The following is a 52,416-nucleotide window of genomic DNA, read 5'->3' on the forward strand; positions in this document are numbered from 1 at the left end:
CCACTCCGTGGTCTCATCCGGATCGATATCCGGCAGATACGACGCAACACCCTCACGGATGACGCGCACGCGTCCGTCGGAACCCGGGGTCGCACTGGGGTTGGAAGGTTGGGCCGCTCCGGCGCCGGGTGCGGCGGAATCCGGTTTAGACGCGGGTCCCTGGATCAGGTCTGACAACGTTGCTCCTCATTGTGGTGGGACGCGCGGTGTGGCGTCCTCTCCATGCGATCGCGGCCTTGTTAGGCCCGATCCATCTCCTTTATGAATATGGCGCACCCTCATCTTTCCCCATTGCGGCGCGGTCGGCACACCGTGCTCGGGTTACTCTTCGGTAGCGTTTGCGCAGATCCGGGGGCGAATGTTGAATTTATCGATGTCGTCGAAAACATGGGGGAGACGAATGCGCACGTCGTCGCGCCGCTGGGGGCTGCTGAGTGCTGCCGCCGCGGCGATCGTCGGCGCCGGCGTCATCGCCGGATGTGCCGGCGATATCGAGGGAACCGCGCAGCAGAACGATTCCCAGGCCGCCGAGTACGCCGCCGAAGCGACGTCCTCATCGGTGGCCGCGTCGTCCTCGCAGAAGGCTGCGGCCGAGCGGGAGGCGCTCGTGGAGCAGTGCACGATGTTCGTGACCCGGGCCGGCGACACGATCGACACCTACAACACGTTCATCGATGCCGCCAACGCCGAAGCCGCGGACACCGGCGCGAAAGCGAGTGCCGCGGCGGCGGCACTCCGGTCGGCCGCGGACGGCGCGAACGCCGCCACACCCGCACTTCCCCCGGACCTGACCGGACTCCTCACCGATTACGCGAACAACTATCGCGAACTCGCGGCGGCCGTCGACAGCGGGCAACGCGGAGACATTCTGAACACTCTCGCGAGCCGTGGAGACGAGCTCAGCGACTCGATTCGGGCAGCCTGCCCCACATCGTGACTCCGGCACCGTAGGCTCGGTCGATGACCACGCATCACTACATTCTCAGAAAAATTCGCGTGGTCGGCTTGCGCGAAAGCGTTCGAGCATGTTCGCTTTCACCTAATTGATCTTCATCCGGCAGGTGTTCGGGTATCCGAGCACCGTCAACAAAAGGAGGACCCCACCGTGGTCGCCGCGGCGGACGCCCAAAACTACGCTCAGAAACTCGGGATCACTGCCGACATGGCGGTACAGGAACTGGGCTGGGACGAGGACACCGACGACGACCTGCGTGCCGCGGTCGAGGACACCATCGGTGGAGAACTGCTGGACGAGGATTCCGACGAGGTCATCGACGTCGTGCTGCTGTGGTGGCGCGACGAAGACGGAGACCTCGTCGACGCCCTCATGGATGCCATCGGGCCCCTGGCCGACGATGGATTCGTGTGGGTCCTCACCCCCAAGACCGGTCAGCCCGGTCACGTGGAGCCCAGCGAGATCGCCGAGTCCGCACCCACAGCCGGTCTCACCCAGACGTCGGCGGCAAATCTCGGAGACTGGTCGGGAAGCCGTCTGGTTCAGCCGAAGTCGCGCCCCGCGAACAAGCGCTGAACAGTCTCACCTTTCCCGTTCACTCACCGAAGGAATCACGTCATGCCGCTCGAGGTGGGCACCACTGCCCCCGATTTCACCCTCAAGGACCAGAACAACCAGGAGGTGACGCTTTCCGATTACCGCGGAAAGAAGAACGTCCTGCTCGTGTTCTACCCGCTCGCGTTCACCGGAACGTGCCAGGGTGAGCTCTGCAAGGTTCGCGACGAACTGCCGAAGTTCGAGAACGACGAGACGGCGATCCTCGCCCTCTCCGTCGGTGCGTCGCCGACCCACAAGATCTGGTCCGCCGAGCAGGGATACACGTTCCCGCTGCTCGCCGACTTCTGGCCGCACGGCGCGGTCGCGCAGCAGTACGGCGTCTTCAACGACAAGCTGGGCTTCGCGAACCGCGGCACCTTCGTCATCGACAAGGACGGCATCATCCGGTTCGCCGAGATGAACGGGCCCGGAGAGGCCCGTGACCAGGGAGCTTGGGAGAAAGCGCTCGCCACGCTAGAGTCCTGATGCGCATCCGGCGAGGTTCTCGCCGGATGTTCGGGCGTGTAGCTCAGTGGTAGAGCTCTGGTTTTACACACCAGCGGTCGGGGGTTCGAAACCCTCCGCGCCCACCGTCAGGCAAGGCCCCGATCTGCGTTCGTGCGCGGTCGGGGCTTTCTCGTTTCGCCGGCGTCACTCCGCGGTGAGTTCCGCGAGCTGCTCGGCGGCGGTGATGTTTCCGCTGTCGGCGAGGCGCCGGAGTTCGTCCAGGTCGCCCAGTTCGGTGGCGACTTCGATGAGCTGGTCGGCCGCGTCGGAGCTGCCACCTTCGGCGAGGCGCCGGAGTTCGGCCATGTCACCCCGCTCGCCGGCGAGTTCGATCAGGATGTCGACGGCCGTCGGGTCGCCGTTCGCGGCCCGCTCGCGCAGAGCGGACAGGTCGGATTCAGTCATGATGCACGTCCCCTTCTCGATCGAGTGTGCTGGTTCGCCGGGCTCGGAGCGCATCGCGGCGTGTGTGCCGTTCGTTCCGTAACTCAGGCAGTCGCTCGCTGAGTTGCTGACTCGCCGGGTCCAGGTCAGGGCTTCGCCCAGCTCGTCGATCGTCTGCCGCGGCGGGTCGCACACGAACAGGTACCCCAGCAGACGTCCTGCCATCGGAGGGAAGCCGTAGTTCGGCTGCGGTGCTCCGACTGGTTTCGTGGAGTTAACCTGTTCATCGCCCGGAGCTTCGCCTGCGGTGGCATATTCCTGATATGTCCAGGTACAAGGTAACGCTGCGCAACGGCACGTCGAGCGACAGAACCTTCGAATCAGACTTCCAGGCCGTCAACGAGACGCACCGGCCCACCGAGCCCGGGGCGGGCATCGTCAAGATCGACCGTTACGAGGACGGCGGGGGAGTGGCCGGCGTCTGGGCTGCGCCGGCCACGAGCCGCCCCTCCCGGTAGCCGGTCAGGTGCCGTGTCGCGAGGCCGTCGATCCGCGGCGATCGAGTTCGGCCTCGAATTCGGCGATCCGGCTGGTGACGGTGCGCACCGTTCCGCAGCCGTAATCGTTCGCGATCGACTCGCCGAGCAGCGCTCGGTGCTCGGCGAGAAGCGCGAGCAGTTCGTCGTCGCCGAGCTTCGTCACATCGCTGGACACCCTTCGATCGTCTCAGGCCCAGTCGCCGATTCCAATGGCTCACTGAAATTCCCCACGGACGCGCGGAACCCCGCCGGGCCACGTGGGTGTGTTGAGTCAGCACCGAAGATGTGAGCGGGGCGGGGCCGTGCGCCGCCCCTGAATGGGGGGAACGAGGCGGCAAATACCATGGTAGGCGCACGAAAGGGCGCTTGGCGAGTTCCTCAGGAGAGTTTCACGGAATCGGACATTCCGGCCGGAACGTTTCCGTCCGGCCCGGCCGGCCTCTACCGGTTGCGCGTGCCCGGACCCACCGTGTCGTAGGCCTCCGCGAGGAGCGCGGCCAGGGTGTCGTCGAGCTGATCGTCGGAGGTGATCGTCAACCGGTGCGTGATCACCGTCTTCGTGGTGGGAAACGCCTCCCGCAACTGCGGGTGATGGACGCGGCGGCGCAGGTCGAGGGCGATCTCGAGCCGCGACGAATAGATGAACGCGGCAGCGAAGACGCGGGCTCGAGCCCACGCGATCTCGGTCCGGTGGACGCGCTCGTCCACCTCGCCGCACGCCAGAACGAGGTCACGGAACTGCAGTAGGCGCTCGGTGGCGTCCGGGTCCTTGCCTGCCAGGTACTCGTCGATCGCGGCACTCATGGGACGCTCCTTTACATCGCCTGCAACGTTAGTTGATACAAATAGCGGCGTGCATCGAACCTCCCGCCCCGCCACCGCGCGCGCCGCAGGCCTGCTCCTCGGCTTCGCCGCCGACCGCGCGTTCGCCGACCCGGTCCGATGGCATCCCGTGGCCGGATTCGGCCGCACGGCAATGGCATTGGAGAAGGCGACGTACCGCGACTCCCGGTCGTCGGGGATCGTGCACGTCGGCGTTCTGGTCGGTGGAGCGGCCGGTCTGGGGGTCGCCGCGGCCCGGGCGGCGCGGCGCGGGGGGTGGGCCGGCGAGGCGGCCGCGACCGCCGTCGCGGCGTGGGCGGTGCTCGGCGGAACGTCCCTGGGGCGGACCGGGTCGAGGATGGCCGCGCACCTCGAGGCGGACGACCTCGCCTCCGCCCGCGCCCTGCTGCCGTCGCTGTGCGGTCGCGACCCCAGCGTGCTCGGCGTCGACGGGCTCACCCGGGCGACGCTGGAGTCGGTGGCCGAGAACACGTCCGATTCCGCGGTCGGGGCGTTCCTGTGGGGCGCGGTGGCCGGCATCCCCGGACTGTTCGTCTACCGGGCGTCCAACACCCTGGACGCGATGGTCGGCTACCGCTCGCCGAAGTACGGCAACTTCGGCTGGGCCGCGGCGCGGTGGGACGACGTTCTCAATCTGCTGCCCGCCCGCCTCACGGGTGCGCTGTCGGTCGTCGCCGCGCCGGCGGTCGGCGGGTCGCCGAAGGAGGCGTGGGAGGCGTGGCGGCGCGACGCGTCCCAGCACCCCAGCCCCAACGCCGGTGTCGCGGAGGCCAGCGCAGCGGGCGCTCTCGGGATCTCGCTGGGCGGGCGCACCGAATACGCGCACGGCGTCGAGATGCGACCCGTGCTCGGATCCGGGCCGTCGCCCCGGCCCGTCGACCTCGACCGTGCGGTGCGGCTGTCGACCGCGGTGCAGGGTGGTGCGGCGCTGGTGTCAGCGGCCCTTGCCGTAGCGGTCGGCCAGTTTCGCTTCTGCCGCCGTCCTCGGCGCTGATTCCACCGGCTTGCTCCGGGTGAACGGCTTCTTCCGGGCCACGGGCGCGGGAGCAGGGGTGGCGTCGTCGGCGGCCTTCGCGGACTTCTCCTTGCGGCGTTCGCGCCACTCCGCGCGGATGAAGTAGGCCAGGCCGAGCGGGGCCATGATGCCGAACGCCAGCCACTGCAAGCCGTACGACAGGTACGGGCCCGCGTCGAGTTGCGGGAGCGGAATGGTGCCGAGGCCACCCGGCTGATCGGGTTCGAGTTGCACGTACGCGTCGACGAGGTCGGCGCCGATGAAATCGCCGATCTGGCCCGCGTCGATATAGTACACCTGCCGGAGCCCGTTCTCGTCGATCGGTTCCTTGCCCGCGATGGTGCCCTCGGACTTGCGGACGCGACCGTCGAGCGTCACCGGCCCGGCCGGCGGCGGATCCACCGGCGGCGCCTCGGTGCCCTGGATCGGGCGCACGTAGCCGCGGTTGACCAGGATGGTGCGGCCGTCGGTCAGCTGCAGCGGGGTCAGGACCTCGTACGCGGGTTGCGACTCGATGGACCGCAGCCGGACCAGCAGATCACTGTTCTGCACGTACGACCCGGTCGCGGTGACGCGGCGCCACTCGTCGTCCGGATTCGCCGCACCGCCGGACAGCAGGGTCTCCAGCGGGACGGGCTCGGCGTCGACCGAGTCGGCGATCAGCTGGTTCCGGTGCTCCGTGGACGTGTTCTTGCCGAGCTGCCACGGCGCGAGCACGTAGAAACACATGAAGGCGAATCCGGCGACCACCAAGGCCAACACCAACCAGCCGGGTCGCAACAGAAATCTCAGCCTTCGCACGCCTCCACGGTAGCCGCTCGCAGGTCGGGACCCTGATCGTGGGTTACCGGCTGCGCACCCAGTCGAGCAGCCCGGGCACCGCGGCCTCGATCTGGAGGCGGACCCGTTCGAAGTCCTCGAGGTCCCCGTAGAACGGGTCGGGCACGGACGACGTGTCGGCGTCCGGGTCGAAACTGCGCAGCAACCGGCGGCGCTCGTCGGGCACGCCCATGTGGGCAAGCTCACGGTCGTGGTTGGCCGCGAGAGCGACCACCAGATCGGCGCCGAGGTGGAACGGGCCGACCTCCGCGGCCGTGTGGCCCGTCGGATAGCCGTTCAGCTTCAGGGTCTCGTTGGTGCGGATGTCGGCCTCACGGCCGACGTGCCAGCCGTGGGTCCCGGCGCTGCTCACCATCACCCGATCGTCGAGGGATTCCCGCCGGAGGTGTTCGGCGAAGATCTTCTCGGCCATGGGGGAGCGGCAGATGTTGCCGGTGCACACGAACGTGACGTGCAGCGGGGTGTCAGGCCGCGTCATCGAGCAGCTTCCCGAGGTCGGCGACGGTCTGCGCCGTCGTGTGCGCGCGCTCGGCCTCGGTGGGGAACCCGTAACCCCACTCGACGAACACCGCGGGGATGCCCCAGTGCGCGGCGCCGAGGACGTCGTGGTCGCGGTCGCCGATCATCAGGACGTCGGCGGTGGCGCCCTCGGTGGCGGTGACTCCGAGGTTCCGCAGCGAATGGGCGATCACGTCGGACTTGGCGCGGCGACTGCCGTCGTCGCTGGCTCCGCCGATGAACTCGAAGTAGTGCGCGAGTTCGAAGTGTTCGAGGATGCGGATCGCGAACCGCTCGGACTTCGACGTGGCGACGGCGAGCCTCCTGCCGCTGTCGCGGGCGGCGACGAGCACCTTCTCGATGCCGTCGAAGACGGCGTTCTCCGACCACCCCACGCGGTCGTAGCGTTCGAAGTAGGCGGCGATCGCCTGCTGCACGAGGTCTTCGCCCAGTCCCATCGACCGGAACGTGTCGATCATCGGCGGGCCGATGACGGCGTCGATCATCTCGCCGGTCGGTTCCGGCTGACCGATCGTCGCGAGCGCATGGCGGAAGCCGGCGTGAATGCCGGGCGCGGAATCGGTCAGCGTGCCGTCGAGGTCGAACAGCACGATCGGTGCCGACAGGGCAGAAGAGGCAGACGGGGCGGTGGACGCGGAGGTGGAGAGAGATGTCACCGGACCATTGTCCCTTAGGCTCGACAATCGTGGACATTCGTGCCGGGAGCCGGGAGAGCCTGCGTCACCACGGAGACGTGGATGCGGGGCCCGGACTCCTCGATTTCGCAGTCAACGTGCAAGGTGACGGGCCACCGGACTGGCTGCGCCTCCGCCTCGCCGACGCGCTGGCGCACCTGGGCAGGTACCCGACGGTCGCGGCCGATCTCGCGGCCCGGACCGCGGTGGCGTCCCGGCACGGCCGGACACCCGGGGAGGTGCTGCTGCTCGCCGGGGGCGCCGAGGGGTTCTCGTTGCTGCCACGGCTCGGAGTGCGGGAGGCGGCGCTGATCCACCCGTCGTTCACCGAACCGGAGTGGGCGCTGCGGGAGGCGCAGGTGCCGGTCACGCAGGTGCTGCTCGACGACCCGTACGTCCTCGACTCGGCGACGGTCCCGGAATCGGCCGATCTCGTCGTGATCGGCAACCCGACCAACCCGACGTCGGTACTGCACCCCGCCGAGGCGATCCTGCGGTTGCGCCAACCGGGCCGGATCGTCGTCGTCGACGAGGCGTTCATGGACGCGGTCCCGGACGAGGACGAGTCGCTGGCCGGTCGCGCGCTGCCCGACGTGCTGGTGCTCCGCAGTCTCACCAAGACGTGGGCGCTGGCGGGACTGCGCTGCGGGTACGCGCTCGGGCCCCCCGAGATCCTCGAACGACTGCAGGTGGGACGGGCGCACTGGCCGGTGGGCAGCCTGCAGGTGGAGGCGATCGCCGCGTGCAGCGAACCGCAGGCCGTCGCCGCCGCCCGCGACCATGCCGTGGTGCTGGGGGAGTGGCGCGAAGACATGGTCCGGCGGCTGAGCGGGATCGGCGTCGCCGTGCACCGGCCCGCCGCCGCGCCGTTCCTGCTGCTCCGCCTGCCGGACGGCGAACTGATGCGCAAGCACCTGCGCGAACGGGGCATCGCCGTGCGCCGCTGCGACACGTTCCCCGGACTCGGACCGGACTTCCTCCGTGTCGCGGTGCGCCCCGCGGAGCAGACCGCCGTGCTCGTCGACGCGATGAAGGAGATCCTGTGAACCCGGTGCGTCTCGCCGACGTGATGGCGACCCTGGATGCGGCCTACCCGCCCGCCCTCGCCGAGTCGTGGGACTCCGTTGGCCTCGTGTGCGGCGACCCGGACGACACGGTGGCGACGGTGACGGTCGCGGTCGATCCGACCGCCGCGGTGGTCGACGAGGCGATCGCCGCCGGCGCGGACCTGCTCCTCGTCCACCACCCGCTGCTGCTCCGCGGAGTCGACACCGTCGGCGCCCACACCCCGAAGGGTGCGCTCGTCCACAAGCTGATCAAGGCCGGCTGCGCCCTGTTCACCGCGCACACCAACGCCGACTCCGCGGACCCCGGCGTCTCCGACGCCCTCGCGGCGGCGCTCGGGCTCACCGTCACCGGGCCGATCGAGCCGCAACCCACCGAGAACCTCGACAAATGGGTGATCCTCGTCCCCGCCGGTGACGCCGACACGGTCCGCCGCGCCCTGTTCGACGCCGGCGCCGGACGCATCGGCAACTACCGCGACTGCAGCTGGTCCGTGACCGGTCAGGGCCAGTTCCTCCCGACCGACGGCGCGAGTCCGGCACTCGGCGCGGTCGGCGCGCTCGAACGGGTGGAGGAGAGCAGGGTGGAGGTGATCGCACCGCGGGGGCTCCGGCCGAAGATGCTCGCCGCCATGCGCGCCGCCCACCCGTACGAGGAGGTCGCGTTCGACGTGTTCGAGACGGCGACGTTCCCCGGCCCCCGCGGACTCGGACGCGTCGGCGAGCTACCCGAACCGCTGACACTGCGCGACTTCACCGACCGGGTGGCGGGCGCGCTGCCCGCAACCACGTGGGGTGTGCGGGCCGCGGGCGACCCCGAAGCCACGATCCGCACCGTCGCCGTGTGCGGTGGCTCGGGCGACTCGTTCCTCGACGACGTCGCACGTCTCGGCGTGGACGCCTACGTGACCGCCGATCTGCGACACCACCCGGCCGACGAGCACCTGCGCGCCGGCGGTCCGGCCCTGGTCGACGTCGCGCACTGGGCGAGCGAGCAACCGTGGTGCGAACAGGCGAAGGGTGTGCTCGACACCGCGTTCGCGCACACACCGGGGTGGCAGGTGCAGGTGTCCGCGGTCCGCACCGATCCGTGGTCGGTCAGCGCGCCGTCGTCGTAGCGCCGTCCGGCCGAAACCCGTGATGCGCCGGGGTACGGTTGACACCCAGCAATCTGCCGCAGAAGAACCCTTCACAGAAGACAGCAGGAGTTACCACGCGTGAACGTCGAACCACAGGTGCAGTCCAAGCTTCTCGACCTCGCCGGCGTCGATGCGGAGCTGTCGAGGATCGCCCACCGACGCACCGCGCTCCCGGAGCGTCAGGAAGTCGAGCGGCTCGAGGCGGAGCGCGTCACCCGTAAGGATGCGGCCGTGGCCGTGGAGATCATCCTCGACGACCTCGACCGCGACATCCGTAAGCTCGAAGGCGAGGTCGACGCCGTCCGTCAGCGTGAGGACCGCGACCGCAAGCTCCTCGAGAGCGGAACGGTCGGATCGAAGCAGCTCACCGAACTCGAACACGAACTCGGCAGCCTCGTCCGCCGTCAGGGACTGCTCGAGGACGAACTGCTCGAGGTGATGGAACGGCGCGAGGCGTCGCAGTCCGACCACGACCACGCCGGTGCGCAGCTGTCGCAGGTCGAGGAAGACCTCATCGACGCGTCCCGCCGCCGCGACGACGCCGTCGCCGACCTGGACGCCGCGGAGCAGCGCTGCACCCGGGACCGGGCGGCACTCGCCGACCAGTTCCCCGCCGACCTGATCACCGTCTACGAGAAGCAGCGCAGCCAGCACGGCGTCGGCGCGGCACTGCTGCAGGCCCGCCGCTGCGGAGCGTGCCGCATCGAACTCGACCGCGGCGAGATCTCCCGCATCACCGGCACCGCACCCGACGTCGTGGTGCGCTGCTCCGAGTGCGGCGCGATCCTGGTGCGCACCAAGGAGTCGGGTCTGTGAGTGTCGGTCGCGTCGTCGTCGAGGCCGACGGTGGGTCGCGCGGCAATCCCGGACCCGCAGGCTACGGCACCGTGGTGTTCGCCGCCGCCGACGGCGCCGTCCTCGCCGAACGCAAGGAAAGCCTCGGCACCGTCACGAACAACGTCGCCGAATACCGGGGGCTGATCGCCGGGCTCGAGGCCGCCGCGGAACTCGGCGCGTCCGGGGTGGACGTGCGGATGGACTCCAAGCTGGTGGTCGAGCAGATGTCCGGGCGCTGGAAGGTCAAACACCCGGACATGATTCCGCTGCAGCGCCGGGCGTCGGAACTCGCCCGGAAGTTCGATTCCGTGACGTACACCTGGATTCCGCGGGCCGAGAACGCGCACGCCGACCGCCTCGCCAACGAGGCCATGGACGGTGCCGCCGGTTACGGCGCCGAACCGGAACCGGCCGCCGCGGCGTCGGACAAGCCCACCCCGGCGGCGCCGGGCTGGATGGACACGACCGGCGCCCCGACCCGGATGCTGCTGCTCCGGCACGGGCAGACCGTCCTGTCCGTCGACCGGCGGTACTCGGGTCGCGGGAACCCGGCGCTCACCGAGATCGGGCTGGCCCAGGCGAACGGCGCGGCTTCGCGCTTCGCGGGCAACGACGGCATCGCGGCCGTGGTGTCGTCCCCGCTGGGGCGCGCGCAGCAGACCGCGGCGGCGGCGGCGAAGGTGCTCGGGCTCCCGGTCACCGTGCACGAGGGCCTCACCGAAACCGACTTCGGCGAGTGGGAGGGCCTCACGTTCAGGGAGGCCGCCGACCGCGACCCCGAATTGCACCGCAAGTGGTTGTCGGACACGTCGGTGCGACCGCCGGCGGGGGAGAGCTTCGACGAGGTCCGGGAGCGGATAGTGAAGGTCCGCGACGACCTCACCGCCACCTACGGCGGCTCCACGATCCTCGTCGTCACGCACGTGACCCCGATCAAGACCCTGCTGCAACTGGCGCTCGACGCGGGACCGTCGCTGCTGTACCGGCTGCACCTGGATCTGGCGTCGCTGAGCATCGCCGAGTTCTACCCCGACGGTGGCTCGTCCGTCCGCCTGGTCAACGACACCTCCCACCTGTGAGTACTTGTTAACCGCCGGCGGTTAACAAGTACTCACAGGCCCAGAGGGCAACGACGGCCGCGAGCAGGGTCAGCGGCGTGGTCACCAGCGCGAGAATCGTGAAGGTCCGCAGATCCGCGGGTGACCCGGCTCGCGCTGAGACCCGCCGCCACAGCATGATCGCCAGCGACCCCACGTAGGTGAGGTTGGGGCCGAGGTTCACCCCGAGCAGCATCGCCAGGACGAGGGCGGTCGGGGGGTGGGGTCCGAGCGCCGCCAGCAGGAGCAGTGTGGCGGGGAGGTTGTTCACCAGATTCGCGGCGACAGCCGCGACGACGGCCATCGTGAGCAGGGCCGCGAACGACGTGTCGGTCGGCAGCCGGGAGCCGATCCAGTCGCCGATCGGGCCGTTCGCGACGCCGGCGACGACGACGCCGAGGACCAGGACGAACGCGCAGAACCACACGTCGACCGAATACAGGATGCGGCCGAAGTCGGTGCGGCCGTCGCGCAGTGCGACGACGCCGAGCACGATCGCCCCCGCCGCCGCCACCCATGCCGGCGCGATTCCCACGAAGCCGGACACCGCGAAACCGGCGAGCGTCGCGGCGATGATCGACAGTGCGACGGTCGGTGCGGGTGGATCGCGGGCCGGTTCCGGTTCGGTGTCGGGCCGAACCAGGTCGCGGCGGAAGAACATCCGGAACAGGATCAGTTCGACGACGATCGCCACCGCCCAGGGCAGCGCCATGACGGCGGTGAAATGGAGAAAGGTCAACCCCGTCGCGGAAAAGGCGATCAGGTTCGTCAGGTTGGAGACGGGCAGCAGCGTCGACGCCGTGTTCGAGAGGTGAGCCGTGGCATACGAATGGGGGCGCGGATCCATCCGCAGCGAGCGGGCCGTCGCGATCACCGCCGGCGTCAGCAGCACCACCGTCGCATCGAGACTCAGCACGGCCGTGGTGAGTGCCGCGGCCCCGAACACGAGCGTCAGCAACCGCTTCGGATCTCCGCGGGCCCCGCGCCGCAGCCGGGCCGCGATCCAGGTGAACACACCCATCGCGTCCGCGAGGTGCGCGAGGACGAGGATCGCCGCGAGGAACCCGACGGTCGGGGCCATCTCGGTCACTTCGTCCCGGGCCTGCGCCGGCGTCACCAGACCGGTGGCCAGCACGATGACGGCGGCCGGTGCGGCCGCGACGATCTCGGGTAACCGACGAGGACGGACGACCGCGAAGACGAGGACCGCGGCGACGAGCGCCACTGCCAGAACAGTCACCGGCGGGTCACTTCAGGAGCTTGAGGAGGGTGCGCAGGTTCCGCGTGGTGGTGAAGGCCTTGAGTTTGGGAGTGCCGGTGCTCTTGCCGAACGTGCTCTTCAGCGTCATGCCCCGTTCCACCTCCCAGTACAGGACGCCGTCTCCGGCCTGCACGCGTTCGACCTCCGGGTCCAGGTCGTCCCGGATCCGCAGCAGCGTGTCCAGGACCTCGGGGTCGGGAGTCACCAGCACGTACGGGTGCCAGCCTTCTCGCTCGGGGTCGAACGGGTAGTCGTCGACGATCTTCCGGATCGTGTCGACGTCGAGGACGAAAACCCAGGCTTCGTAGTGGAAGTCGGCGCGCAGTGCCGATTCGATGTCGCTCTTCAGCACGGGGACGTCGTCGCGGTCGGAATCGAACAGCACGTTGCCCGACGCGAGGACGGTCTTCACGTTCTCGAATCCCAGCTCGGCGAAGGTGCTGCGAAGGTCGGCCATCTTGATGTTGATGCCGCCCACGTTGATACCGCGCAGGAGGGCGGCGTATCGGGTCATGCTCAGACCATAGTGCGGCGGCATGACACGTTCGCGCGAACTGTAGGCTGATCGGGCGGACGAGTTGGCCGGGCGACCGCGGCACGGGGAACCAGCACATCAGTGCGCAGGCCCCGAGTCGAGGAAAGTCCGGACTCCACAGAGCAGGGTGGTTGTTAACGGCAACCCGAGGTGACTCGCGGGACAGTGCCACAGAAAACAGACCGCCGACGCCACATCCTCCGGGGTGCGGTGTCGGTCAGGGTGAAACGGTGCGGTAAGAGCGCACCAGCACCCCGGGTGACCGGGGTGGCTAGGTAAACCCCGCCCGGAGCAAGGTTGAAGGCCGCATCGGGTCCTCCGGGAACGCGGTGCGGCTGCGCAGGTGTTCGAGGGCTGCTCGCCCGAGCCTGCGGGTGAACCGCTCGAGGTACCCGGCGACGGTGTGCCCAGATGGATGGTCGCCACCCGGCGCTTCGGCGCCGGGGACAGGATCCGGCTTACACGCCAACTCGTCCGCCCACATTCTCGCGCAGATCCTGGTCGTGTCGTTTTCGCAGATCAGGATCGCTTTTTCCACGGCTAGTTGTTTGCGCTTGAGGCGCACCAAACGCGGTGAATTATCTCGAGTGACGGGACCAGACGGGACCGGCTCAATACCCATACCCCCATCCCGTACGCCTGGCGTGCGGGGGAGCGAAGGCGGCATCGCTGTCACGGCGCACGCGTGTGGCCACTCGTGGTTGGCGTCGTTCGCTGGCCGTGCCTCCGCCCCGCCTGCGCTTCGTGTAGGGCACATCACACCGAAGGGTTATAGACCGGTGAAGAATCAGATCGACTCCCATCTCGCCTACGGCATTGCGATCGTTGCGTTCATCCTCAGCTACTCGAAGCTCGTCGACCTCGCGCTACGTGCGGGATATGGGTATGGCGCGTATCTCTGGCCGCTGATCGTCGACGGCCTCGCGATCATGGCGGCACGCGGCGTGCTGAGACTCGAGTCGTCGCGCTGGTACCCATGGGCGATGCTCGTCGCAGGCACCGCGGTATCAATCCTCGCGGCTGTCATGAACGCACTAGTCCCGCCCGGGCCCCTGCCGAGCGCTGCGACCGCGGCCGTGACGATCGTCCCCGCGGCGTGCCTTCCGTTCGCTCTGGAGCTGGCGCGCAGAATGCGCCCTGAGTCGCAGGGCGTCGCACTTACGGTGACGGACGAGGTCCCGGCGCAGGCAGTCGACGTCGCGGCCGTCGAAGATGGACCGCCGCCTGCTGGGATGGCGCCCGAAGAACGGCGCGACGTCGCGCTCCGCCTGCTCGCGACTACCGACCACTCCCAGCGGGCAGTCGCACGCATCGTCGGCGTCACTGAGACCACAGTGCGACGCTGGGTGAAGAAGCACGCTACGCACCCGCCCACCGATCGGCCTGAGGTGCAGGCTCGACGCACGGTGGCGTCCGGATTGTGACGCTGCACCTCCGGCAGTAGTGCGTCCTATGGCCACCATTGCTGGCGCAATCGCAGGCACACACCTCCCAGCCGACGATGCACGCGTTCGGCCCGAGAGGATGCCCGTTCGGGCATTGTGGCGTCCCAGGTTCGACGGACTTCACTCCCAGATTTTCGCACATTTGTTCGACACTGGGCAGGCTGTAGCTGTATCGTCCAACTCGCGCGGATCGGCTGGGGAGGGAAGCCCCAGTCGTTTCGCGCGTCGCACGCGCTGAAGCTCATTCGTTCGACCTATACCCCACGTCCGCTTCGTCTGGTTTGATGCGCGGGTGAAGAAGATGATCTTGGCGAGTGCAGTCATTGCCAGCGTGGCCCTCAGTGCTGCAGGATGCGGCGACGGCGACAAGGCATCGACACCAGCCCCGGAAACGGTGACTGTTTACCGCACTGTCACGGTGGTAGCCACCCCGTCTGCTGCGCCAACAACGACCTCTCGGCAGCCTGTGGCTGCGCCGGTGACCACGACAGCTCCGCCCGTGAAGACCCCGAAGACCACGATCGGCGACGGAATATTCGCGGTGGGTAGCGATGTCGCCGCCGGTACCTACTCCACGCAGGGGCCCCGATCGGACATGGGAATGTGCGCGTGGACATTCCTGCCGTACAAAGGTGCAGGACTGGACGAGGCTCAAGGCGGCAGCTCCACAATGGGGCCCGGATACATGCAGCTCGACGAAGGGCAGATCGTTCAGACGATCGGTTGCACATGGACACTGGAGAACTGACGGTGGGTCCAGAATTGCTCTGCCGAAGGCACACCGTACCCGGGAGTAATTGCCCATTGGGTATCGCCGTCGTGCATACTTGCGGAATCATGGGGTTGGAGGGTAGTGAATGAATTCGGTATCTGGAGGTGGGAATGTCTGATTCCTCAATTCCTCTGAGTGCTGGTCGCAGCGAGACCCTACGCGCGGAATTGGTCGACGCTCTCGTTCGCAAGGGAATCCCGTCACGTGATGCGGATCGTATTGCCCGTGTGGTTATGACCAAGCTGGAAGAGGAGCGCCGTGAGCGCCCTGTCAAGATCACGATTACCCGTGTCCGGAAAGCTGCGAACAGGTTCCAGGGCCTCCTGACCGCTCTGGTTGCCGCCGCAAGCATTGTGGGGTTTTTACCCTTGGCGGACCAGTTGGCAAGCAACGGCTTCTCCCTGGCAGCTGTGGTGATCGGTGGCGCCATCGGAATTCCGCTTGCTCTGGCAGGCATCCGCGTCCTCCCTTTCTCCTCCCGGAAACAACGGCGTGATGAATTCCGCATCGTCCTTCAGGAGCAGCCGGAAGACGATGTCCTACTGAAGAGGGACGCAGACCACTTCGCCGACGCTGTTGGCTACCTCGCGAAGAGACAGGGACCTCACCTCGTTGGCTGACTCGGAAAGCACCCCCACCATGATGAAGCTGGAGATACTTCCGAATGGGGATGGCTCCACCGACGCGGAGACGAAGTTCAGCGAAGAGGCCGTTGCCGAGTATGCGCTTGCCGTTACGCGTTACCAGGAGACACTGAAGTCCATCGCTGTCACGAAGTGCACTGTTGAGATGGTGCTCGTCGAACACGTAAGGGCGGCCGTATCCGCCTTAAAGGAAACTCCTGCCGAAAATAACGGACTCAAGACGTTCCTGGATTGGGTTAAGCGACTCGCGTTCTTGTTCATCGGGTTCAGCGTCGTACAGGGTTCCAATGTGCTACGCCAGCAGGACGTCGATCGTGGCAGTGTCATGTGGCTTGTGATGGACGCGGTCTTTGCGGCACTGTTAGTGGGTTTGGCGCTCGCAGTTGACATCCCGCCAATTAGAAGACTCATCATTCGCGACGCGAAACGGAGCTGACAGCTTCGTGTGAGGCGCGGCGCGCTACGCCGTTCGCGCAGGGAGACGATCGACTCGATTCACCAGGCGAAAGGCGGGGCGCAGCGAACCCTGCCGCCCTCATGGCCGGCCGGGTTCGTCTGTCCGGGCTCGCGGAAACTGGTACGTCCGTCTAATATTCCATGTCGCGGCGGGTGGCTGATGTAAGCCTCGACAGCCCGGCGCAGGCCCCGCCGACCAAGCACCCCCGAATGCAATCGGCGGGGTCTCACCTACTTCGCCCCCACCGACTATCAGGTGGAGGCGTTTCTCGCAATCGAAACGGCAGCATTACTGGGTGTGAGGTTCTCGTGGTCAAGTTCTCGCGCGAAACTATTGCTCACCCAAACTCTGCATGGTGTTGTTTCTTCTGTCGTCGGCTCGCGTACCACCGTTGGAGCCGACGCATCGCGTCCCGCCAGTACAACTGGGAGCTGGCGGGACGCGTCAGGGTTCAGCTCCAGGCTTTCGTGTGGCGCGCCACGGAGGTTGTGGACAACGAAGGAACGCCCTCACCCTCAGAGACTGAGGGTGAGGGCTTCGTCGTGCTCCGTGCCTTACTCCTGGATCGTGAAGAGGCGAGCGTGATTCCGATCGCTGCTTGACTGCGCCCGGCCGGGCCTCCTCTAACATTCGTCCATGACCATCGACAACATCGAAGCAGAGTCCACGCGGGACGACCTCACACCGTTCCGCGACCCGCTGCTGACAAACCTCGTCGCAGAGACCAACGCAACCGGCAATTCGCTTCCGGTACTCCTGACTATGGATGGCTCGGTCATCTCGGGAGACCTGATCTCGGGCGCCGACTACTTCCGCCAGCTCGGAGAGAAGACAGGTATGTCGAACTTCTTCGAACCCATCCTGAACCAGTACACAGAGCGTCAGGGCGAGGAGGTCACTGACGTTGACATAGATGACACCCTCTGGATTCACTTGCGCGACACCAAATTGATCGCTGGCTCAGCGAACGTCAACATCGGGCTGTGGCGGGGAAGCCTCACACATGTCAACGGATGGACATTCGGCAAAGTCAGCTAGCCCGACATTGCATCGCGCCCCAGGCCCTTCCTCGAGATCGGGGGCGCGAACGATCGTGATGACATCGGCGAGAGTGCACTCTGATAGGGCGGTCTGTGCTGCGGACCCGCCGACCAACCCCCGTGGCCGGCGGGGTTCGTTCATCTCGACTCCGAGACGTAGCCCGCGGCGTATGGTCGGCTCTGGGCGCGTCCGGGCGGATCTTTTGAGGGGTTCGCCCGGGACGCGCGTTGTGAGTCGTCATGCGTCCCTCCCGATGACGTGACGGCAAGACCCCGGCCCCAGGGTGTGCGGCCGGGGTCGATCTGACGCTGGCCCATGTCTCGCGGTGGTGCAGAAACCAGTGCTCGCGGAAACTGGTACTCCCGTCTAATATTTCCCTCGCGCCGGGTAGCTGATGCAAGCCTCGACAGCCCGGCGCAGGCCCCGCCGACCAAGCATTCCCGACTGCGATCGGCGGGGTCATCCTCACGCCACACGAAAACGCCCCCACTCTCGCGATGAGAGTGGGGGCGTTTTCGTTGAACGTGCAGATCATATTTTCGTGATCTCGGTCGGAATGGTCATTTTATTACCGCCGATGCAACACCTACCGCACTGACATAGCGGGCATATCAATCGCGGGATCGTGCGACTTACCTCGGGTACAGCGCCGGGAGCAGGAGATCCGAGTAGGACCGGGCGCCCGAGAGTGTGAGATGGACCCCGTCGGTCAGGAACAGCCCGTCCGCTCCAGGGGGAGTCGTCCACTGCGTGGTGAGTACCAGCGAGTCAGCAGCATCAGCGGCTTCGGCGATCGCCGTCTCGAAGTATTCCCACGGGTCGAGGCCGATCTGGTCGTTGTATCGAGGGACGATGAACAAGAACTCGCTGTCAGGTGAGCGGCCTTGCACGTTCGCCACGATCGCCGCGAGGTCGGCCTTCAGTTCGGCGGTGGTGCGGCCGTCGTTCCAGTCGTTGCCGCCGAGGGCGATGATGACCAGATCCGGCTGAACATCCGCCAGGAGTTCCGGCAGGCCCTCGGCGATACCCGTCCAGCCGGCATAGTCCTGCGCGGTCTTGCCGGCGAAGGCGAGGTTGTACATGTGCAGGCCGTTGGCGACGGCGTCGTCATTCTTGTGTTCAACGATGCCCATGATCTGGCAGCCGTCGACCGAGTTGTCCACGCGGATCTCGGCGCCGAGTGGGGCGACGCCGAAGCTCCCGCCGAGGTGGTACCGCTCGAGCTGGCCGCCGGGCGTGACCGTGGTGGTCACCGCGTCGCTGGTGATGTCAATGTCCGTGGTGCCGTAGTTCGGGTAGCCGCGGACAACGACTTCGGCCCAGAACATCGACCCGTCGGTGTCGCCGCCGACATCCCACGTGAGGGACTGGGTCTGCCCGGAGGGGCCACTGTTGCTCAGCCAGACCGAGCCGGGTACACCATTGGTGTCGCCGGTCCGATCAGCGGTGTCGAGGGGGGTGTCGAACTCGGTCGGCCGGTATTCGTAGTTGGGATGGTCGGCGTTAGGGGTGTCGCATGGAATCCACTTGCTGACAGGGATGCCCAGGCGCTTGCCGAGTTCGTCGGCGAGCAGGTAGGGCCAGGTGCGGCGGAAGTCCTTGACACCATTGGAGTCGCCGGCACTGAAGCCGTCTGCCTCGGAGTCGGACAGGACGACGATCTTGACGGGTCGTTCGTCGCGGCGGACGAGGCGGTTGATCCAGTGTGCGGTGACGAGCTCTGACATGTTCTGCCTTTCAGTTGTCGTGGGGTGGCGGGCTGGCTAGCCCGCGACCTTCATGTACGCGGCGGCGGCCTGGGCCATGGCTGTGTTGCCGGCGTCCGTGAAATGCACGCCGTCGGCGATGTAGAGGCCCGTGCCGGCGAGGTCGCGGGTGTCGAGAACGTGCGCGGCGAGGCTGGCCGCGGTGGTGCTGATCGTCTCGACATACTCCGTCCAGGTGGTGGTCTGTTCGGGGTCGTCGGCGAGGGGGCGGATGAGGTACACGACCTCGGTGTCAGCGCTGGCGGCGGTGATGTCGGTGTGAATTGCGGTGAGGGCTGTCGCCAGCTGCGAGGGGGTGCGTCCGCCTTGGTAGTCGTTGGCGCCGAGGCAGACTAGGGCGACGTGCGGTGCGTAGGCGGCGATCAGCGGCTTCAGGGATTTGTCGCCGGCGGCCAGCCACGCCGCGTACTCGTGGGCGGCCATCGCACCCCGGGAGAGATTCCATTGCGTCACGCCGGCCGTGGAATCGGCGACGTACTCGATGACGCCCAGGAGGGCGAAGCCGACACCGGACGCGGCGTGGATGTTGACCGTCGATCCGGGGTTGGTGATGCGGGTGACGACCCGGTCTCCGGTGGAGTCGAGGGTGACCGGGGATCCGGTGGCGGGCGTGAAGGTCATGTTGCCGCCGTAGCCGGTGGTGACGATGTCGACCGCGGTCGTCCCGGCCGACAGGGTGTAGGTGACCTCGTCGACGTTGGAGACGTGCCCGCGCTGCAGCCACAGCGATCCGGGGATGCCGACCTGTGTCGTGAGGTCGTCGAGGGCGTACCCGTTCGGCAGCAGCGTGGCCGGCCGCCATATGTAGTTGCCGGGTGCCAGCGGTGTCGACGGCGGGATCCAGCCGCGGCCGCCGGCCGCGAGACCGAAGTCTTCTCGCAGGAGCGATGCAAGCTTGAGCGGCCACGTCTTCGCCCACTGGTCCGGGCCACCCGGGTTGCCGTAGCCGTCGTTGGTGGAGTCACCGATCGTGAGGATCTTTAGCCGTGTGGTGCCCGCCGCTAGTGCCGCTGTCCGGTATGCCAACGAGGCCTGCGCGAGCGGGCCGTCGACATCGGCCGCACCGCTGTTGACCCAGGCGAGCTGACCGCCGACGAGGCCGAGGACTTGGCCGTCGACACCGCCGGGGGGAAGCAGCGCTGGGGAAAGGGCCACGCGACCCACCTCGGTGGACTCCTGGTCGTCGAGTCGGAAGACGAGGTCGCCTCCGTCGCTGATGACTTCGCCCACGGCGAACCCACGGGGACCGCGCGAGAGCTGCACCGCGGTGGAACTCGGAGCGACGTTGACGTGCTCAGCGAGATTGATCTCGGTGTCCGGGACGGCGTAGAAGTAGATCGGGTTGATCCGCGTCGACTTCGACCCGTACTTCAGGTCACTGAACGTGGCACGCCACTGCAACTCCGCCATGTTCGTGGTCGCCGGTGTGGGGGCAACGACCTTGACGTAGTCACGGTTGCGGTGATTGATGTTTCCCTGGCTGTCGATCGACACCTCGAGCGTGGTCAGCGCCTTCATCTTCAATGTGCCGGCGTCGTCGTACAGGATCGTGCTGCCTTCGGCGACCATCGGTGTGAGGGTCAGCGTCCCTGTCAGTGGGGTGTCGTCGGGAAGGTCGTCGGAGTCGACTCCATCGACGACGAGTGCGGTCACGTTCACGCGGACCGTGGAGTATCCGAGAGCCATCAGGCCTCCTCATTTGCATGGTGGATCACAGGAAGTCCTTTCCGGACCACGAGTTCACTCGTGCGGAGTTGGTGAAGGCGGCGCGTTCGAGCCCGAACCCGACGTATCGGCATTGACTTCCCTTGGGGACGATGCCGGTCGAGTCGTCCCAGGAGATCTCCCCTCCTGGGTAGGTGAGGGTGTAGACATCGTCGTCGTCGACGGTGAAGACCACCTCTGCCCCCGCGGTCAGGACCGGGGTCGAGGTGTCGGATCGCCGGACGGTCGCACTCGACAGCGACGTGCCGCTCCCGATGTACTTCCCAGTTGATTTGATCTGCGCGACCGCATAGCTGGAGAAGTCGTTCCGCGACCGGACATACAGGGAGGTGCCACGGGAGTTCGGGTTGTCGCCCAGGATCATCCGCGCTTCTTGCTGGTCGGTGTTGAGGGGGTTGATGAACAACGCCCCACGAGCGCCATCGGAGTGCAACCCGGAGACGATGCCAGCCATCCCGCCGACGACGCCCTGGTTCGCGCCGACAGTGATCCACGACGCCCCATACCCGGCACCGTCGGATCGATTGAAGGAGTCCGAGTACGCGAACTGGGCGCCGGGGTCGTACGCCTCGGTCGGCTGTCCGAGGCATCCCCACACCTGGAAACCCAAATCGGTTTGAATGCTGGCGTTGCTGATCGTGGACGGCAGGGACGACAGCCCGTCGACGTACCCCGTCAGCACCGGGGGGAACACCCCGGCCGGGGGGATCACCTTCATCGCGAGGGTTGCCGCAAGTTTCGCCATCGTTCCCCCACCGGTGGCGAGCAGACCGAGGTACATGTTCTCCTGCGCCTGGGCGATGATGTCGGAGGGCGCCTGCAGCCGCTGGTGCACCGGCGTCGACCCGGTGATCAGCGAGCCCTTGATGTTGCCCGCGTCGTAGACCTTCGTCGCGAGACCGGTGCTGGCGTCGACACGGTAGACCCCTTGGAACATGAACCCCATGCCCGCGGTGCCGTCGGTGACGAACCCTTGGGTGGAGTAGGGACGGTTCTGCAACGCCCGGATCGGGATGAGGTAGAGCCGTTGGTTGACCATCGTCATCATCGGCTGTTGGGTGGTGACCGTGACGGCATGCGAATGGTTGCCGGACGACGGGATGCTGCCGTCACCGTCACCACCGTTCGCGACCCCGGTCGGGGTCGCGGGGACGCGGTCCGGGATCAGATAGCACACCGGGAAAGACACGTCTTCAAACGGGTTCGGGGAAATCCAGTACGGCACACCGATGGTCGCGTTCACCTGATCGGCGACGGTGACGACCGACTGTCCGATGTTGCTGACCTCGGTCTGCGCCTGCTCGGCGGCCGTCAGTGCAGTCGTGACGTTCGTTGTCGTGGTGGATCGGAATCCGAGGAGATCCGCAAACCAGTCCTTCACGCCCTGCACGGCTTCGTTAATCGGGGTGACGACCAGGCCTCGCAGGATGTCGACGATCTGCTGCAGGATCCGGTCAAGGTTCGCGAGGAAGTCGCGGGCGTCGCCGAGGATATCGGGTATCTCGATGTCTCCGTCGCCGGTGATGACCTTCTTCACCACGGCCCAGATGTCGCCGAGGATGGGGATGGACAGGATCCATTCTTCGAGGTCCTCGAGGCTGCCGTCGATGACGCCAGTGAGGGTTTCGATGATCCCGGTCGCTGGGCGTTGTATCCCCGCGCCCAGGGTCTGGCCCGCCTTCTTCACTGCGGTCAGCTTTGAGAAGTCCAGTCCGGATGTTGGGGGGCCGAACTCCGACCCGGTGAACCCGATGTGCGGGTTCGCCGGGTCGAAGAACTCCGGGGTGGGGCGGTCGGTCATGCGATCACCGGCATCGGGCGGACGCGCAGGAACGCCCGTTCCTTGCGGGTCTGGAACCGGATCTGCGCCAAGGAGTCGACACGTCGACCGATCAGGTAGATGGTTGCCGCGGTCCCGGCCGGGACGATCGTCGACCCGGCGCCGGCGGGCGCCGTCTCGTCGGCAGCCGGAACCAGGGTGCGGGCTGTCCACTCCGATTCGAAGATCCCCACCGCGTCACCGGCGCCGCGGCCGAGCAGCGGACCGGACACGGCGCCGAGGCGGGCTTCGAGATCCATCCGCACGTTGTTGATCGCCGCGACGCTGAACTCGACGAGACCGTACACGTCCGGCTCGTAAGCCCATGGCTGGGCGGGGATCGTGAGGGTGGTGATCGTCTGGAAGTCGCCGGACCAGTTGTTGCCGGTATCGATCGCCAGCCAGGACGTCTCGGACCCGACCTTCTTGTACACACCAGGGGACATTGCGACGGTGCCCGGGCCCCACTTGCCGTTGGCCAGTTTCACCAGGACGTCGCCGGTCTTGGGTTCGGTGGTGTCGTCGAAGTCCGAGGCGGTTTCGATCGTTGCGGTCGGGCCCGGGACGGTGGAGTCGGCGCCGGCGGGGCCAGGCTTGGCGACGATGTTCAGCTTGTAGGCGTTGGAACCGACCTCTTCGAGGGAGAAGTTCCAGTCCGTGCCCTGGGTGATCGTGCCCTTGGTCAGGGTGATCGCAGGACCGGCGACACCCTGGGCGCCGATGTAGTTCTGGCGGCGCTCCAATGTCGGGGTGCCGTTGTAGAACCAGGCGTCGTTGGTTCCGGTGATGCCCCACCACTGGCCGAGGTCGTAGTCCGGGTCCAGATCGTTCGGGTCCGGCAGATCCCCGGTGGTGGCGACGTCGCCCATGAACCTCGGCGGCACACCGTCGCGGCCGGGATCACCCTGGTCGCCCTTGTATGCGAGGACATCGACGTCCATCTCGCCGGCCTCGATCTCGGCGACACCGCGGCCGGTGGTGCGGATGTCCCACTGATCCTTCAGCCGCAGCTTCAGCGTCATCGGCAGGGTGAAGTTGAAACCGGTCATGACTGGATCTCACTTTCCAGATCCGCAGGGATCGTCGGTGGATGGTGGTCGGGGACATGGCGGGCGATCCACGACAGCAGCTCCCGGATGAACCGGATCGCCGAGTCGAGCAGCTTCGTCTTGTGGGTGTTCTCGACCTCGAGGATTTCGATGCGTTGCTCCATCCGACCTACCCGCTCGCTGAGCGGGCCGACGAGGGCTGCGGCGGCGTCGGCGATGATCTGCGCCGCTTCGGCGTCGAGCTTCCCGGACTCGGCGCGGTCCTTGCGCAGGTTGCGGATCCACAGCAGCAGGGCCAGGATTATGGCGCCGAGCCCGAAGGTATCGAGCCAATCGAGTAGCCCGGCCACGCTCAGTCCCCGCGGAGTTCGGTGACGCCCCCGGTCGGGTTGATCACGGGCGGGACCGTGACACGGTCGACCGGCGCGAGGCTGGGCAGGCCCTTCGCGGATCCACGGTTCTCAGCCAGCAGCGATGTCACTACGGACAACAGCACCGCGGTACCGGCGATCGTGAGCGATGCCGGCCAATCGATATCGAGGATGCTGCCGGTCACCGGGAACGCGGCGGCCAGCGATCCGGCCCCAGTGCGCACGGCCCGGTCGGCGAGGTCGACGAGGAAGTTCCCTGATGTGACAGCGGTCGCCGTCGACACCGCGAGGATCAACGACACCACTGCGGCGAGGGCCGCGGCACCGAGGAGGCTGGTCCACGACACCGACACGATGGTGACACCGGCGCCGAAGAACACCAGCACGTTCTGCAGGAACGAGCGTCCCGCGCGGTCGAGGGCGTCCAACCAGAACGCCTTGGTGTCGAGGCTGCCAAGTTCGATACTCGGCTCGATGTATTCGTGATCACCCATGACTACTTGCCTGCTTTCTTGTCGAGTGCGCCGGGGATCCCGGCAGTGGCGGCGAGGGCGGAGGTGAGGTCGTAGAGGGTTCGGCCTCCGCCCTGTTCGAATCCCTGGAACGGCCCGCCGGGGATGTCCTTGCCGAGCAGTGCGTCGGCGGTGCCGAGCCCGCCGAGCTGGTCGAGGATGGCGGCGAGCAGCAGCTGGTTCTGCCGGTGCAGTTCAATCGACGCGTTGACGGTGATCTCGGTGCGGACGAGGCGGCCGTCGATCCACGACAGCAGCTCCCACGCGGGCATCTGCGTTCCGAACTGGGTAGGGATGGGAATGTCCCAGATGTTTGTCACGGGTACCTCCGGAGTCGGGGTCGGTGCGGGGATGATGGGGCCGGGCTGTGGGATGCCGTAGATCCCGAGGTGGCCGTTGTTGAGCTTGTCCGCGAACGCCTTCAGTCGGGCGGCGTCGACACCGATCTGGTAGTGCATCTCGTCGACGCGGGCCCAGTCGCGGCCCCAGAAGATGCAGCCCTCGAACAGCTTCAGACCGGCCCGGACCTTTGCGACGCGGTCGGCCGGCATCGTCAGCCGGGTCCACGGGTACTGGGTGGCGTTGATGTCGACGGCGGTGCCGGACAGGTGGTTGCTGTTGGGGACGTCGTTGTCCCAGGAGAAGCCCCAGTCGTCGCGGGGTTTGAACCGGTCGATTGGTTCGACGTTGCGGTGGTACCAGATCATCCATCCGACGAGGACGGTCGCGACGTCACCGCGGCACAGTTCGATCTGCTGGGTGGTGCCGGGCACGGTGACGGTGACGATCTCCGCGGTGTCGACGATGGGCCACCCGTTTTCGGAGTGGGTGTAGCCCTGGTATGAGCGTGTGCCCATGGATATCTCCTCTGTCGAGTTATATTGAGCGCCAGCGATTTCTGTTGCTCAGTTCATGGCCATGGCGGCGGCGTTGACGAACGAGAACAGGCGGGCGATCTTCTCGCCCATCAGTTGGCCGGGCATCTTGTCCGGTTCGTCGTCGCCGATGACGGAGGTGACCTTGACCCGGTCTTCGCGGGTGTCTTCGACCTCGATGGAGTGCACGCGGTCGAAGAGGGTGTCGTCCTCGTCGGAGTCCTCCCAGCCGACGAGGTGGCCGGTGTCGAAGTCCTCGAACGCACCGAACGGTGCCCAGTCGACGACCTCGACCTTGGCGCGGCGCTTGCCGGCGTTCTCGAACAACGTCTTCTCGGCGACCGCCTTACCAGACCACGTGTAGGCGCCGGACCCGCCGTTGCCGAACACCTCGGGGAGGGCGAACTTCCCGAGCTTCTTCTTCAGCTGGTAGTCGGTGGCCTTCATGAACGCCAGGAACATGTCGTTCAGGACTCCGGACAGGGCGGTCGCCAGACCGGGGATGATCAGCCCGGCCCACGCCAGGAGGGCGGTGATCCCGGCCTCCACACCCATCTGCAGGAGTTTGTTCACCCACGTCGGGCTGGTCCCGCCGACCACCGCCGAGTAGCCATTGGGGTGGGTGGCTTCGACTGTGGCGTCGAGGATTCCATCGGAGTCCTCGGACCAGATGCACGACGGCAGCTCCTGCTGCTTGAGCTTGTCGGTGATGATGTCCGCCAGCCCGGGCATCCAACCACCGATCACTGCGTCGATTCCGTCGGCGATCGCCTCACCGATCGTGTTCACGAGCGAGTCGATGATGGTGCCGGTGTTGACCAGGCCGCCGGTCTTCGGTCGGTCGACGACGTCGACGATGACCTGGGACTCGAGGAGGGTGATCTTGTCGGGCATCGGTTGCGGGTCGCGGTCCTTGATCCACATCCGTGCCCGCACCTGTACCGACTTGCCCTTGAGGTGCTCGGTGAACAGTTCATCCAACGGCACCATCCGGGCTTGCATGGTGACCATTTCGGAGGTGTCGTGCAGTGCGTCGTAGGGGAGGAGCGTGATCGGGCACTGGCCGGTGCGGAGCTGGAGCCGCCACACGTTGCGCTGCAGGTACCAGTAGATCCCGCCGCGCAGCGGACCGATGTATAGATCCTGCGGGGTGATCTGCGCTTCCTCGAAGCCGGGCAGCGGCATCGGGTACGCCATGATCGCGTGGAACCACGCCCACGTGTCGACCAACGTGACGGTGATGGTCTTCTGACCTTTGAGGCCGCGCTTGACGGCCTTGAGGACGCGGGAGTCGAAGTGCCGGCCGTTGTAGGTGACGCGGATCGGAACCACTGTTTCGTCGCAGGACATGATCAGCTTGCCGAACTCGTTGTCACCCGCGAGGACGAGTTCACCGACTCCAACCGCGTTGTGGGTGAACTTCACCTTGCACGTCGCGTAGTCGCCGATCATCCCGAGCGGGCCGTACGCGGAGTCGAAGATCTCGATGTCGAACTCGGCGGCGTCCCCGCGGGCGGGGGTGCCATCGATGAGTTCGGCGTGCATCTGCGCCGACCACCAGTCCAGTGCTGACGGCTGATCCAGCGAGGGGTCGAGTACCGGGGTGGTCACCATGGCCTCCTGGACTTGGGATTGATCGTGCACACCGCCGACGAATACTCATTGCCGCCGATGACCCGCAGCTTCGACATGTCCAGCGACTTACGGCCGGGAACCGGATATCGGAACCGCTGAGCACCCATGTCCCGGTACAGGTTCGGGCGCATGTTGGACTTCGCGATGTACTTCGATCGGTCGGTGTGGATACGCGCGATCTCACCCGGATACAGGTTCGGGGTCGTCACCACGGTGTCGCCCTGCCCATCCGGGATCTGGAATGCGCCCGGGCCTTGGATCGTCCACTCCGGCGACGCCTTCTGGTCGCCGGAGTTGCGGAGCTTGCGGCCCTCGACAGGTTTCCCGTTGACCCACTCGAACACGTCCTCGGGTCCGAACCACCACGGCCGGCCGCAGATCACCGGCACCAGGTAGGGCTGGAAACTGTCGAAGATGGGGTCGTACTCGGTGGCTACCTTCGGTTGATCCGCCAACCGGAAGTCGACGAACTTCGTGCCCCGTGTCGAGTTGACGTGCAGCCTGGACTCGAAGTGGTAGTCGATGTCCGACCAGAACCCGTCGTTGATGTCGTGGAACGGGCGCCCCTGTGTTCGGTGCACATACACGGGAAGGAAGAACTCCCGAGGTTCAGTGACTGCGCCGAGCCAGAACGCACCCTCGCCGCGCGCGGTCTTGAACCACAGGTGGTTCGCCTTCGGTTCGGTGTAGTCCGCCCATCCGGGTGCGAGCACCACCCCGCAGGACTCACGCCCCACGAGGTGGTGCTCGGACAGGTACCAGGCACGTTCCGGCAGATCCGACGACTCACCCGGACCGGCGAGAACAACGTTCGCGGTGCCGTCAGGAAAGAATGTCAATTTCCCAGTCCTCGATTCTGCGCGTAGCGCCACCGTTCTTCCTGGTCGGCCTTGCGGATCCCGGCAGCGACCTCGTTGCGGTCGGCGCCGTTGGCGTTGACCACGGTTTGCCGCAGTGAGTCGAACGGATTCCGTGGCCCGGCCTGTTGCTGCGGCGCCGCAAGCGCGTTCTGTCCGGTGGCCCGGAGCACCTGGAACATGCGCTTGGTCTCGTCCATGTCCGCGGTCTCCCGCGGGTTGAGGACGAACTCGTCCCGGCCGGACAGGTTGAGGCCGAGTTCTCCGTGACGCCACCGCCCGCCGGTGTCGAACACCTTCACATCACCAAGGGACTTGAGCATGTTCTGCATCCAGTCCGGTGTGCTGAACGGTGTCACCGGCAGCTGGGTCTTGGCTTCCTCGTCGGTGATCGGGACGTCGGCCAACGGCAGCTTGCGCTCGGACGTCTTGTCCTGCTCTTCCTTGAAGCCGTTCGCCGCTGCCTTACCCACAGCCATACCCGCTTGGGCGAGTGGACCGATGTTGTCGGCGCCGTAGTAGCCGAGGATGTCGCTGACGTTGCTGCTGATGAACTCTTTCCCGATCTCGCCGAAGAAGTCGGACCAGGTGCTGGGAAGCGAGGAGTCCCCCGACTTGCTGTCACCCTTCTTCTTTTCTTCGAGGGAGTTGATCGCTTGCTGCAGCTGGTCATCAGCCTCGTCCTTGTCGTCCTGGGTGGACTCGGCATCGTCGTACACTTCGTTGCGGTCCAGGCGCGCCTTCTCCACCGCGCGTTCAGCGCTGCGGAGGCTGAGCTCGTCGTCGGTGTACGCGGTGGTGAGGTCGGGTGCATCCGGGGCCGGTGGTGCGTCTTTGCCTGCCTTCGCTGCGTCCCGCTTTTCCTCGTAGCCCTTGACCTTCAGCTCAGCCTTCTCGACCTTCAGTTGCGCCTGACGGCGGTCCGCGTCGGTCTTCTTCGGATTGGCATTGACGCGCTCCCGGGCTTCCTTCGCCTGCTCTACAGCGACGACCGCGGACTTGAGGTCCGTCTCGTCCTTCGCAGTCCACGTCGCTTTCTTCTTGCCCGACGACGAATACGAGGACGACGAATCGCGGTCCGAGTAGTCACCGACTGATTCCGATGCCGAGGTGATAGCCGGGGAGAACTTCTCCCACGGCAGGTAGTACTGGTTGCCACCGAACTGGGCATCGAACGCGCCCACCGTTCCGCCGACCTTCGCGGCACCGTAAGACCCACCGGACTCGTAATTGGTGCCGAAGATCGTCGCGGCCATGTGCTCTTCGCTGGTTCCGACGACGAATGGCCCCTTGGTACCAGGGACAAGGTCAGGCCAGCTCCCCGCGAGCAAGTCATATGTAGTGCCCAACCGGCCCTGCGGATCCTCCTCGCCCCGAGCTGCACGCTGCAGCTGCGCCACGAATCCCGAGCAGTCGGCACCTGCTAGGGACGCACCACCGGTCACGTAGGGGACGCCGTCCATCGCCGCGCCGAGAGCTTCGATCCGTTCCCGTGCGGTTGTGCCGACCGCGCCGCCGACCTCGAACTTGCCGACCTCTCCGTTCGCCAGCGCGGCCCGGAATCGGTAGACACCTTCCTGGCCGCCGAGTCGATCGACGTCCTCCGTGGTGAGCATGTGCTCGCCCGGCATCGCGAGGATCGGAACCGAGTCCTTGCCGGGGGTGCCGCCGTTGATCTCGCCGCCCTTGGCCTTGGGCTCGACGAGGATCGGTGCGACCGGACCCTGCTGCCCGGTGGCGTTGAACGCTCGCTGCGCCGCCGCGGTGGCCTGCGCGTCGACCGTGATCATCAGCGTCTTGCCCGGGAGCTGTTTGTCGATCACCGCCTGGATGGCGGCGAGCGCCTCCTGGTTCGGCGCCGAGATGTGAAAGACACCGGGCTTGCCGGTGACCTCCTCGACCTTGATGCCGGCGGCCTCGATCTCCTTCTTGGCGTCGTCGGTGAGCGCCGAGATCGGGATGTCGATCCCGTTGGCGTTCTGGTCGAGCAGCGCCTTGATCGCGAACAGCTGCTGCTCGACGCTGTCGGCACCAGCGAGGCTGGCGAGGATCTCGAAGTTCTTCGGGGCGTACCCGACCGACGCAGCGAGCCGCTCGATCTCTTCCTTCGACATCCCAGCCGCGGTGCCGAGTTCGGCGAACTGCTGGGCGTTCTTCTCCCAGATCGGACCCATGTCGTTGCCGGACGAGGCAGCGGTCAGGGTCGCCTCGGTGATGTCCCGAAGCATTGTGCGGAGCTTGTCGCCGTTGGCGCTCGCTGTGTTGACGGTGCCGTCTGCGTTGACCAGTTCCTGGCCCCAGCCCTGCGTGCGGTCCCACGCCTCGGAAGTGGCCGCCGCTGTCTCGCGAACCTGCTGATTGTACTTCTGCAAGGCGTCGGAGGCGGCGATCGGCTTTCCCGACATGATGTCGAGCACGGTGCGCATGGCGTCGAGTCGGTCTGCGGCGCTAGATGATTCGTCGGCAAGGACCTTCACGGCCTCCGTCATCGTGAAGAACCCAGGTGTGGTGCGCCGGGCGATGTCGTTGAGGGTCTGGATCTCGCTGCGGGTCCTGTTCAGATCATCGGCTGCCTTCGCCCCGCCGTCGCCGGAGGCGCGGAGAGTCTTCTCGAATTCCCGCCAGGTGGTGTCGTCCGAGGCGAGCTTCTCGGCGATCTGTTCGCTGGACAGTTTGGTCTTCCCAAGGGCATCCTGCGCTTGACGATTCGCCAGGCCGATGCGGTCCATCTCAAAGGAGATGTCGTCGCCCGCCCCGCGCCATGGCATGACGATGTCACCGATGACGTCGGACGCGACGTTGTTCCATTTGGCGTCGTTGGCGCTGGCTTCCTTGTACGCGGTCGAGAGGTCGTTGACCTGGCTGGTGATGTTCGCCATCGCCTGGTCGTCGTACTTGCCCTCGTTCAGGGAGAAGATGTCACCGAGGGCTGACTGCGTGGTCTTGATGTTCTTGAGGGCGTCATCGTAGGCCTTGGTGTGAGCCTCGGCCTCTTTGATGTTCTGGTACCAGGCACCGACCACAGTGGTGGCGGCGGTGATACCCACCATCAACCCGCCACCCATGGCCGAGACCAGGCCGCCGACTGCAGACTTCAGCCCGCTCGCACCGGCGGCGGCGATTCCTCCGAGCTGACCACCGAACTGCACTGCCGATGCACCGGCGGACCGGAGGCGGCTGGACAACCCCGAGGTCTGGGCGGCGGCATCACGATGACGGTCGGCCATATCCCGGGCGCGGGTGGACACGTCTCTGTACGCATCACCCATGCGGGCGACCGCCGGGACGCGCGCCTCCAAGGTGGACCACGAGGCAACCAGGTCAGAGATCGACTCTTCCTGCCCCTCCAGCAGGGACTGAATCTCCTCGAACTGACCTTCGAAGGTATTCGACTGCAGCTCAGGTGGGTTGGCTTCCAGCTGTTCTTCGGCGAGGGTGAGGCGAACCTCTTCCATCTCGTCGCGGAATCCGGACAGGCTGGTCTTGGCCTTCTCGATCCAGTCGCCCACGGTGTCGTCGAGGTTGAACGCCTTGATCCCGGCGAAGGCGCCGGCCGCCACCTGAACGGAGGCTGGTAGTTCGAGGAACTTCGATCCGACCTCGCCGACAGCTTCACCAGCAGACTTGAGCCCATCGACGATTGCCGGGGTGGCCTGTCCGATTTTGTCGGCAGCAGCCCGGGCGAAGGACTCCATCGGGCCGTCGACCAGGTCGTAGATCTCCAGGGCGAGATTCTCGGCAGCGTTCTGCGCCGAACCCATAGCACCCGGCAGCCCCTGCGTCTTCGCCGCGGCGACCTCCGCTGCAGCGCCCTGCCGGTTCACGGCGGCTAGCATGGTGTCGAACCCGCCAGCGCCTTGCTCGGCTGCGATACCAGCCAGACGCATCGCGTCGGACCCGAACAGGGTGGCCGTCGCCGCCTGATACTGCTCGTCAGTCATGCGTTCCGCGGCCGCGTCGAGCTGGCCGAACAACGACGACATCCCGACAAACTTGCCTTGCGCGTCGTAGACCGTCAGGCCGAGCTCTTTGATCGCCGCCTGCGCAGGCTTTCCCTGATCCGTCAGGGCCAGGAGCGTGGACTTGATCAGGGTGCCTGCATCCGACCCTTGGATGCCGGCATTGGAGAGGACACCCAGCGATGCTGCCGTGTCTTCGATCGTGAGACCGAACTGATTCGCCACGCTGCCGGCCTGCTGCAGACCTTGTGCAACGTCCGTCATCTCGGCGGATGATGCGTTTGCGGTGTTCGCCAGAACGTCTGCTGCCTTGCCTGCATAGTTGGCGTCGAGCCCGAACGCCTGGAGCGCCTGCGACTGGATTGTGGCCGCCGACGCTGCATCGATCTGCGCGGCAGCGGCCAGCTGCAGGGTGCCCTTCGCTGCCGCCATGGATTGCTCGACTGTGAATCCGCCCTTGGCGAGTTCGGTCATCGCCGCAGCGGCGTCAGAGGCGGACGTTCCCGGAAGCTGGACATCGTTGCCGAGTTGCTTCGCCCGCTCCGATACCGCTGCCATCTGCGAGTCGGTCGCCTTCGACACCGCCTGCATCGTGTTCATCGTGTTCGTGTAGTCGTTGCCGATCGTGATGATCTGCTTGACCGTCGCCCCGGCGGCAGCCGCACCGAGCGAGATGCCGATGGCACCGGCGATCTTGTTCGCCATGTTGAGAGCGGGTTGTGCCCCTGCCTGCATCTGCGCAGGCAGGGACTTCATGTCGAGCCCAACCTCGATGTCGATGCGGCCACCGGCCATTGAGCACCTCCAGCTATCTGCGTGTTAATCGCCGACCGGAGACGACGAGGGTGAACCACGCTGTAAGCTCCCGAAAACCACTGGTCCAGGGAGAAGAAATGAAACTCAGCAAGATCTCGGCAACCGCGATCGGGAGCATCGGAGCTGTACTGCTATTGGCCGGAATCGCTCTCGGCTTCTGGCCTTTGAAAGCGTCCGACCACTGGAGCTGGGACACGATCAGTTGCGGGAGCGCATTGATCCCCGATACTTCCGAAGCCGAGAAAGTGGACTTCGACCACCAGCTCAAGCAAGACCTGAACGGTGTTCGCAGAAGCCTCGGCCTTGATCCTGAGATCGCACCCCTCACTCAGTTCGAAAGCACCTGCAATGAGCTAATCGGCGACCGACGCATCTTGGTCGGGTTCACCGTTGCCATCGGTCTGGCAGTAGGCGCTGTTGGGGTGTTCGGAAAGCGACGCGACACTGCCACTGATTCGAGAACGGGCAGCAGCACTGTTTCGACGGCTTAGGAACGAACCCCACCCGAAGTCCATCCCTCGGCCGCCTATTGCAGGGCGTCGATCCGGTCTGCGAGACGTTTGAATTCGTCAGCGCTGACTCGGTCGTCGGGGGCCGCTGCCCTCGGCTGGGTGAACTGCGCCATCAGCGCGTCATGCTGCTCTGTTCGAAGCTCGGTCAGATCCGCGCGACGAAGCGCAATAGGACGGAGCACCGGGACAGGCGGCGGCTTGATCCCTGCCCGCTTGCGGCGCTCTCGGGCTGCTTTGACCTCGGGGTCATCAGGGTCGGTGATCTTGTCGACGTACTCGCCGGTGAGGTAGAAGTCCTCGCGGTCGACGAGCATCGCCAGATTCTCCGAGTCTCGGAACCGTTGCTGATCCTGCTCTTCGGCGTCCTCAAGCATGGCCACGACGTCGCGCCAGTACGTGTTCGCCATCTCGTACCGCAGGTCCGTGTGAAAGATCCGCCGGAACCGGGAATAGGCTGCGTACCAACCATCCTCAGTGGTGAGGGAGATCAGTACGCGAGGAATTCCCCCTGGGCGTTCATCAGGCCCGCGATCTTGTAGATCCGCGGCAGGTACACGTGCATCAACTCGGGCATCGATCTCTTCTCGAAGGCGGCCCACAGCTCAGCCGGATCCCCCTCGCAGATCAGCATCTCCAGGATCTTGTCGTACAGACGCTTTCGCGAGAGGTTAAAGAACTCGAGTACCTCCTCCGGGGCGTAGCCACGACGCACCGAGTAGGGCTTCCCGAGGAATGCGATAGGAACCGGATCGGCGGATGGGATGGCGAGGTCGCTGGTGAGCTCGAACGCCTCGGAGCCGGAGACCGGGACGGCCTCGGTGGTCTCGTCCCGGTCCTCGGTGTTCTTGCTTTTGCCTGGCATGGGTTATCTCCGTATCGGGTGGTCGGGTTACCTACGCCAGATCAGGCGAGGTCGTCCTTGGTGCGCAGTCGGCGCACGGGTGCGAGGTTGATGATTTCGAAGTCGAAGCCGTCGATGGACTTGCCGTCGGCGACCGTCGACGGCACCGGAGCGCCGAGCGTGACCCGTTCGCAGTAGAACGCGACACCATCCGATGCCTGCTTCGAGACCCACAGGAAAGCGAACTCCTCGGCCTCTTCGATAACCCATTCGTAGATGCCGGTTCCGGTTCCGACTTCCTCGATCGAGCCGCCCTGCAGGGCGGTCAGGACCGATGCCTTCGAGTAGTCGAGGGCCCGGAACTTGAAGGTGTCGTCGAGGGGTTCGCGGATCACCTTGTACGGGGCCTTGCGGTAGTTCGCCGCATGCAGCTTGGTGACGTTCTGTGAGGGTGTCTTCTGGATGCCCGCCTCAACACCGCCGAAGGCGGGCCAGGTGACGGCGGGGATCGCAGGCGGTCCGGTCACAGCGGGTGTCAGCGGAAGAGTGGTGCCGGTAAGCGTGAATACGTTGGTGGGGATACCGGCGCCCGCGGTGCCGCGGAAGGCGTCGCCGTCGAGCCACGCGTACGCGTCCTGGGGGTTGGCAAAGTTACTCACGGATATTCCTCCTGGATCGGCTCACAGTTGCCGTGAGCACAGTGGGGTGGTCCCGCCCCGGACGTGCCAGGCAAGCACCCGGGGCGGGACGTTGTGGAGCTGGTCAGCGGACCAGCATTTTGAGCTCGACCCGAACGGGCGAGCGGAACAGCGGAATGTCCTCGCCGCGTGTCTTCTCGGGAATGGACAGCGGACCCTCTTTCCATTCCGCAGCCCAAGTGCAGTTGCGGAAGGTCTGCTGTCGCGCGCGCCCCAGGAGTTCCCCGGCGAGCGCCGCGATGTTCCACGTCGACTCCTCCGGGTCCACGCCACCGAACAGCGCCACGACCTCTGGATCGGCGCTTGCGAGGATGACGTTGAGATCCGGGGAGTAGACGTCGACTTGCACCATCGGCCGGCGCAGCATCGGGTCCTTGCCTGGTGTGACCACTGGTCGAATGAGAGCGAACGGCCGCGTGATCACGTCCGGCGTATCCCGCGTGGTGATCAGCGATGCCGGAATCAGATCGGTGAACTCCTCGACGCCTATGAGATATTCACGCACCGCTCCAGGCGGATATGGGAGCACGATCCTCATCGCGGCCTCCATCCTTGATAGTCGCCGTACCTGGACGCCGCGTTTGTCAGGGCGGCGTGCGGCGGAGTGTCGACGGTGCCGTACTCCTTGAAGACCGCGTCCTCGTCGTCGTCGACGACGAAGACACGACTTCCGACAGCTTCGACGCTGATGCCGTCCCGGTAGTCACCTGTGAGAACGGGTGCGTCGGCCTGGGCCTCATCCGCGATCGTCTGGCCGATGTCGAGGCGTCCGTCGAAGGACGCCTCGAACGCCTCACCACGGAGCGGACCTGGGTAGACCCTCAGTCGGGCGGCCATCAGCTGCCGCCGGTGTCTCCGGCAACCTTGCTGCCGCGGGCGCGTCGACCGTTGGTTCCGGTCTCGGCCGCCGTGTCGGGGGCATCGGCCGCACCGAGTTCGTTGCTGGTCTCGGTCTCGGCGCCCGCGTTGGGCACGGTCTCGTCGGCAACAGCCTCGGCCTTCGCCTTCTGCTCGGCGAGATGTTCGAGGTGTCGCCGCGACCCGGCCGCGGTGGAGACCGTTCGGCCATCCTCCGTGGTGAAGGTGACGAAGTTCGGATTAGGTTCGGACTTGTTCTCGCCCATACTGATTCACTCCTTGATGTCGTTGGATCGACGCACGATGACGACGATGTATGCAACCCGGCGCGGACGCCGGCGCGGACGCCGTTCCCGCGCCTTACCGACCACCTGATAGACGTCGCCGTCTGCGTCGCGGAATTTGTCTCGCGCGGCAGGAAGGGGGTCGAGTCCCGGGTCGAGGAGAAGGACATAGGAACTCTTGACGTGTCCGTCCTCGAACTCGACATTTCCGGCGTCGACGGATGATGCCGACAGCTGCCGCTGCTGTAGCTCACCCGTCCACGGGACCTCGGTCGGTGGGACTGGTCTTCTGTTGCCCGTCGACGACTCGTCGTACTGGGGTTCGTTGTGTCGAAGTAGTACCCATGGATCCTGGAACTTCGGCATCAGAACACTCGAATCGTGAAGGCGCCGGCGTTTGTCTCACCCACATCGGGGTCGAGCTCGGCGAGTTCGTCGTCGGTGTAGTAGATGAGCCGCGGGTCGGCGTCAACGTACTGCTCGGTGTTCTCCGGATACTGGCTGCTCCGGACGCGCAGCCCGGTGCGGATCACGTCGAGGGCACGGGCGACCGCGGTGACAACGGTTCCCTTGACGAGATCCCGGTCGAGGGTTCCGTCGAGCATTCGCGCGTCGATGGCGAGGTAGCGGCGAGACCTCAGTTTCGACGACGCGTAGGTGATCAGCGACTCGACCTGGGTGACCTCGGGATCGGCCAGGGTTTCCCCTAGCCGATCCTCGACGTCAGTCCTGGTGATGAGCGGCTCAGGCGGTGCCGTCACCGTCGCCCTCGTCTCCGCTGTCGCCCTCACCGCTCGCGTCCGCGGTGCCGGCTTCAGGCGATTCCTCCGCAGCCTTGATAGCTGCGACGATGTCGGCCTTCTTCTTGGCATCACCGAGGTCGACCCTGTTCGCGATGGCGTATGCGAACAGCTCCGGGACTTTCCACTGTTCGGTCGGTTCGCCGGCGGGAAAGTCCTGCTCCTCGATCACCACTGCAGCAGGGGAGTCGGCCCACGCGGCGGGGTTGGTGATCTGCGCGGCAGCCCACTCCGGCACCGCGTCGGTCGGGCCGAACTGGTGATAGGTGCCCTGTTCGTCGGCCACGTGGACGAACGCGGACAGGCGGCCACCCATCACAGCACCTTCGCGATCATGGTCGCGTTGGCGTTGCCGAGGATCGGCAGGCCGACCCCGGACGCCTTGGTCCAGCGACCGACCGGGTCGTTGTCGATGTAGGAACCGACGACGATGCCGGGAGCCTCGGACGCGTCGATCTCGTAGTCAGGCTCGATCGATTCGGCCGTGGTACCCCACAGGGTCTCGCCGAGCTTGGCGGACCCGATGTACAGAACGGAGTCATCGGGGATGAGCCGCGTCGGATCCCCATCGAAGTCCTCGACCTGAGCGTCGAAGATCTCAAACCGGGGATGCCCGAACGACGTGAAGAGGGCGTTGACCTGTTCGAAGGTCACGATCCCCTGCGTCGAGCCGGGGGGCAGGCAGTACGCCCGAATCGCAGCGTTCTTCATCAGGTTCGACATCACCCGCTGCGACGTGACCGCCCGGGTCGGGTTACCCGAGTTCGAGATCCGGAACGTCGAGAACCAGCTCTCCTGGTCGGCAATCGGATCCGCAGCCCCGGACCACACCGTCGTGGCCACGATCGTGTGGCCTGCCTTGCGGGCGAAGTCCACCTCGATCTCGATGCCGTCCTCCGCGAGGCTGACCTTTCCAGTCGTCAGGGCTTGCGCCTTGGCCACGATCAGGCGGGTGCGAAGCGCGTCCGCCAGCTCAACGGCGTCGTCCTGGATCAGCTTGATGATCGAGGCATCCGCCTTCCGAAGCCGCAGCCGGTCGTATTCACCGAGTCGCCGCTTCTCCGAAATTGGGGGCAGCTCACCGGAAATCCGGGTCACACCCTTCCGCTTCGACTGCGGCGCCTCAACGTCCCAGCTGCGGAACTTCGCCATGCGCTTCAGTCCGCGCTCGGTGATGTTCGCCCGGAAGTCGACGTCATCGACGACGAGATCGGGCAGCAGATCGTCGATCAGCGCGAGGTCGTTGATGGGTCGGTCAGCGAGAGCTTCACGCACGTACCCGGTCAGTTCGACCGGAGTGATGTAGTCGCTGTTCAGCACAAGTGCCATTGCTCAGTCTCCTTAGAAGTATCGGATGGACTTGGCAGTGGCCTGGCCAGCTGCGTTGACGGAAGTGGGAAGCTTCGCCACGACGACGGCGCCGTGCCAGTGCAGGGCGCCGGCGACAACGGTGGCGCCGGCGGGGACCTTCGTGGCGGTGAAGAGGTGGCCCTCGATCGGGTCGGTGTCGCCGTTCGACCACAGTCCGTAGCGGCCACCGGCGACCTTCTTCAGCGGCAGGCCCGACTTCAGCCAGCCGTCGGGGTAGTGGGTGCCCGCGGTGAACGTCGCGACACTCAGGTTGATCGTGCGCGCAGTGTCCGTTCCGTGTGCGGACGCGAGCCAGGACTGGTCGTCCTGCCCGAAGCTTTCGGTTTTGATCTGCAGATCCATGGTGCATTCCCTCCTTCAGAGGTCAGTTCTTCTTGGGGTTTCGCGCCTGATAGGCGGCTCGACCGGCGGCCATCGTCCCTGTCGCTTCGCGCGACCCACCGCCCTGACGGCGGTCGGGTTTCGGGGCCTTCCGGGTGCCGCCTTGCGCGGCCAAGTACGGCTTCTTCTTCAGCAGGTCGTCGATCGCATCGGCGATCTCGTCCGGATCCACTTCGCCGTCCTCGCTGACCTCGAACTGATCGAGGTCGAGAAATCTGTGTGCATCCGCGGGGTCGGACAGCTTCCCTGCGGCCGCTGCCCTCACCTCCGCGGCGATGATGCGGGAGTTGGCGCGGGCGGTCAGGCGCTCCTCGATGACACGCTCACGCTCGTCGTCGTCGGGTTCCTTGACCTTCGGCTTGGCCTTCGAGGCGAGCTGCGCCTTGAGCTGACGGTTCTCCCGCTCGGCGGTGATTCGGCGGCTGCGCTCTGCCCTCCGCTTGTCCTTCTCCGCGGCGAGGGCCTTCTCGCCCTTCGGGCCGAGGGGCTTGTCCTCGTCGTCGGGGTTGTCGTCGGGATCGGCGTCAGGATCTTCGTCGGGGTCCTCGTCCGGGTCCTCGTCGTCGGGGTCCTTGTCGCCGGTGTCGCCGTCGTCCTCACCGTTTCCGCCGATGACCGGCCAGATCGGACGCCCCTTCTTGGTCAGTCCCAGTGCGGTGAGACCAGTGATGGGGTGGATGGGCAGGATGGTGCTCGACATGCGGATATCTCCTTCGGTCGCCCATTGCGGGCATGGAGTCACCCCGTGCGGGTGGCTATGAGAATCCCTGCGCTGAGCAGGGCGAATGTGGGCATGACAAAGGCCCCGGAGCGATTGCTCACGGGGCCTTGTCTGTGGTGTGTGTTAAGCGGGGAGGTGCAGGAGGTGCTTGTAGCCGCTCTTGATCAGGCTTTTCTTCAGCCGCTCAGACGGTATGTGCCACTCAAGCCACTGTTCGATCCCCTTCGCCTTCTCCGCGTCGCTAGCTCGGGCAAGCCCGAGGCGTGTGATCAGCGAGATGGTGAACTGCGGGGGTGGAAGCGGTGTCCCAGGTGGTGCGAAGACGCTGTCATCCCACAGGCGATTGTTGCTCATCGGCATTGTCAGATCACCTCCACATCGACGATCGGCAGATCACCAGTGTATGACACTTCCCGAACTCGCATCCGCTGTCCGTCCGCGAGCAACAGTTCCCGTTGATACGCCATGTCCGGATCACCGACAAGTTTCACCCACGCCGCCGGCGTGCCTGAGCCGATCGACATACGCAACAGTGCAGGTCCGCCGCCGAACGACGGGTCCGTGAATTCGCGAACGGCAAGGCTTCGGGATGTCGTGACCGCCAGCATCCCAGGGGCGGGCACCTCGGTACCGACCAGCTCGTCGAGGCGATTGTTTGCGACTCCGAACAGGCCGTTCGTATTGCGGATGCCACGCCACGTCACCACCTCGCGCAGCAGCACCCCGGACTCGATTGTCTCGAATACCTGCTCCAGAACATCCGCCGCTTCGGGGTCGTCCACGCCGTCGCGAAGTACTTTCTGCATACGCTGGTAGAAGCGATCATCGGCACGCTGCCATTGGGCGATCGCCTTCCGCTGCTCCTCTGTGATCCCGCGAGCCCACTCGGCGAAATCGTCATCGAGCAGGCGGGCAAGGGTCTCACCGTCATCGTCTCCGGGCACCAGAACATCCTTCCCGGCCGACGGTGGGGGTGAGCTGCCACCCCCGGCTGACTTGGGAGCGCGTGCGCCGGGCTGACCCGGGTTCACTTTCGACGACCGGCCGGGCGGTCGCGGACTCTTGTCGGCGAGGTAGCCATACAGCTTGAGAAGACGCAGTGCATCGTCGCGGTCGTCGGCGATCTCGAAGATGGTCTCGGGCATCAGCCGCGGCGCCCGCGCTTGGAAGTACTTACCGTTGCGGATGTCGGTCTGCCGTTGTGCGTACCCGGCGCGGCTCATCGCTTTGTACGCCAGGCCTCGACGGGTAACTCCCTCGTCGGATGTGAACACCTGCTGTCCGTAGACAGTGCGGGGCTCGAGCTGTCCTTTCGGGATCCAGCCGCCGATGTTGGTTTGTGCGGTCGACATGCCTCGGCGGACGTTGACGACCTGACTGATGTCGGCGCCCGCGCGGATCGCCTCCGCGCCCGCCCTGGTGAAGATCTTGTCCTGATCAGCTTTCGTCAGGCTGTCGAAGTACTCCTTCGGGTCGGTTCGCAGATCCCCCGAAGTGTCCTCGCGCGTGGGGATGTGTCTGCAGTCGCAACCGGGGTGCCTGCGGAACCCGCGGTTCCACCGGTAGAAACGGCCAGCCAGGACCGCGCACCGCGAGCATGACGGCGGATTGAGCATCCGCGTGTACCCGACATCACGCCGGGAGGCAATGCTCATCGCCGTCGATGCCCGGGCAGCGTCGGCGACCTGCACCTGCATGCGCAGCATCAGCGAGTTGAGCCCCGACTCCCACGCCGACGAGATGACCTGATCGGTCACCGTGTCAGCGCTGGCGATCTGGCCCTTCACGTGGATGACGGCGCCGTAAATCAGCGAATCGAGCGGTCGCCCATCGGAGGTGACACCGATCAGCGGCGCCGTGGACAGTGCCACATCCGGTTCCACCGGGGTGCCGAGTTCGTGGAGCACATCCGATACGTAGGAGTCCGCGGACTCGACCGCGCGGGCCTGCCCGGCGGTGACCAGTTCAAACAGTTCGCCGATGTGCGCGAGGAACCAGGTGTCGAAGTCCTTCGGCGGTCGGGTGCCCCAGATCTTCCGGGCGGCCAGCAGCACCGTGGTGGTGATTCGTCGCTGGTCCCGGTAGTAGTCAGCCGACGCTTGCGGGATCATCAGCGGCGGGGTCGTCGACGTTCAGGTCCCGGGTGAGGCGGTCGAGGACAGGATCGGATGCTTCCTGTTCGAAGTAGCCGCGTTCGCGGTCCTTGCGGGCCTCGTCCCAGCCCATCTCGTCCCACGAGCCTTCACGGGACAGCACTGGTGTGCCGCCGTTGAGTTTCTGAATGAAGTCGGCCTCCTCGGCTTTCGTTGGGGTGGCCGGGTTACGCCACTCGACCTTCATTGCCCGTCCGGCGGCCGGCCACTCACCTGTTCGGAAGCGCTCGTACAGTGCCATCAACCAGCCGATGCCGACGCCCTGGGCCTCGTTCTTGTCCTCGGTGTTCGAGATCAGACGCGACTCGTCGGCGCGGATCGCACCCTCGGCGGCCGGATTCGCGGTGTTCTGGCCGAAGAACCGGAACGGCAGACCGGTCACCGACGACGCCATCGCCGCATAGTGATTCGTGGTGTCGTGGAAGTTCTTCAGGTCCGACGGCGAGAACTGACCGACCTGCACGTCCTTCGGGGACTTCTGGTTCGCCCAGATCGACGTGTAGTACGCCTGCCACACCGGGATCGGTTGGCCGTTCTTGTCGACGAAGTCACCCTTCGACATACCGAGAACCCACTTCTGCGGAACCGAGTGCGTCTCGACAGCCACCTGCAGGTTAGTGAGGGCGCGCGCCGCGGCGTCGACAAGCGGGATCAGGTCCGCCATCTCCGACGTGCCGTCCCAACCACCGAGGCGCCTGCGGTTGAGGAAGAGGATTCCAGGAACTCGACCGAGTTTGTGCTCGTCGATGCCGTTGTCGTCCCCGACCTCGTCGATCTCCCAGCCACCCCGGCCTGCGACGACCTGGATGGTTTTGTCAGGCAGCAACAGTGTGCCGACACGCTGCCCATCTTCCGTGCGGTACTGCCGGAAGAGTGCATCCATCCGGCGTCTCGATCGGTCGATCAGGCAGGACATGTGCCGGGGCGACTCGATCGAGATGAGGGGATGCTCCTCGTCCTCGGCGTTCGTTCCCACGGTTCCGAAGCAACGGCCGAAGATCATCGTCTCGGTGTTGAGGAGGCTGATCTCGGAGGAGAGGTTGTTCGCGTCGAACCCCTCTTGCAGTGCCTTGCTCCGCTTCTTCTTCCCACCCGGGACCATGATCGACTTGATCTTCTGCCGGCGCGCGATCTCACCGACATACATGCGGTTCCAGTTGATGACCAGCTCGAACACCCGAAGCTCCGGTGGGACAGCGATACCGATCTGCTTGAGTCGCTGCTCACCTTCGAAGTACGCCTCGTTCAGCTTGTCCTTCGGCTGCAGCTTGTGCAGCTTCGCGTTGAGCTTGCCGATCATGTCCCGCTCATCGGAGCTGAGGGTCGTTCGCAGAGCGACGGTCACGTGGCCCTCCATTTCATGAGAAGCAGAACATTCGGTTATCGGGTTCCTCGGCAGTCCATCCGGCTGCGATCGCATCCGCTCGTGCCTCGTAGGCGAGGGATGCGCCGACGACGGAGTCGATCTTTCGATCGGACTTCGGGTGCTCTTTCCGGACGAGCCGGTAGATGCCCTTGTTGCGGACGTAGGCGTTGGAGAAGTGCTCCACGAAAAGCTTGTCGCCCGAATGGAACACCGACTTGTTGACCAGATCGGTGCGAAGTCGGTCGAGCGCCGAGTGCATCGGCATGTCGCGGGTCGTCGCCCACGGCAGGGCCCGCTCCGGGAAGTCCTCGGCGAGTTTGTCGATGTCCGAGCGCCACTCGTGCGGGTCGGCGTAGAGGCGACTCACCTTGTATCGGTCGAACGCCTCCCGGATCTTCGCGAGGACATCCGACCTCGGGACCTCCCACCAGTTGCCGGCGTTGCCCTGCGGCTTCTCCCAGATCCCGATCGGGAACAGGAACCCGTCCGACATACGGCAACCGATCAGCACCGTCGAGTCGTCGTTGAGCGAACCATCGAAACCCAGTGCAACAGCTGTTCCAGGCTCCAACTCCTGAAAGCCCTTGGTGCCTGTCACCTGGCCAAGCTGGCGCTGCCGCTTGACGATGTCATCGGCAATCCACGCGTCCTTCGACGACATCGGCCGATTCAGGAAATACCGGGCCGCGGTTTCGCCGTCGGGGCAGATCCGCACGTCCCGCATGTCGCGGTACTTGCGTTCAAGGTCGATCCACTCGGCCGCGGCGCCGTACGCCTCGGCGAGTTGCCGCAGCGTCCGTTCCTTGTCCTCGAGGTCGATCTTCCCCTTGGCCTCGCGGTGGTTGACGAACACCGAGGGCGGCAGTTCACCCTTGCGCCACAACGTCAGCGTGGTCTCGAACACCGAGTTCTCGCCGGGCCGGTACGCAGTGGACGTCTGATGGATCCAGGCGTCGGCGTCCTTGCGCTTACCCATGTTTCGGGCAGTCGTCGCGTACATCTCCCGCAGCTCGGGGAGCACATACAGGTGCGTCTCATCCGGAACGATGTGAGTCTCGAGGCCGCCGTCCTTCGAGGCCGCACCCGAGGTGCACGCCCGGATCTCCCCACCCTGCGGAAGGTAGATCGCCGAAGCCGACTGATACCGGCGCACACCACCAACGCCGCCGTAGATCTCCGGAAAGTTGTCCTGGCCCCACTCGCCGGCAATGAACGCCACATTCGAGAAGGTGTTTCCCGCCTGCCCTTCCTCGGTGGCCAGGCACTTGATCAGAGGCGACCGGACCGGCCGCGCCACCGGCTGACCGTCAGCATTCCAACCGTCGAATCGAACCGGTGCGAACGCCTCAGCTACCACGACGAGCGCCGCGATCTCAGACTTCGCGCGCCCCTTCGCCCGGGACAGCACAGCCTCGTTGTACACACGCCGACCGGTGGTCGGATCGATCCGGTAGCACTCGATGATGTGCTCGCGCATCTCGTCGTCGAGGTCGAGCGGATCGCCTTGGATGTCGCCGATGCCATGGCACTCGTACTCGTGGATCCAGTCCAGGACCTCGTAGCCGACCGAGCACACGTGCCCGTCGAAGAGCGGTCCCGCCCACGGCATCAGGCACCGGACTTCGCGGCCCGGGCACGATCGAGGGACGACACCTTCCCGCTCGACGCCGCCGTCTTCCCGCTGGGCGCCGCTGTCGGCTTGTAGCTACCGCGAGCCCCACCCCGCTGCTGCGGCTTCTTGCCCTCTTCATCCGGCAGGCGGAGTGCGGCTAGCAGTTGCTTGAGCAGGTTGCCGGTGGCGTTCGCCTTGGCGAGTGCGTCGTCGATCCGGATCTCGTAGTCCTCGGTCTGCGTCCGGTGCACGAGGTCGACCCAGGTGTCGGCGTCGCCGCGGAGGATCAGGTCGAGCTTGTCGAGTCGGTCCTTCGCGCGGCATGCCTCGACCAATTGGACTTGCTGCACCGCATTGAGTTCGTAGTCCTTGGTGATCGCCCGCCAGAGCGCCTTGCCTCCCGGTCCCAGCTCCTGAGGAGCTCGCGGTGATGTCGCGGCCACAGCCCTCCCTTCCCGGAACATTTCAGGTTCTGCGAACCGCGAGGGACCTCCCCCGCGGCGAGGGCGTTTTCGGCCCTCGGGGGTACCCCCTGGGGGGTGAGTTTCCGCAGGTCAGAGCGTTGGTTGCATGTGCAACCAGTTGCGTTTCCGCAGGTCAGCGGCGATTACGCCCGGCCTTCGAGCTGTTGCACGACCGGCAATACACCTGGAGCTGGCCGCCGGGTGCGCCGCCGAGGCTGATCTCGTCGATGTGGTCGGCGGTCAGGTCGGTGGCCGTGTGAGGCGGTCGCGCATAGCCGGGGCACCAGTCGCCGTACTTGGCCCTGTGTGTGTCGACTGCGGCCTTACGGCGCTTCTGCTCGGCGTACGTGCGAGTGACCTTCGTCGGTGTGGTCCGTCGTTGGTGTCGGTCACGCTCAGCTCGATGCGTGGGGCACTGCGGCTCGGTCTGGATGCTCGGGCACCCGGGCATGGAGCAGACGCGGCTACGTGGCCGCGGCATGTGAGGCCGCCTCGTAGGCGAGCATCGTTGCGACGACCAGGTCGAGCGGATCGCGGCGGTACAGAGGGAGGGCGCCGGCGATGTCGAGTCGCTGCAGATAGTCATCGGATCCGTAGACGAGTCCGCACGCGCACGTGGGCGGGTTGCCTACGTACGCGTGGTGGCCACCGGGTTCGGGGTGGTTGTCTATCTGTTTTGATTTCAGTTTGTCCCATGCCTGCTGATCGCAGGCGCACATGGCGTCGAAGGGGACGGTCTCACCGCATTGACCGCAGTGGCGATGTGTGTCATCCATGGTCGATCCTCCGCCATGCCTTGGCCTTCGGGTCGATGTGCCACCCGGCCTGGTAGTTCAGGATCGACTGGGCCAGCGGCTGGTAGTACTCGGTGATCGTGTTGAAGTTCAGCGGTGCTGCGGTGTCACCGAACGCGAGACCGGCGAGGCCACGGGCAAGGGCCCGCACCTCGGTGGTGTCGTCGGTGGGATGCGGCGGCAGCTCTTCCTCATCGCCGGTGAGTGCGTCGACCAGGCGGTCACGCAGATCGTTGTCAGATGCTGGCATCGTCGTCTCCTCCGTGTATGGCGCTCAGGCTGTCGAGCAGCGTGTTCATCTGGGACTCGAGCTGCATGACGCCGATGAGGTCGCTCTGCGCTTGTGCGTGGGCGAGCTTGGCGCCGGCGTCGTACAACTGGTCGAGGAGTGACTGCACCGCCGCCCTCCTTCGCTGCAGGTCAGGCAGGTTCTCTCACCGGCGGGTGAAAGCTCCGCTACTCGTGCAGCTCCCGTCCGTCGAGGCTGTGATGTGTGACCAGCCAGGCGATGCTGCCGTCAGGGCCAGGTATCGGCTCAGTGGTGACGCCGCACGGACAGTCCTCGGTGAGGTGGTCGACGAGATCGTCGTCGGGTGTCACATGGACGTCGTTGGTGCCGTCTGCGAAGGCTGCAGTCCAGGGCACATCCTCACCTCGTGGCTATCCAGACGAGCACACGCTGAATCGCGTCGAAGACCCGGTCGAGCAGGACGCCGGCCATCACAGCACGTACATCCGGAGGAGAGCGATGAACATTCGGACGAACTCGATTGCGTCGCGCATGGCGTCCTCCTGTGAAGTTGAGCGCGTTGTTTCCCGTCGCACCGCGCTCGGGAAGTGAGCTGCGATCTGCGCCAGCCCCAGACGCGCACCCTGGGGGATTTGTGACCCCTCCGAACAGACACCATGCCAATGGAAGACCGGGATCGAACCGGCACCGAAGTCGAGCGGAGGGGAGTCTCACCATCTGCGCTGAAACAGGATTTTCCGGTGAGACGACAAATGGTCGACCCGGATGAAGAGACAGGTCGACCGCTGGCACAGACGCTACCAGAGCGCTCCGACGCGATGGGGGAGGAGCGCTCTGGTAGAGAGGTCAGCGTTTGCGGTGCCGCGTTTCGGCGATCAGTTCACGCACCTCCTCTACCAGATACACAGGTGAACCGTCGGCGCTGGTGCGTTTCGTCAACCGGCCCTTCGCCGCCCACGCCCGAACACTGGATGCAGGGACACCGACCATCACTTCGAGGTCCCGTGCGGACAGCAGCTCCCACGCCTCCGGCGCCATATCGAGTTCCGGTTTGATCCATTCCTGCCCGAACTCGGTGACCTTCCGATCGATGTTCTCGCACACACCCGGATTCAGGGATTCGAGGGCCTCCCGGTACGAGCGGGCGACGCGGCGGGCCCGCTCCAGCTGGGTGTCAGTCGGCCATGGCCATGGGTCTCCCGTCATCCGGCCAGCTCCTTGTAATCGTCAGCCAAGATCATGGTCATGCGTTTGTAGTCGTCGTTGGTCCATGTCGATCCGCAGGCGTTGCAATTGACGACCTCGGAACCGTGCCAGCGGCCCAGCTCGCTGTACTCGCACCGCGGGCAGGGGACAGGCATCCTGTCCCTACCTTGCAGTTCGCCCACGCAGGCCCTCGCGCGCCGGCGGAGATCCAGTAGCTTCATGCAGAGGATCGGCCCGTCCAATTCGACGGTGTCGTACTCCTCGCCGCCCTTCTTCCACTCCAGGGCGTCGAACCTCCCGACCTGGGCGAGGACCCGAATGTTCGGCTCGATGATCGCCAACCCAGCCGCTAGCAGCGCGGTTGGTCGCTCATGCTCAGGATTCGACATGTGCAGCACGTCCGCGACCTGCTCGGCACAGCGGTCGACGGTGCGGACGATCTCGACCATCAGGGCGTCGTGGTGCACGTTGATGGGGACTGTTGGTGACGGTGACGGGTGCTTCCCCGCGGAATGCTGCACCGTTCCCATCTCGCCGAGGATGTGATGCAACCGCATGTAGTGACCCCACAGAGTGGCGACTGCCTGCTCGACGGAGCTGATGCAGCTGTCGCACAACGTGTTTGCCACCGTTGTCGCCGCAGGAACCCACACGTTGCGGTCCTTGGAGTCACGTTGCCGTCCCTGGCATTTGTCGCCGGCACGGCAGATGTGGTCGGTCACCGGCGCATCCAGTCCTGTCATTGGGTTCCTCCGTTCGCGAGTTCGAGTAGGACGTCGGCATGGCACGGCTCGTCGAGCGGGCACCAGCAGACGAGGTCCTTACCTCGCAGGTGGTGTCGGATGGACTCGTACACTGTTCGCCCGGTGTCGCCAACAGGTGCCCTGCGGAGCATGTCCTCGAACAGCGCAACAGCGTCTGCTCGGCTTGTTCCGACGTATGGGTTTCCCCACCTACTCGGCCGCCCGACGTACACGGCGCCCTCAGGCATGCGCCAGTCCTTCGTGCGCTTCCGCTGGATCCGTTTCGGCGTCACCACAGTGTTGGCTCCGGTTCGGTGACGCCGGGCGCGAGGATCTGCGTGACGACGCGGGCCTGCTCGGCGTCGAGATGTTCCTTGCGGCAGCGCCGCGCGTCGGCGCGGAGCTCGGCGGGCAGCGATTCGAACCACCGCGTGATCTCGGCCCACGTGAGCGTCACGGTGTGCGCCGCGTCGTCCCGCTTCCGCTCCTGCATGTAGTCGCCGAGCGCGGTGATCGCGAGGCCCCACGAGTACGTGGAACGCCACAGGCCGGCGGCGTGCCAGTCGGGATCGTGGACGCTGCCGCCGCCCTTGCTGTCGCGGATCCACTTGCACCAGTACTCCGGCGCATCGGCCAGGGCGAGGATCTGCCACGGTGCCAGCTCGCCGAGGAGCAAGCGCTGACCGTTAGTGAGGTCGACCATCACATACCGCCTTCGAGTGCAGCGGAGAGATGGCGCTCCAGCACAACTCTGCCGTGCCAGTCGTCGCCGGGGCGGAACGCCTCCGACCTGACCTTCTCCACGCGGGCGACCGTGGCTTCCGCCTCCTCGGCTCGGTTGCGCCACCGAGCCTTTGTCGCAGCCTCCGATTGCCTCTCCTGCTCGCGCTGCTCGGACAGGCGGGTCTGCTGCGCGATGTTCACGAGTTCCCAGCCCTCGGCCTCGGCCCACCTCACGACCTCGTGGAAGTCGAATTTGGTAGCGCGCTGCTCGGCGGCCGCCAGGAGCTTGGCGTTTTCCGCGCGCAGCTCGTCGATCTCACGGACGATGCTCGCGATCGACCGGCCGCAGTCGTGTGTCGCGGTCATGGTCGGGCCTCGCGATCCAGCTTCTCGACCCATGCCACAGCGACGGCTGCGACCTGGATCAATTCCGCCCGGAGCTTGGCCGGATCGGATTCGGCGAACGCTTCGTAAACCTTCTCCTCGAGGATGTCCTTGAATGACACCAGCCCGAACTCGGCAGCCGCCTTGCACCGCCGACGGGCGGCGTGTGCGTGCTTCTGGTAGCCAGGGCCGGTGCCGTCGGCGTGGTTCTGCTCGCCCCACTTGTCGTCCTGGCGGATGCGCTCGTCGCGGATGTCGGCGTAAATGGCGCTCATGCCTGCTCACCCGCCTCGAGGTAGTCGAAAACCGCCTTCACATGGCGCGCGTCGTCGAGCGCGTGGTGCAGCCCGGTGTCCTGCACGGGCACTCGCGGGTGGCCGAGTTCGCTCAATCGCTGCTGCAGGTCCCGTGTGAACATCGGGATCCCCTCGGGAAGCCTGATCATCGGGCCGAAGAGCTGGGCCAGCACGACGTGGTCGTAGTCGCCGAAGTCGGCCCACAGTTCGATCGCAGGCAGCTCCTCCGATTTGGGGTCGCCGAGGATGAAGTCCCGGACCTCGTTGCGGATCACCCACCTCGGCCGCACAAGAGTCGAAGTGGTATCGAGGCTGCCCGGCACAGTGGTCTTGCGCTGAATACTGCCGCCGACGCTGACGAGCTCGGACCTGTACCCCCGCAGGGGTAGCTGGGGCCACACGTTGTTGAGGATCCAGTCGTTCTTTTTGATGCGGTCAACAGGCATGTCGGCGTTCACGGCGTAGTACTCGCGGCCATCGTTGGAGACGATGCCGATGCTGATCAGCTCGATCGTCGAGCCGTCCTCGAGGAACTCGGTGTCATAGAAGTAGCGGACTGGCATGGTCACTCCTGGATTTCGTTGATGCGGTCGGCAAGCCACTCGGTGTAAGTGCGAGTACTGCCGGGGTAGCGGCGCAGGTGGTAGCTGGTGTGGTCGCCGGTCAGGTAGCCCTCGGCGTCGTTGATCGCCTGGCCGTAGGTGCGCAGGACGTCGTGCACGTTGCGCCAGTCTCGGATCGTGGCCTGCCAGCGTCCGGTGCGTAGACGCCAGATCAGGTCCGCACCCCAGGCGCGCGGGTCGGCGAGTGAGAATGCGGCGGATTGGTCGGCGAACGTGCGTAACGGGCTGTCCGCCGGGCAGTTGGTGATGGCGTCAGCGGGATCGGCGCAGTGCCAGACAGGGAACCAGACCCGGGAGATGGGCCGTGATCCTGCGATGCCCCAACGTTCCTGCGGATCCCACGGATCCTGGGGACGGAGCGGGTCTGAGATCAGTCCGACGCCACGGACGTCCAGTTCGGGGTGCTCACCGCGTGCGATTTCGGCGGCGACATTCCCGACGAGCGCGGCACCACCGCTGTAGCCCTTCAGGATCACCGGGTATGGGTCGGCGGCGATCATGTCGATCAGGATCTTTCGGCCCTCGCGCAGTGATGTGTCGAACGCAGTGCCGAGCGGCGCCGGCACGGGGCCGTACTGGGCTGACCACGGGACCTCGATCGACCGGAATCGCTTCGGGTCAAGCAGTTTGGTGACGTTGGCCAGCATCGGCGACGGGATCGTCTCGCCGATGCCGCGGCACTCCAGGACGGTGATCATCTCTCACCGCCTTCGAGGGCGGCACTAGCTGCAGCGACGAGCGCAAGTCCGAACTCGCGGACACGGTCGGCCGGGTACTCGCCGCGCACCGTGTCGTCGATCAAAACCTGGCCGTCGTTCACGCCCGCGATGACCGTCGACATCTTCGGCAGCCAGAGGAGCTGGCCGTCCTCCTCGATCGGCTCGGGGAGATCGTTCGGTTCGGTTATCATGCTGTGGCTACCTTCCAGTCGCGGCAGGACAGGGTCCAGGTGGTTTCACGCTCTTCAGTGACGGGTTTGCCCTTGTGCGAGACACGCTTCGCGAGGATCTTCGACTCCCCGAGCGCTGTGATCTCGATAACGGTGACGCCGTATCCCTCATCGCCAGCGAGCCGCGTTCCGGGGAGCCAGCCGAGGCGACGGCACACATCCGCCTCGTTCTCGTACCCGGTTGTGGTGGTGAGTCGACTTGCCGAGCTCATCGTCCACCGTCCTCGGGGACGTACAGAACGGTGATCTCCTCGTTGAAGCGGAGAATTTCCTCTGCGTGCCAGGTGTCTTCGCCGTCGGCCTTGTCGCCCGGGTCGAGTGCCAGCCATCTGTGACGGCCGACCTTTTCGTAGTAGGTAGCGAAGTCGTGACCTTTGCGTTTGACGACCCGGATCGCAGACCACTCCGGCAGCGCGTTGAGCCCTTCGACGTCGGTCAGCTTGCGAGGCTTGAGCTTGGCTTCCGCCGCGATCGCCCTGCTCCACCAATAGGTGACACGGTCCTGATCCGACATCGTCGGCACGGTCTCGCTCATGCTGCGACCTCCACAGGTTGGTGCCGCTGCGCCAGTTCGAGCACCTCGCCCGGTGTGTCGGGGTGCAGCTGGGGTTCGACGGTGTCGTTGCCGCGGAGCACGTACTGGACGGCGAGGGTGCTGCCGGCCTCCCCTGTCTTGAGCACCCGGTGCCCGATGACACGGGCGGAGGTGAGATTCCAGATGCTGCCGTCGACGCTCGTGTACTCGAGCGAGAGGCTCGCGGGGTACACGCTGTACATGGACTTGGTGTCTGGCATAGGCGGCCGGCCGTCGACACGCACCTGCACGGTGCGCATCCATCGCTGATCGATGATGTGATTGCTCATCGGTTGGCCTCTTCTCGTTTCCTGACGTTGGCGGCACGGTTGCGGGCGTCGGCGACGCGTTCGCCGTCCTCGTGGCCGCGCGTGTAGATCTCGGCGGCGAGGCGGTGCAGGGTCCAGATGCCGTCCTCGTCGAGCAGGTCCTTGTTGTCGTACTCGGCGGCAGCGTTGCGTTCGCGGTCCACCCAGCGGTCGACGAGTTCGGCGACAGGTTGCGGCTCAACCTGATGCGCATCTCTAGCCACGGCCGGCCTCCTCGGGCGTGTACAGCACGGTGGCTGGGAGCTTGGGGTGCATGTCCTCCGCGCCGTCGCTCGTCCACTGCAGCGCTGGGCCGTAGTCCCATTCGAGACGTTCATGCACAGACCCATCGCTGTCGCGGATCACCGTTAGGAGCGGGAGTGCGTCGAGTTCTTCGATGGTGGTGACGGTGCGGGGCTTGCGGTAGCCGGTGGCGAGGATGGCGTCGGCGAGATGCTCGTCTCGGTCATCCCCGGAGTAGCCGCATTTGAGTCGGCAACCCTGCTCGTAGTCCCGCTCTGAAAGATGATCGTTGAGCAGGGCGGCGAGTTCGTCGCGGTCGCTCACTTCGCTGATCGGCAGGTCGATGGCCTGAAGAACAGCAGTCGTGATGCCGTCTACCGCGCTCGTTACAGCGCCCTCTTTGACGCCGACGAGGTTGCAGAGGGCGGTCACGGCGGCTTCCACTGCGGTGCGGACTTCTTGCCCGATGGTGCTCATGCTGCCTCCTGGGCGTGTTCGTTGATGTAGGTGTCGAACTGTTCGTCGGGTTCGGTGTCGAGCTCTGCGGTTGTGCCGCAACGTGCTTCGTGTTCCCAGTGCGTTGTGGCGCAATGGCATCCGGTCACCGCTTCCTCCATTCGCCGGCGTTCGGGCAGTCGACGAAGTGCGGCAGGAACAGTGGGCGGTCGGTGCGCCGAACTGCGGCGAGCTGGTTGCCGCGCATCACACCCGCG

At 65.8% G+C, this 52,416-nt stretch carries 70 protein-coding genes, 1 tRNA gene and 1 other RNA gene (1 of these 72 only partly in view); 17 read left to right on the plus strand and 55 right to left on the minus strand.

Annotation, left to right across the window (positions count from 1 at the left end):
- The first annotated feature begins 400 nt into the window (after window positions 1-400).
- From P3H15_RS27070 to P3H15_RS27085, 4 genes are all read left to right on the plus strand, one after another.
- Window positions 401-937 carry a hypothetical protein gene (locus P3H15_RS27070; protein ID WP_276140056.1) on the plus strand — a complete coding sequence of 179 codons (537 nt, stop codon included), beginning with the start codon at window positions 401-403 and terminating at the stop codon, window positions 935-937.
- A 168-nt stretch (window positions 938-1,105) separates the two neighbouring features.
- The gene (locus P3H15_RS27075) at window positions 1,106-1,531 is read left to right on the plus strand and encodes a DUF3052 domain-containing protein (RefSeq protein ID WP_012688155.1); all 426 of its coding nucleotides are present in this window, start codon (window positions 1,106-1,108) and stop codon (window positions 1,529-1,531) included.
- Between the two features lie 42 nt (window positions 1,532-1,573).
- Entirely contained in the window at window positions 1,574-2,038 is a 465-nt protein-coding gene (locus P3H15_RS27080; protein WP_124389883.1) for a peroxiredoxin, read from the plus strand.
- A 32-nt stretch (window positions 2,039-2,070) separates the two neighbouring features.
- Window positions 2,071-2,142, plus strand: a tRNA-Val gene (locus P3H15_RS27085).
- A gap of 61 nt (window positions 2,143-2,203) precedes the next feature.
- Here P3H15_RS27085 and P3H15_RS27090 read toward each other — a convergent pair.
- Window positions 2,204-2,668: a hypothetical protein gene (locus tag P3H15_RS27090; RefSeq protein WP_276140057.1), complete on the minus strand. Its 465-nt coding sequence runs from the start codon at window positions 2,666-2,668 to the stop codon at window positions 2,204-2,206.
- Between the two features lie 98 nt (window positions 2,669-2,766).
- Here P3H15_RS27090 and P3H15_RS27095 point away from each other — a divergent pair, with 98 nt between their 5' ends.
- Window positions 2,767-2,961 (plus strand): hypothetical protein, encoded by a 195-nt coding sequence (locus P3H15_RS27095; RefSeq protein ID WP_072945549.1) that lies wholly within the window; start codon window positions 2,767-2,769, stop codon window positions 2,959-2,961.
- A gap of 4 nt (window positions 2,962-2,965) precedes the next feature.
- Here P3H15_RS27095 and P3H15_RS27100 read toward each other — a convergent pair whose 3' ends face one another.
- Both P3H15_RS27100 and P3H15_RS27105 read right to left on the minus strand, forming a co-directional pair.
- Window positions 2,966-3,157, minus strand: a complete 192-nt coding sequence (locus tag P3H15_RS27100) for a hypothetical protein (RefSeq protein WP_276140058.1) — start codon at window positions 3,155-3,157, stop codon at window positions 2,966-2,968.
- Between the two features lie 266 nt (window positions 3,158-3,423).
- Window positions 3,424-3,786 carry a DUF5655 domain-containing protein gene (locus P3H15_RS27105; RefSeq protein WP_276140059.1) on the minus strand — a complete coding sequence of 121 codons (363 nt, stop codon included), beginning with the start codon at window positions 3,784-3,786 and terminating at the stop codon, window positions 3,424-3,426.
- 49 nt (window positions 3,787-3,835) lie between these two features.
- Here P3H15_RS27105 and P3H15_RS27110 point away from each other — a divergent pair, with 49 nt between their 5' ends.
- Window positions 3,836-4,819 (plus strand): cobalamin biosynthesis protein, encoded by a 984-nt coding sequence (locus tag P3H15_RS27110; protein ID WP_276140060.1) that lies wholly within the window; start codon window positions 3,836-3,838, stop codon window positions 4,817-4,819.
- Here P3H15_RS27110 and P3H15_RS27115 read toward each other — a convergent pair.
- Genes P3H15_RS27115 through P3H15_RS27125 form a run of 3 tightly spaced genes read right to left on the minus strand, consistent with a single transcriptional unit; the run spans window position 4,760 to window position 6,855 of the window.
- Window positions 4,760-5,641 (minus strand): SURF1 family protein, encoded by an 882-nt coding sequence (locus P3H15_RS27115; protein ID WP_276140061.1) that lies wholly within the window; start codon window positions 5,639-5,641, stop codon window positions 4,760-4,762. The two genes, P3H15_RS27110 and P3H15_RS27115, sit on opposite strands and share 60 nt — an antisense overlap.
- Before the next feature lie 43 nt (window positions 5,642-5,684).
- Entirely contained in the window at window positions 5,685-6,158 is a 474-nt protein-coding gene (locus P3H15_RS27120; protein WP_276140062.1) for a low molecular weight protein-tyrosine-phosphatase, read from the minus strand.
- The gene (locus P3H15_RS27125) at window positions 6,145-6,855 is read right to left on the minus strand and encodes an HAD-IA family hydrolase (protein WP_276140063.1); all 711 of its coding nucleotides are present in this window, start codon (window positions 6,853-6,855) and stop codon (window positions 6,145-6,147) included. The genes P3H15_RS27120 and P3H15_RS27125 overlap by 14 nt, the downstream gene beginning before the upstream one ends.
- Between P3H15_RS27125 and cobC the strand changes: the two genes are divergently transcribed.
- The 4 genes from cobC to P3H15_RS27145 all read left to right on the plus strand — a co-directional run bounded on the left by cobC (window position 6,849) and on the right by P3H15_RS27145 (window position 10,992).
- Window positions 6,849-7,919 carry an Rv2231c family pyridoxal phosphate-dependent protein CobC gene (gene cobC, locus P3H15_RS27130; RefSeq protein WP_276140064.1) on the plus strand — a complete coding sequence of 357 codons (1,071 nt, stop codon included), beginning with the start codon at window positions 6,849-6,851 and terminating at the stop codon, window positions 7,917-7,919. The genes P3H15_RS27125 and cobC overlap by 7 nt on opposite strands.
- Window positions 7,916-9,055, plus strand: a complete 1,140-nt coding sequence (locus tag P3H15_RS27135; RefSeq protein WP_276140065.1) for a Nif3-like dinuclear metal center hexameric protein — start codon at window positions 7,916-7,918, stop codon at window positions 9,053-9,055. Before cobC ends, P3H15_RS27135 begins: the two co-directional genes overlap by 4 nt.
- A 99-nt stretch (window positions 9,056-9,154) precedes the next feature.
- On the plus strand, window positions 9,155-9,892 hold the full coding sequence (locus tag P3H15_RS27140; RefSeq protein WP_276140066.1) for a zinc ribbon domain-containing protein: 738 nt from the start codon (window positions 9,155-9,157) through the stop codon (window positions 9,890-9,892).
- Window positions 9,889-10,992 carry a bifunctional RNase H/acid phosphatase gene (locus P3H15_RS27145; RefSeq protein WP_276140067.1) on the plus strand — a complete coding sequence of 368 codons (1,104 nt, stop codon included), beginning with the start codon at window positions 9,889-9,891 and terminating at the stop codon, window positions 10,990-10,992. Before P3H15_RS27140 ends, P3H15_RS27145 begins: the two co-directional genes overlap by 4 nt.
- A gap of 7 nt (window positions 10,993-10,999) precedes the next feature.
- Here the strand turns inward: P3H15_RS27145 and P3H15_RS27150 are convergent, their stop codons facing one another.
- Together P3H15_RS27150 and P3H15_RS27155 are read right to left on the minus strand one after the other, a co-directional pair.
- Window positions 11,000-12,250 carry an SLC13 family permease gene (locus P3H15_RS27150; protein WP_276140068.1) on the minus strand — a complete coding sequence of 417 codons (1,251 nt, stop codon included), beginning with the start codon at window positions 12,248-12,250 and terminating at the stop codon, window positions 11,000-11,002.
- Between the two features lie 7 nt (window positions 12,251-12,257).
- Window positions 12,258-12,809: a DUF1697 domain-containing protein gene (locus P3H15_RS27155; RefSeq protein ID WP_276140069.1), complete on the minus strand. Its 552-nt coding sequence runs from the start codon at window positions 12,807-12,809 to the stop codon at window positions 12,258-12,260.
- 36 nt (window positions 12,810-12,845) lie between these two features.
- Between P3H15_RS27155 and rnpB the strand changes: the two genes are divergently transcribed.
- From rnpB to P3H15_RS27185, 6 genes are all read left to right on the plus strand, one after another.
- Window positions 12,846-13,283: RNase P RNA component class A (gene rnpB, locus P3H15_RS27160), an RNA gene on the plus strand.
- Window positions 13,284-13,585: 302 nt separating this feature from the next.
- Complete coding sequence (locus tag P3H15_RS27165; protein ID WP_276140070.1) at window positions 13,586-14,230, plus strand: DUF2637 domain-containing protein; 645 nt, start codon at window positions 13,586-13,588, stop codon at window positions 14,228-14,230.
- Window positions 14,231-14,543: 313 nt separating this feature from the next.
- Window positions 14,544-14,999, plus strand: a complete 456-nt coding sequence (locus P3H15_RS27170) for a hypothetical protein (RefSeq protein ID WP_276140071.1) — start codon at window positions 14,544-14,546, stop codon at window positions 14,997-14,999.
- 257 nt (window positions 15,000-15,256) lie between these two features.
- Complete coding sequence (locus tag P3H15_RS27175) at window positions 15,257-15,643, plus strand: hypothetical protein (RefSeq protein WP_276140072.1); 387 nt, start codon at window positions 15,257-15,259, stop codon at window positions 15,641-15,643.
- Between the two features lie 19 nt (window positions 15,644-15,662).
- Complete coding sequence (locus P3H15_RS27180; protein ID WP_276140073.1) at window positions 15,663-16,103, plus strand: hypothetical protein; 441 nt, start codon at window positions 15,663-15,665, stop codon at window positions 16,101-16,103.
- 657 nt (window positions 16,104-16,760) lie between these two features.
- The gene (locus tag P3H15_RS27185; RefSeq protein ID WP_276140074.1) at window positions 16,761-17,162 is read left to right on the plus strand and encodes a hypothetical protein; all 402 of its coding nucleotides are present in this window, start codon (window positions 16,761-16,763) and stop codon (window positions 17,160-17,162) included.
- A 635-nt stretch (window positions 17,163-17,797) separates the two neighbouring features.
- On the opposite strand, the gene P3H15_RS27190 is transcribed toward P3H15_RS27185, so the two are convergent.
- From P3H15_RS27190 to P3H15_RS27235, 10 genes are read right to left on the minus strand one after another with little or no spacing between them, the layout of a single operon-like run.
- Entirely contained in the window at window positions 17,798-18,892 is a 1,095-nt protein-coding gene (locus tag P3H15_RS27190; protein ID WP_276140075.1) for a GDSL-type esterase/lipase family protein, read from the minus strand.
- Between the two features lie 36 nt (window positions 18,893-18,928).
- Window positions 18,929-20,617 carry an SGNH/GDSL hydrolase family protein gene (locus tag P3H15_RS27195; RefSeq protein ID WP_276140076.1) on the minus strand — a complete coding sequence of 563 codons (1,689 nt, stop codon included), beginning with the start codon at window positions 20,615-20,617 and terminating at the stop codon, window positions 18,929-18,931.
- A 25-nt stretch (window positions 20,618-20,642) separates the two neighbouring features.
- On the minus strand, window positions 20,643-22,457 hold the full coding sequence (locus tag P3H15_RS27200) for a hypothetical protein (protein ID WP_276140077.1): 1,815 nt from the start codon (window positions 22,455-22,457) through the stop codon (window positions 20,643-20,645).
- Window positions 22,454-23,524: a hypothetical protein gene (locus tag P3H15_RS27205; RefSeq protein WP_276140078.1), complete on the minus strand. Its 1,071-nt coding sequence runs from the start codon at window positions 23,522-23,524 to the stop codon at window positions 22,454-22,456. Before P3H15_RS27205 ends, P3H15_RS27200 begins: the two co-directional genes overlap by 4 nt.
- Entirely contained in the window at window positions 23,521-23,874 is a 354-nt protein-coding gene (locus P3H15_RS27210; protein ID WP_276140079.1) for a hypothetical protein, read from the minus strand. The genes P3H15_RS27205 and P3H15_RS27210 overlap by 4 nt, the downstream gene beginning before the upstream one ends.
- 2 nt (window positions 23,875-23,876) lie before the next feature.
- Window positions 23,877-24,389 carry a holin gene (locus tag P3H15_RS27215; protein WP_276140080.1) on the minus strand — a complete coding sequence of 171 codons (513 nt, stop codon included), beginning with the start codon at window positions 24,387-24,389 and terminating at the stop codon, window positions 23,877-23,879.
- Between the two features lie 2 nt (window positions 24,390-24,391).
- Window positions 24,392-25,264 (minus strand): M15 family metallopeptidase, encoded by an 873-nt coding sequence (locus tag P3H15_RS27220; protein WP_276140081.1) that lies wholly within the window; start codon window positions 25,262-25,264, stop codon window positions 24,392-24,394.
- Window positions 25,265-25,312: 48 nt separating this feature from the next.
- A complete protein-coding gene (locus P3H15_RS27225; RefSeq protein WP_276140082.1) occupies window positions 25,313-26,893 on the minus strand; it encodes a hypothetical protein in 1,581 nt (526 codons plus the stop codon).
- Window positions 26,890-27,756 carry a hypothetical protein gene (locus P3H15_RS27230; protein ID WP_276140083.1) on the minus strand — a complete coding sequence of 289 codons (867 nt, stop codon included), beginning with the start codon at window positions 27,754-27,756 and terminating at the stop codon, window positions 26,890-26,892. Before P3H15_RS27230 ends, P3H15_RS27225 begins: the two co-directional genes overlap by 4 nt.
- Window positions 27,753-32,528 (minus strand): phage tail tape measure protein, encoded by a 4,776-nt coding sequence (locus P3H15_RS27235; protein WP_276140084.1) that lies wholly within the window; start codon window positions 32,526-32,528, stop codon window positions 27,753-27,755. The genes P3H15_RS27230 and P3H15_RS27235 overlap by 4 nt, the downstream gene beginning before the upstream one ends.
- 98 nt (window positions 32,529-32,626) lie before the next feature.
- Here P3H15_RS27235 and P3H15_RS27240 point away from each other — a divergent pair, with 98 nt between their 5' ends.
- Window positions 32,627-33,040, plus strand: a complete 414-nt coding sequence (locus P3H15_RS27240; protein ID WP_276140085.1) for a hypothetical protein — start codon at window positions 32,627-32,629, stop codon at window positions 33,038-33,040.
- 35 nt (window positions 33,041-33,075) lie between these two features.
- On the opposite strand, the gene P3H15_RS27245 is transcribed toward P3H15_RS27240, so the two are convergent.
- The 37 genes from P3H15_RS27245 to P3H15_RS27425 all read right to left on the minus strand — a co-directional run.
- Window positions 33,076-33,468, minus strand: a complete 393-nt coding sequence (locus P3H15_RS27245) for a hypothetical protein (protein ID WP_276140086.1) — start codon at window positions 33,466-33,468, stop codon at window positions 33,076-33,078.
- A gap of 80 nt (window positions 33,469-33,548) precedes the next feature.
- Entirely contained in the window at window positions 33,549-33,923 is a 375-nt protein-coding gene (locus P3H15_RS27250; RefSeq protein ID WP_276140087.1) for a hypothetical protein, read from the minus strand.
- A gap of 41 nt (window positions 33,924-33,964) precedes the next feature.
- The gene (locus tag P3H15_RS27255; RefSeq protein ID WP_276140088.1) at window positions 33,965-34,561 is read right to left on the minus strand and encodes a hypothetical protein; all 597 of its coding nucleotides are present in this window, start codon (window positions 34,559-34,561) and stop codon (window positions 33,965-33,967) included.
- Between the two features lie 103 nt (window positions 34,562-34,664).
- Window positions 34,665-35,138, minus strand: coding sequence for a hypothetical protein (locus P3H15_RS27260; protein ID WP_276140089.1), 474 nt, complete (start codon window positions 35,136-35,138; stop codon window positions 34,665-34,667).
- A complete protein-coding gene (locus tag P3H15_RS27265) occupies window positions 35,135-35,437 on the minus strand; it encodes an HK97 gp10 family phage protein (protein WP_276140090.1) in 303 nt (100 codons plus the stop codon). Before P3H15_RS27265 ends, P3H15_RS27260 begins: the two co-directional genes overlap by 4 nt.
- On the minus strand, window positions 35,437-35,724 hold the full coding sequence (locus P3H15_RS27270; protein ID WP_276140091.1) for a hypothetical protein: 288 nt from the start codon (window positions 35,722-35,724) through the stop codon (window positions 35,437-35,439). Before P3H15_RS27270 ends, P3H15_RS27265 begins: the two co-directional genes overlap by 1 nt.
- Before the next feature lie 6 nt (window positions 35,725-35,730).
- Window positions 35,731-36,108, minus strand: coding sequence for a hypothetical protein (locus P3H15_RS27275; protein ID WP_276140092.1), 378 nt, complete (start codon window positions 36,106-36,108; stop codon window positions 35,731-35,733).
- The gene (locus P3H15_RS27280) at window positions 36,108-36,503 is read right to left on the minus strand and encodes a hypothetical protein (protein ID WP_276140093.1); all 396 of its coding nucleotides are present in this window, start codon (window positions 36,501-36,503) and stop codon (window positions 36,108-36,110) included. Before P3H15_RS27280 ends, P3H15_RS27275 begins: the two co-directional genes overlap by 1 nt.
- On the minus strand, window positions 36,487-36,858 hold the full coding sequence (locus P3H15_RS27285) for a hypothetical protein (RefSeq protein WP_276140094.1): 372 nt from the start codon (window positions 36,856-36,858) through the stop codon (window positions 36,487-36,489). Before P3H15_RS27285 ends, P3H15_RS27280 begins: the two co-directional genes overlap by 17 nt.
- Window positions 36,858-37,871 carry a major capsid protein gene (locus tag P3H15_RS27290; protein ID WP_276140095.1) on the minus strand — a complete coding sequence of 338 codons (1,014 nt, stop codon included), beginning with the start codon at window positions 37,869-37,871 and terminating at the stop codon, window positions 36,858-36,860. Before P3H15_RS27290 ends, P3H15_RS27285 begins: the two co-directional genes overlap by 1 nt.
- 12 nt (window positions 37,872-37,883) lie before the next feature.
- Window positions 37,884-38,255 carry a potassium transporter gene (locus P3H15_RS27295; protein ID WP_276140096.1) on the minus strand — a complete coding sequence of 124 codons (372 nt, stop codon included), beginning with the start codon at window positions 38,253-38,255 and terminating at the stop codon, window positions 37,884-37,886.
- A gap of 22 nt (window positions 38,256-38,277) precedes the next feature.
- A complete protein-coding gene (locus tag P3H15_RS27300; RefSeq protein WP_276140097.1) occupies window positions 38,278-38,994 on the minus strand; it encodes a hypothetical protein in 717 nt (238 codons plus the stop codon).
- 144 nt (window positions 38,995-39,138) lie between these two features.
- Complete coding sequence (locus tag P3H15_RS27305) at window positions 39,139-39,375, minus strand: hypothetical protein (protein ID WP_276140098.1); 237 nt, start codon at window positions 39,373-39,375, stop codon at window positions 39,139-39,141.
- A 2-nt stretch (window positions 39,376-39,377) separates the two neighbouring features.
- Window positions 39,378-41,126, minus strand: a complete 1,749-nt coding sequence (locus P3H15_RS27310; RefSeq protein ID WP_276140099.1) for a hypothetical protein — start codon at window positions 41,124-41,126, stop codon at window positions 39,378-39,380.
- Window positions 41,104-42,513: a phage portal protein gene (locus P3H15_RS27315; protein WP_276140100.1), complete on the minus strand. Its 1,410-nt coding sequence runs from the start codon at window positions 42,511-42,513 to the stop codon at window positions 41,104-41,106. The genes P3H15_RS27310 and P3H15_RS27315 overlap by 23 nt, the downstream gene beginning before the upstream one ends.
- A 13-nt stretch (window positions 42,514-42,526) precedes the next feature.
- A complete protein-coding gene (locus P3H15_RS27320; RefSeq protein WP_276140101.1) occupies window positions 42,527-44,143 on the minus strand; it encodes a hypothetical protein in 1,617 nt (538 codons plus the stop codon).
- A complete protein-coding gene (locus P3H15_RS27325) occupies window positions 44,143-44,589 on the minus strand; it encodes a hypothetical protein (RefSeq protein ID WP_276140102.1) in 447 nt (148 codons plus the stop codon). The genes P3H15_RS27320 and P3H15_RS27325 overlap by 1 nt, the downstream gene beginning before the upstream one ends.
- Window positions 44,590-44,743: 154 nt before the next feature.
- On the minus strand, window positions 44,744-45,091 hold the full coding sequence (locus P3H15_RS27330) for a hypothetical protein (protein ID WP_276140103.1): 348 nt from the start codon (window positions 45,089-45,091) through the stop codon (window positions 44,744-44,746).
- A complete protein-coding gene (locus P3H15_RS27335; protein WP_276140104.1) occupies window positions 45,075-45,386 on the minus strand; it encodes a hypothetical protein in 312 nt (103 codons plus the stop codon). The genes P3H15_RS27330 and P3H15_RS27335 overlap by 17 nt, the downstream gene beginning before the upstream one ends.
- Window positions 45,379-45,654, minus strand: a complete 276-nt coding sequence (locus P3H15_RS27340) for a hypothetical protein (protein ID WP_276140105.1) — start codon at window positions 45,652-45,654, stop codon at window positions 45,379-45,381. The genes P3H15_RS27335 and P3H15_RS27340 overlap by 8 nt, the downstream gene beginning before the upstream one ends.
- Window positions 45,641-45,802, minus strand: coding sequence for a hypothetical protein (locus P3H15_RS27345; RefSeq protein ID WP_276140106.1), 162 nt, complete (start codon window positions 45,800-45,802; stop codon window positions 45,641-45,643). The genes P3H15_RS27340 and P3H15_RS27345 overlap by 14 nt, the downstream gene beginning before the upstream one ends.
- Before the next feature lie 58 nt (window positions 45,803-45,860).
- Complete coding sequence (locus tag P3H15_RS27350; protein WP_276140107.1) at window positions 45,861-46,049, minus strand: hypothetical protein; 189 nt, start codon at window positions 46,047-46,049, stop codon at window positions 45,861-45,863.
- 451 nt (window positions 46,050-46,500) lie between these two features.
- Window positions 46,501-46,860 (minus strand): hypothetical protein, encoded by a 360-nt coding sequence (locus tag P3H15_RS27355; protein WP_276140108.1) that lies wholly within the window; start codon window positions 46,858-46,860, stop codon window positions 46,501-46,503.
- Complete coding sequence (locus P3H15_RS27360) at window positions 46,857-47,603, minus strand: hypothetical protein (RefSeq protein ID WP_276140109.1); 747 nt, start codon at window positions 47,601-47,603, stop codon at window positions 46,857-46,859. Before P3H15_RS27360 ends, P3H15_RS27355 begins: the two co-directional genes overlap by 4 nt.
- Window positions 47,600-47,899, minus strand: coding sequence for a DUF4326 domain-containing protein (locus P3H15_RS27365; RefSeq protein WP_276140110.1), 300 nt, complete (start codon window positions 47,897-47,899; stop codon window positions 47,600-47,602). Before P3H15_RS27365 ends, P3H15_RS27360 begins: the two co-directional genes overlap by 4 nt.
- Complete coding sequence (locus P3H15_RS27370; RefSeq protein ID WP_276140111.1) at window positions 47,893-48,306, minus strand: hypothetical protein; 414 nt, start codon at window positions 48,304-48,306, stop codon at window positions 47,893-47,895. The genes P3H15_RS27365 and P3H15_RS27370 overlap by 7 nt, the downstream gene beginning before the upstream one ends.
- Entirely contained in the window at window positions 48,306-48,692 is a 387-nt protein-coding gene (locus P3H15_RS27375; RefSeq protein WP_276140112.1) for a hypothetical protein, read from the minus strand. Before P3H15_RS27375 ends, P3H15_RS27370 begins: the two co-directional genes overlap by 1 nt.
- Window positions 48,689-48,985: a hypothetical protein gene (locus P3H15_RS27380; RefSeq protein WP_276140113.1), complete on the minus strand. Its 297-nt coding sequence runs from the start codon at window positions 48,983-48,985 to the stop codon at window positions 48,689-48,691. Before P3H15_RS27380 ends, P3H15_RS27375 begins: the two co-directional genes overlap by 4 nt.
- Window positions 48,982-49,569, minus strand: coding sequence for a 3'-5' exoribonuclease (locus P3H15_RS27385; RefSeq protein ID WP_276140114.1), 588 nt, complete (start codon window positions 49,567-49,569; stop codon window positions 48,982-48,984). The genes P3H15_RS27380 and P3H15_RS27385 overlap by 4 nt, the downstream gene beginning before the upstream one ends.
- Window positions 49,570-49,571: 2 nt before the next feature.
- A complete protein-coding gene (locus P3H15_RS27390; RefSeq protein WP_276140115.1) occupies window positions 49,572-50,327 on the minus strand; it encodes a hypothetical protein in 756 nt (251 codons plus the stop codon).
- Entirely contained in the window at window positions 50,324-50,539 is a 216-nt protein-coding gene (locus tag P3H15_RS27395) for a hypothetical protein (protein ID WP_276140116.1), read from the minus strand. The genes P3H15_RS27390 and P3H15_RS27395 overlap by 4 nt, the downstream gene beginning before the upstream one ends.
- Entirely contained in the window at window positions 50,536-50,790 is a 255-nt protein-coding gene (locus P3H15_RS27400) for a hypothetical protein (RefSeq protein WP_276140117.1), read from the minus strand. The genes P3H15_RS27395 and P3H15_RS27400 overlap by 4 nt, the downstream gene beginning before the upstream one ends.
- Window positions 50,787-51,113 (minus strand): hypothetical protein, encoded by a 327-nt coding sequence (locus P3H15_RS27405; protein ID WP_276140118.1) that lies wholly within the window; start codon window positions 51,111-51,113, stop codon window positions 50,787-50,789. The genes P3H15_RS27400 and P3H15_RS27405 overlap by 4 nt, the downstream gene beginning before the upstream one ends.
- Window positions 51,110-51,442 carry a hypothetical protein gene (locus P3H15_RS27410; RefSeq protein ID WP_276140119.1) on the minus strand — a complete coding sequence of 111 codons (333 nt, stop codon included), beginning with the start codon at window positions 51,440-51,442 and terminating at the stop codon, window positions 51,110-51,112. The genes P3H15_RS27405 and P3H15_RS27410 overlap by 4 nt, the downstream gene beginning before the upstream one ends.
- On the minus strand, window positions 51,439-51,684 hold the full coding sequence (locus P3H15_RS27415; RefSeq protein WP_276140120.1) for a hypothetical protein: 246 nt from the start codon (window positions 51,682-51,684) through the stop codon (window positions 51,439-51,441). Before P3H15_RS27415 ends, P3H15_RS27410 begins: the two co-directional genes overlap by 4 nt.
- Window positions 51,677-52,180, minus strand: coding sequence for a hypothetical protein (locus tag P3H15_RS27420; protein ID WP_276140121.1), 504 nt, complete (start codon window positions 52,178-52,180; stop codon window positions 51,677-51,679). Before P3H15_RS27420 ends, P3H15_RS27415 begins: the two co-directional genes overlap by 8 nt.
- Before the next feature lie 124 nt (window positions 52,181-52,304).
- Window positions 52,305-52,416 carry the end of a hypothetical protein gene (locus P3H15_RS27425; RefSeq protein ID WP_276140122.1) on the minus strand. The gene runs 152 nt beyond the window's last position, so the window shows 112 of its 264 coding nt (coding positions 153-264); the start codon falls outside the window, past its right edge — the gene reads right to left on this strand; the stop codon is at window positions 52,305-52,307.

Source organism: Rhodococcus sp. T2V (assembly GCF_029269925.1).
In the GTDB taxonomy this organism is placed as follows: domain Bacteria; phylum Actinomycetota; class Actinomycetes; order Mycobacteriales; family Mycobacteriaceae; genus Rhodococcus_F; species Rhodococcus_F koreensis.

Coding starts and splice junctions, on each gene's coding strand:
- P3H15_RS27070 (WP_276140056.1), top strand. CDS start 401: ATGCGCACGTCGTCGCGCCGCTGGGGGCTGCTGAGTGCTGCCGCCGCG.
- P3H15_RS27080 (WP_124389883.1), top strand. CDS start 1,574: ATGCCGCTCGAGGTGGGCACCACTGCCCCCGATTTCACCCTCAAGGAC.
- P3H15_RS27090 (WP_276140057.1), bottom strand. CDS start 2,668: ATGGCAGGACGTCTGCTGGGGTACCTGTTCGTGTGCGACCCGCCGCGG.
- P3H15_RS27095 (WP_072945549.1), top strand. CDS start 2,767: ATGTCCAGGTACAAGGTAACGCTGCGCAACGGCACGTCGAGCGACAGA.
- P3H15_RS27105 (WP_276140059.1), bottom strand. CDS start 3,786: ATGAGTGCCGCGATCGACGAGTACCTGGCAGGCAAGGACCCGGACGCC.
- P3H15_RS27120 (WP_276140062.1), bottom strand. CDS start 6,158: ATGACGCGGCCTGACACCCCGCTGCACGTCACGTTCGTGTGCACCGGC.
- cobC (WP_276140064.1), top strand. CDS start 6,849: ATGTCACCGGACCATTGTCCCTTAGGCTCGACAATCGTGGACATTCGT.
- P3H15_RS27155 (WP_276140069.1), bottom strand. CDS start 12,809: ATGCCGCCGCACTATGGTCTGAGCATGACCCGATACGCCGCCCTCCTG.
- P3H15_RS27175 (WP_276140072.1), top strand. CDS start 15,257: ATGACCAAGCTGGAAGAGGAGCGCCGTGAGCGCCCTGTCAAGATCACG.
- P3H15_RS27180 (WP_276140073.1), top strand. CDS start 15,663: ATGATGAAGCTGGAGATACTTCCGAATGGGGATGGCTCCACCGACGCG.
- P3H15_RS27185 (WP_276140074.1), top strand. CDS start 16,761: ATGACCATCGACAACATCGAAGCAGAGTCCACGCGGGACGACCTCACA.
- P3H15_RS27190 (WP_276140075.1), bottom strand. CDS start 18,892: ATGTCAGAGCTCGTCACCGCACACTGGATCAACCGCCTCGTCCGCCGC.
- P3H15_RS27195 (WP_276140076.1), bottom strand. CDS start 20,617: ATGGCTCTCGGATACTCCACGGTCCGCGTGAACGTGACCGCACTCGTC.
- P3H15_RS27200 (WP_276140077.1), bottom strand. CDS start 22,457: ATGACCGACCGCCCCACCCCGGAGTTCTTCGACCCGGCGAACCCGCAC.
- P3H15_RS27205 (WP_276140078.1), bottom strand. CDS start 23,524: ATGACCGGTTTCAACTTCACCCTGCCGATGACGCTGAAGCTGCGGCTG.
- P3H15_RS27215 (WP_276140080.1), bottom strand. CDS start 24,389: ATGGGTGATCACGAATACATCGAGCCGAGTATCGAACTTGGCAGCCTC.
- P3H15_RS27220 (WP_276140081.1), bottom strand. CDS start 25,264: ATGGGCACACGCTCATACCAGGGCTACACCCACTCCGAAAACGGGTGG.
- P3H15_RS27235 (WP_276140084.1), bottom strand. CDS start 32,528: ATGGCCGGTGGCCGCATCGACATCGAGGTTGGGCTCGACATGAAGTCC.
- P3H15_RS27240 (WP_276140085.1), top strand. CDS start 32,627: ATGAAACTCAGCAAGATCTCGGCAACCGCGATCGGGAGCATCGGAGCT.
- P3H15_RS27245 (WP_276140086.1), bottom strand. CDS start 33,468: ATGGCGAACACGTACTGGCGCGACGTCGTGGCCATGCTTGAGGACGCC.
- P3H15_RS27250 (WP_276140087.1), bottom strand. CDS start 33,923: ATGCCAGGCAAAAGCAAGAACACCGAGGACCGGGACGAGACCACCGAG.
- P3H15_RS27260 (WP_276140089.1), bottom strand. CDS start 35,138: ATGAGGATCGTGCTCCCATATCCGCCTGGAGCGGTGCGTGAATATCTC.
- P3H15_RS27265 (WP_276140090.1), bottom strand. CDS start 35,437: ATGGCCGCCCGACTGAGGGTCTACCCAGGTCCGCTCCGTGGTGAGGCG.
- P3H15_RS27270 (WP_276140091.1), bottom strand. CDS start 35,724: ATGGGCGAGAACAAGTCCGAACCTAATCCGAACTTCGTCACCTTCACC.
- P3H15_RS27275 (WP_276140092.1), bottom strand. CDS start 36,108: ATGCCGAAGTTCCAGGATCCATGGGTACTACTTCGACACAACGAACCC.
- P3H15_RS27285 (WP_276140094.1), bottom strand. CDS start 36,858: ATGGGTGGCCGCCTGTCCGCGTTCGTCCACGTGGCCGACGAACAGGGC.
- P3H15_RS27290 (WP_276140095.1), bottom strand. CDS start 37,871: ATGGCACTTGTGCTGAACAGCGACTACATCACTCCGGTCGAACTGACC.
- P3H15_RS27295 (WP_276140096.1), bottom strand. CDS start 38,255: ATGGATCTGCAGATCAAAACCGAAAGCTTCGGGCAGGACGACCAGTCC.
- P3H15_RS27300 (WP_276140097.1), bottom strand. CDS start 38,994: ATGTCGAGCACCATCCTGCCCATCCACCCCATCACTGGTCTCACCGCA.
- P3H15_RS27305 (WP_276140098.1), bottom strand. CDS start 39,375: ATGCCGATGAGCAACAATCGCCTGTGGGATGACAGCGTCTTCGCACCA.
- P3H15_RS27310 (WP_276140099.1), bottom strand. CDS start 41,126: ATGATCCCGCAAGCGTCGGCTGACTACTACCGGGACCAGCGACGAATC.
- P3H15_RS27320 (WP_276140101.1), bottom strand. CDS start 44,143: ATGCCGTGGGCGGGACCGCTCTTCGACGGGCACGTGTGCTCGGTCGGC.
- P3H15_RS27330 (WP_276140103.1), bottom strand. CDS start 45,091: ATGCCGCGGCCACGTAGCCGCGTCTGCTCCATGCCCGGGTGCCCGAGC.
- P3H15_RS27335 (WP_276140104.1), bottom strand. CDS start 45,386: ATGGATGACACACATCGCCACTGCGGTCAATGCGGTGAGACCGTCCCC.
- P3H15_RS27340 (WP_276140105.1), bottom strand. CDS start 45,654: ATGCCAGCATCTGACAACGATCTGCGTGACCGCCTGGTCGACGCACTC.
- P3H15_RS27355 (WP_276140108.1), bottom strand. CDS start 46,860: ATGACGGGAGACCCATGGCCATGGCCGACTGACACCCAGCTGGAGCGG.
- P3H15_RS27360 (WP_276140109.1), bottom strand. CDS start 47,603: ATGACAGGACTGGATGCGCCGGTGACCGACCACATCTGCCGTGCCGGC.
- P3H15_RS27370 (WP_276140111.1), bottom strand. CDS start 48,306: ATGGTCGACCTCACTAACGGTCAGCGCTTGCTCCTCGGCGAGCTGGCA.
- P3H15_RS27375 (WP_276140112.1), bottom strand. CDS start 48,692: ATGACCGCGACACACGACTGCGGCCGGTCGATCGCGAGCATCGTCCGT.
- P3H15_RS27380 (WP_276140113.1), bottom strand. CDS start 48,985: ATGAGCGCCATTTACGCCGACATCCGCGACGAGCGCATCCGCCAGGAC.
- P3H15_RS27385 (WP_276140114.1), bottom strand. CDS start 49,569: ATGCCAGTCCGCTACTTCTATGACACCGAGTTCCTCGAGGACGGCTCG.
- P3H15_RS27390 (WP_276140115.1), bottom strand. CDS start 50,327: ATGATCACCGTCCTGGAGTGCCGCGGCATCGGCGAGACGATCCCGTCG.
- P3H15_RS27395 (WP_276140116.1), bottom strand. CDS start 50,539: ATGATAACCGAACCGAACGATCTCCCCGAGCCGATCGAGGAGGACGGC.
- P3H15_RS27400 (WP_276140117.1), bottom strand. CDS start 50,790: ATGAGCTCGGCAAGTCGACTCACCACCACAACCGGGTACGAGAACGAG.
- P3H15_RS27405 (WP_276140118.1), bottom strand. CDS start 51,113: ATGAGCGAGACCGTGCCGACGATGTCGGATCAGGACCGTGTCACCTAT.
- P3H15_RS27410 (WP_276140119.1), bottom strand. CDS start 51,442: ATGAGCAATCACATCATCGATCAGCGATGGATGCGCACCGTGCAGGTG.
- P3H15_RS27420 (WP_276140121.1), bottom strand. CDS start 52,180: ATGAGCACCATCGGGCAAGAAGTCCGCACCGCAGTGGAAGCCGCCGTG.